Raw genomic sequence first — 57671 nt, forward strand, 5'->3', positions numbered from 1 at the left:
TCATGACGATGGTTACTTGATGGAACGCTTCTGGGAGTGATGTCCAAAAATCCCAGTTGTTTGTCGAGCTGCGCATGTTGGTGCGTGGATCGCGTTTCACCGCGTGGTTGAGGTCAGGGAACTTCAACGGGTCACGTAAGAAGAAGACTGGCGTGTTGTTGCCGACTAAATCCCAGTTGCCTTCTTCGGTGTAAAACTTTAGGGCAAAACCACGGATGTCTCGTTCCGCATCCGCTGCGCCGCGTTCACCAGCAACGGTCGTAAAGCGAGCAAACAGTTCGGTCTTTTTACCAATCTCAGAGAAAATTTTTGCACGAGTGTATTTTGTAATGTCGTGAGTCACGGTGAATGTGCCGTACGCACCAGAACCTTTTGCGTGCATACGACGCTCAGGGATCACTTCACGATCAAAGTGCGCTAGCTTTTCTAGAAACCAGACATCTTGTAGGAGTTGAGGGCCACGTGGGCCTGCTGTCATCACGTTTTGGTTATGAGCAACTGGGCAACCTGCCGCAGTCGTTAGCTTTTTGTTTGTCATTCTTATTTCCCTCCAGGGATTCATCAAAACCTTAGAATCTGAAAGGAAGATTATTACGGAAAGTCATGAGGTTAAAGCTGATAATGCTTATCAATTCAATAGGTGGTGACTATGGCTGAAAAGTCACAGAAATCAGAATTGGACTATATTTTAGTTGTTGATTTATCTTAGGATTTATTAGCAACAATCAAGAATAATTGGTAGGGATAGAAGAGGTATGAATGATTGAATTTATAAATGAATACTTGCGCTCTATTTCGATAAAAAACGTCCCTTTGATGCGATTGAGACAACGTTATTTGTCTTCAATCCAAGCCTCAAAGGGACGATTAAATTAAGCGTAGTTCACTTCAATTTGTTCGGCTTTCTCGAAAGCAGGGTGCGTCGCAAGTTGTTTACCGTAACGAACCATATTCGGGAATTGTTCTGCTAGGCCAAACATCTGTACTAACTCAACGATGAAAGACATCATGATGTCTGCACCCGTCAATCGCTCTTCTACGAGGTAGGTTTTTCCTTCCAACGCTTGTTCGAAGTAGCTCAATACATTCATTGCTTCTTTGTCGGCGTATGCAGGCAAAAATTGCATCGAGTTCGACTCTTTACTGATGAATATTTTCAATAGCATCGGCAAAATAGCGGAGCTTTCTGCAAAGTGCATCCATTGTAAATATTCAGTATGCGCTTTTGTACCACGTTTAGGGGCAAGCGCTCCGTCACTGTACTTTTCAATTAAGTATTCAGTCATGGCTCCTGATTCAATAATAAACTCACCATCATCTTCAAGGAGTGGCGACTTACCAAGTGGATGAGCGCTCTTTAGTTCTGGCGGTGCCATGAAAGTCACTTTGTCACGAACGTAAGGCACGATTTCGTAATCCACGTTGAGCTCTTCAAGTAACCAGATAATACGCTTAGAGCGTGACTGATTCAGATGATGAAGTTTTATCATTTATTATCCCTTCCTTATTGCGGGTTGTTATAGTGGGTCGTTGATTTTTACAACAAGCTTGCCAAAGTTCTTGCCTTCTAGCAGACCAATAAATGCCTCTGGCGCATTGTCTAGACCTTCTACTAGATGTTCGCGGTATTGGATCTTTCCTTCAGCCAACCATTGATTGATATCTTGAGCGAACTCACCGTAACGGTGACCGTAGTCATCAAAAATGATAAAGCCTTGCACCTTGATTCTTTTCGTCAGTAGTTTACCCATTAGCAGAGGTAGATGGTCTGTGCCTTCAGGTAATTCTGTTGCGTTGTATTGAGAAATCAATCCACACAAAGGGATACGTGCACTGGTATTGAGGAGTGGCATGACAGCTTCGAATACTTTGCCGCCTACGTTTTCAAAGTAAACATCGATGCCGTTGTAGCATGCATCTTTCAATTGCTGTGCGAAATCATCTGCTTTGTGATCGATACACTCATCAAAGCCTAAAACCTCTTTTGCGTAGCGACATTTTTCTTCGCCACCGGCGATACCAACTACGCGGCAGCCTTTGATTTTACCGATTTGACCAACTGTCGCGCCGACAGGGCCCGTTGCCGCAGCAACTACAATGGTTTCGCCTAGTTTTGGCTGGCCAATATCCAACAAACCCATGTATGCGGTAAAGCCAGGCATGCCTGCAACACCCAGAGCGTATGATGGGTTTTGTGGCTCTTTGCCCAATTTAATCACCATCTCTCCGGTAGAAATTGCGTAGTCTTGCCAACCCACGGTGTACGCAAGTACCCATTCACCCGCCTCATAGTCCGGGTGGTTGGATGCTTCTACCTGACAAACGGTGCCGCCAATCATCACATCGTCTAGCGCTACTGGTTCTGCATAAGATTCTGCATCGCTCATGCGACCGCGCATGTATGGATCTAGAGAGAGGTAAACCGTTCTTAGCAGCATTTCTCCTGCCTGTGGAACAGGTTTTGCTACTTCTTCTAGGCGAAAGTTTTCAGTTGTAGGAGCACCATGTGGGCGTGATGCTAGGACGATTCTACGATTGGTTGCGTTAGTCATGTTTATCTCACTTATAGATTAGACCGGTCGTCTAGTGTTCGTTCCAAAATATCCCGCTCTTAGAGCGGGAAGATTTAGTGTGTTCCAAAAGGTTAATAGCCCAAATGAAACACGTGTAGGGTATTCATCTTACTTTAACGTTACTTGTTATGGGCAAGTACGCGTGTTTTGCAGTAGATGTTGAGTATAGGTCAGGCTTTGCGTGAGCGCTTCCTGATCTTGATACAGTTTGTTCAGTAAGCTTGCGCCATTCCAAAGATAATAGATCTGTCTGGCCAACAATGCGCTATCACCGTTTGGGATAGAACCATCTTGAATACCGACATCAATACACTCAGCCATAGATTGAATGGTCTTATCAGCGCCTCGACGCAGTGCGATACGCATAGGCTCCGATAAATCTGACACTTCGGCGCTTAGCTTCACTAACAAACATTTGTTTGCATTACAGACATCATCTTCTACTTTTACCATTTCTTCAAAGTAGCTCATTAAGCGTTGGTAGCCATTGAGCTCGGTATTAGTGAAGCGGGCAGTCAATTGTTCAAAGTACTTGTTGAAGTAATCTTGAATCATTGCCTCACCAAACTGTTCTTTAGATTTGAAGTAATGATAAAACGAGCCTTTTGGCACTTCGGCCGTTTTTAGTAGCTCTGAAAGTCCAACACTCGTAAACCCTCGGGTAACAATCAATTCGTACCCGACGTCGAGAATGTGTTGGCGTGTGTCATTTGTTTTTGCGTTCATGGGCGGTACTATAAGATGAATTAGACCAGTCGTCTAGTTTTTTGTGGTCTGCTTTTTGATCAATTCGTATTCGATAACAAATAGCTTATCGATATTCGGGTAGATTTCTCGAATCAACTGTTTGAGTTTTGGCAACTCGATGGCTTCTTGTTCTGCGTGAAACTCATTGATTTCATCAAAGTTTAATGGCTCAACAGACAAGATCTTGATATCACAAACCTTACGATCGGTTTCCAACGTGAACACTTCTACTTCTGTGTTTGGTACATAGTGACTTTCTGACTCGTCACGAATAGTGATGGTCTTTTGGCCAGAAGTGATCAATGGCGTGAGAAATTCGAAAAAGGTAATTTTTGTTGGATGAGATGACATGAGGCTCTCTTTTCTCCGGGTTATTTGGCAAGATTATATACCCAAATAACCCAAAGGTGTTTGCCTAACAACAGGTGCGTCACCTGCCGGAGAGTCTACGCACGAGAGCGAGATGTTCGAAAGAGGGTAATCGCTTTGGCACCAAAGTACCCCAGGATCATACCAATCCAGTTGGTACTCAAATCGTCAAAGCTGAATGAACGGCTTTCAATAAACAACTGGCTAAATTCTTCCGCCGAGATGATCAGCAGTAAGCAAAACAGCAGTCGAATCCCGAACGCGTCTATTTTGGTTGCGTGGGTAAAGCGAGGGAAGGTAAACACAGCGAGAAAACCAATCAACATGCTAAACGTAAAATGCAGCGTGCTTGAGCCTCCAACATAGTTTTCTATATTCAGATAAACGGCATGATTTAGCTCTGAACTCTTCCACAAAGAAAGGCCGATTGTCAGTAGAGATATAGAAATAAAACCTAAACGTGCGATCGTCGAAGTCATCGTTACCCCACAGGAAAGAAGCCCAAATAGCGTTTTACAAAATAGAGCGCGGCAAGGTTTTGGATCGCCATGCCGATCGCCATTGCCCATGCAGCCCCCAGAACGCCGTAGCTTTGGCTAAGAAAAACCAAAAGAGCGATGGAAATAGTGCCTGAACAAATCGTTATGTATTTCATCGTTCTCTCATGGCCGCTCATTAGCAATAAAAATCCTACCGAGCCAGTGGCGATATTGAACAGCTGCCCTAAAGAAAGGACAACTAACAGCGGAGCTGCCGCAAGAAATTCTTCACCAAAGAATTGCATGACGAATTCAGGGTATAGGGTGCAAACCAAGACCGGAAGTAAAGCTGCGCCAATGTTTGCACGACAAGCCCATCGACTTAAATTTCGCAGTTTATCCAGCTTTCCCTCTTTAAAAAGAGAGGCGAACATTGGGGCAACAACGAAGTTAATGGTAATCAGTACAAAGCCAATCAGTAGCGATGTTCGTTGCGCTGCTGCTAACAACCCTAGCTCCGTGGTAGAAATGAAAAAACCAGCAATAACAATGCTTCCCCATTGGAGGATATTGGTGAAAATGCTGCCAATCCACACTTGCTTCGCAGAGGAGATCAGTTCGATATTTGTTGTCGGGGTCGGCTTTTGATATTGACCAGAGCTAAACCATTTAGTCGTTGAAGCAATACTGACGATCAGACTCGCCAGCAGCAACGCCGCCATTAGGCTGTTGATGTTTTGTAAGTGCAGTGTGCTCAGGCCAATAATGAACAAAACCATGAGCACACTGACGCCGAGTTGAAGCGCGAATAGGGATGGCACCACCATTTTACTTGCTTGTAAAACACGGCTGTTGGTTTGTCCTAATACGAGGAAAGGTACGCACATCAGCGCGAGCGTAATCGCCACTATTGGACTGCTGGTTTGATTCAGTTGATTTGGAAAAAGGTAAAAGCCGACAAATAGAGTAACGGCAGCCATGAAACAAAATGTGATACTGCGAGTTAAAGCCGTCCAATAGTTGTCACTTTGCTGTTGAATATCTCCGTTGCTAAACGCAATAGCGTTGAATCGAACTAAAGCAACGTCGAAGCCTCGCTGAGAAATAATGGCTGTGAGCGATACGAGATTGAATAAGAAGAAAAACTGACCTGAAGTGGATGCATCGGTTGTGCGCGACACGATGAGCGTAAGCAAAAAGGCAAATAATGCACTGAAAACTCGCGTGATTGCCGTTTTCATGCCGAGTGACAGCAAGGTCTTTTTGCCACTCGGCATAAGTAGCAGTTTTTGTTGAATGGCTTGAAACATTCTATTTCTCTAACTGTAAATGTTGTTTAGAGCGAGGCGTTGTTTTTCTTCACTGAACGTCTCATTCAACTCGGTGGTGTATTGGCGAAAATCAATGTCATCATAGTGATTGATGCAATGTGTCATTTGCTTTGCCATGTCTTCCGGTGTTTGCGCCAAAAAAGGATAGTTGAGATCTTTTGTGGCACCAATGGAACGAATCACCATAGGGAGGTGCAGCTTCGCGGCTTCTAGAATTGTTAAAGGCATACCTTCCCATGCGGCGGTATGTAAATAGAGATCGGAGGCCCGCAGTTTCTTAACCACTTCATCGCGAGGAAGCATACCCGTTACTTGTACGCCCTCGGCTCTTAACGCTTGCTCTAGCTCTTTGTCTCCTCCTCCAATCCAAGTAATGTCTAATTGGCGATTGAGTGCAAATCGATTCAAGCAACGGAGTGTGTTAAGTAAAAATTGAGGGTCTTTCTGTGGTGCGACACGCCCTAAAACAACAATGTTCAATGCAGCTTGATGGTCTCGGCCGACACGTGTCGCACTTTGATAAGAAACGTAGTTGTTCAGCAGTTCCGCTCGTTTTGCTCCAATGCTAATGGCTAAATCACATTCGCGCTGACTGCAGCCTGCCACCACGTCAATTTTGTTGAGCATCACCTTTTCTAAAGCTTTGTATAGTTGGCGAGCGAAGCCTGAAATATCTTCTCGTTCAAACGCATAGCAGTGCGGGGTATACACCAAGCGGGCGTGGTTGAGTTTCAAAAATCGACCCAAAAAACCGGCTTTGCTAGAGTGCAAGTGCACAATATCGGGTTTTATGTCATTGATGGTTTGATTGGCGTCTCGCACAAACTGCAGAAGCCCACCTTCCACCCATTTCGTTTGAGCAAAAACATCGTGATTGCTGTCCTTGGTCAAATCATTGTGACGCGCTCTAGCAAGCAAAAAGTGTTCATACGGTTCATGTCGAGATGAATGTACATAGCTGTACAGTGCGGTTTGAACACCGCCACCAAAGGCTTCGGTAATATGAAGTACTTTTTTCATGCTGACTTTGTCCCTGGAGTTTTTAACCACTTGGTTTTGAAAGCTTCTCGTTCTTGCTGCGAGTAAATATGGCGATAAAGCGGTAAGTCATACATGTAAAACAACTTAGAAAAATCGTAATGCTGTTTAAAGTATTGGTGGATGTTGGAATACCATTTGTTCTTTGCTTCATTGCTGTTTTTCAGAACAAAGTTGTCGACATTTAGGAAGTCTCCAATCTCTTTGTCAAGGGAACTCAGTTGCTCGCACTTAATCAGAATGACGCTGGCTTTGTCATTGTTGAACGTGAAAAATGGTTGAGTGTTATCGATCTCTTGGCGCATGACATCGATGCTGAAGTTACGTTTTAGCTCGTTATCGAACCAATCTGCGAAGTAGTTCAGGTTGATGTAGTTATCAAAGCAATGCTCTAGATGCTTGTAGGTCACTTCCATGTCGCGGTGGATGGCATCGTTCTTTTTGCCTTCGATAAATTGCAGATGCAGATCTTGGAAAAAACGGGAGAAAACCGTCGCAATCGGGTCACGGATTAATGTAACGATCTTGATTTGCTCGCGCTTTTGCAAAATGCGCTTGCGTTGATTCAGAACCAAGCGGTACATCGCGCGATTTTTAAAATCGAAGAATTTACTCACATCCTTTTTGTTGTGGTACATGTGAAATTCTTCATGATCGTCAAACGTGTGGATGTGATAGCTCGGAATATTACGCGCTTCCAAAGTATGTTCGATAGACGATGAGCCCACTTTCCCCATTTGATACACCAAGATGAAGTTATCAGCCCGAAGTTCTCGGTTCTTTTCAAATTGTCGAGCGATAGAGTATTTCATTGATCAAATCCTTGATTATTAAAATTCGTGACTTTTATTGACTGGCAGCGAATGGATGACTGTCTGAGGTTCTGGTGTTCGTTTTCGGCTGATCATAACTGGCAACAAAAGTATCAAAATGATGGTGGTATTTACGGCAACGAAGAACACCATGATGAGGGCGTAAACCGCGAGTAAAAGACTTTTTCTGTTGTCATCGATACTGCGAAAACAAAATTTGATGAAAAGAAAGTAGCCTCCAAACAGAAACGCAATGCCGAGCAAACCATATTCGATGGCGGTATCGAGCACAAAGTTGTGGGTGTAAATCGCTAATTCATCGTAGTTGAAGTAATCGATCATAAAGTTGGGCAGCATTTTGGCGCCCACTCCTAAAATAGGATGCTGCGTTAAGATATCCATGCCGTTTGCGAGTAGCAGCTTACGATGCAAGTTGGACACCCATCGCGCTTCACTTTGGTTGGCAAACAAAATGTCTTCTTGAGTGATCTCCAGTTTATCGGCAAGAGCATCAAAACCGACGTAGAGCGTGGTAGAGACTGTTCCAATAACCACAAATGCCAACGCCAAGAGAAGCATCCATGTATAGGTTTCACTGATGGTTTTTCGCATCCAGTTTTTAATAAAAATCTGATCGAGAAAAAACAGTAAACAAAAGCCCAGCAGAGCTTTTCGTTCTTGAGATAACACGAGTAGCGCAAATGCAACTAGCATCAAAAAAGGGAACAGGCGAATTTTGTCGCGATACAAATAGAGTAGCGAGCACAACACTCCAAATCCGTATTTACTGACCCCGAGTAATTTAAATCCGCTTTGATAGCCTTGGGCGAAGTGCCATGCTGCGACTAGAGCACAGATGATAAAAAGTAGGTAGGTGAAATAGACCATCACTCGCTCATCATCAAATGCTCCGTAAGCGTAAAGTAAGCTCAGTAGACAAAGAATGGCTAGCCACTGAACGGTTTCGATCAATAGTGGGGCCAAAGGTACTCTGTTCAACAAACCATTGATAAATACATATCCAGTAAACAGCACCAAGAATCCGATACATGGATGCAACAGTTGCTTTGCTCTTCCTTCTAAAATGATCAAGGCGATTAAGCCAACAGAAAGCAAACTTGCGATATCGGAAGGCGCAAGTGCCACGCCACCTACAGCGAATTTCACTGGGACAAAAAACAGTGCCAGAGTAATGGCTGCAAGGAGTGGAACGGTATTACTTATCGGTACAGAGCTGTTGGTAGATTCCATAATAGCCCTCTCGAAATTTGTCGATGGTGTAGAGTTTGGCTCGGTTGACGGAATAATGACTTGCCGAATTGTAAAGAGCCGCGTCTTCGCAAAGCTCTGCAACCTTTTGTGCAAGCCGATTGCTATCACCGACTTCGAACAGATATTCTGAGCTGCCGGTAACCTCATCTAATCCCGGAACATCGGACGCGAGTACGGGCAAACCTGCTGCCATCGCTTCTACGGCGGCGAGCCCAAATCCTTCAACGTGGGAAGATTGCACGTAGATATCCATATCGCTGAGAAAGAGAGGGATATCGGATACGACTCCGTGAAAATGCACGCGAGGTGAAACGTTTAACGATTGAGTGAGTCGTTGAAGCGAGGCTTTTCTGTCTCCATCTCCGGCAAGGTGTAAGTGGTAGCACTCAGGCAGTTTTGCGATGGCGTGAATTAACGTTTCGTGATCTTTGTGTTCATGTAGTCGGCCAACCATGCCAATGTTGATGGTTGCTTTCTCGCTGAGATCGTGGGCTTGTTTAGCCGCCATCGGGAAGCGATTTAAGTCGACGCCGTTATGTACAACTCGATACTTGTGTTGGTACCGAGGCATGAACTTCACCAATTCTTCTTGAACTTTTTCACTGATGCTAACGGTATAGTGGTGACCCCAATAGAGGACATATTCTATGAACTTAAACAGAGGGTAATCTCTGCGTCGGTTGTAAGAGCAGTGTTCTGTTTGAATGCGTTTTTTCCCGATCGAAAGCAGCGCTAGGTAAATAGACGGATACAGGTGTCCGTGAACGAGATCTGGCCAGCGTAGTAGTGACCATTTTCCCGATAGAGACAGTGTCTGCCAGTTAAAGCATTGGATTCCCTGTGCGGAGAGTTGTTCCAAATAGTCGTTCTCAGCACACAACACGAGGATCTTGATTTCATACTCGGGATTATGCTCGAGCACCAAGTCCACTAAGAACTTTTGCGCCCCACCATTTTGAGATAGGTCGTTGATGATGTGTAAAATTTTCGTCTTCATCATTGCGCCATTTGATACTTTTGTTTGAGTTCGGAAATTTCACTTGAAGTAAAAAAGTGGGTCGTCAATTGGGATGACAACATTTCCTCAATAAACTCAGGTTTAGGTTGATAGCTGTTTTTGAACTCATTGATCAGCGAGGAGTACCATTTGTTGTTTGATTGGTTGTCGTGGACCACATCAACTGGATAGCCGAGAAACTCGCCAACGGTAGCTGGTGATTGCTTCAGCTTGTCACTTCGAATTACGAGCAGAGAAAAGTTGCCTTGTTGGTAGGTTTGGCAACCAGCTTCATGATCGAACGGTTTATTGAACACGTCGATCCCTGTTAGCGTTTTGATTTCATTATCAAACCACTCCAAAGGGTAGTGGTGATTCATGTGCTCTTCGAAAGCTTCTTGCAACAATTGCGGACGCTCAGAGCGAATTGCACTGTCATCATTTAGGTATTTTTCTGCCATCCAGAAAGGTAAAGATTGAAAGAACATCGAGATATTTCTACCAATCGGCTCTCTCACCAATGAGATAATGCGCACGTCTTGTTTACGTTTGAGCATGTGGCTCATAATGCTTCGCTTGAGCAGACGTTTTACATAATGCTTGTTTGGTTGATGCAGCTTCGCTCTCACTGGAGAGATCTGCTTGTTTGCATCAATCGACATAAGGTCATGCAAATGAATCGAGTTAGGAATCGACTTTTCTAACGCACTCGAGCCGACTTTACCCATTTGATATATCAGCACTGGGCGTTCTTGGCTTTTTAATATCTGATACCAAGACGCATGTTGATTAGTAGGCGTATTTCTGGACATATAAAGTCTCTCCTTCCTTAGCTTTTGCTTGAGTGATAAGCACGCCAAGAGACGGTATCGAGTGTTGTATTTGTTTAGATAGCGCGACATTAACCAGTGATGCTTTGGTGGACTCGGAACGAATCACTGTGATGAGTCCGTTCGCATATTGGCCTAAGATGAGCGCATCACTGACCGACAGCAGTGGTGGTGTATCGATGATGATGCGATCGTATTTATCTTGAAAATGGTCCAGTAGTTTTTTGAAGCGATTGGATGCCAGCAACTCTTGTGGGTTGGGTGGAATCAGCCCAGCAGGTAGTACATCTAAATTGGCATCATCGATGCGAACGATACAATCTTTTATTGCGGTATCCATCGTCAATATGTTGGTTAAACCTGGCTGGGACTCAGGAATATTGAATCGTTTGGCTAAAGATGGACGACGCAAGTCGCAGTCGATAATCAACACTTTCTCCATAGTCGAGAAGGACACCGCCATATTGATGCTGGTGGAGGTTTTGCCTTCCTCTGGAATCGCTGAAGTAAAAGGTAAGATCTTTTGCTTAGTGTTGGTCAGCCTTAATAGCAACGACGTTCGAACAGAGCGACAAGCTTCGCTAAAGAGTTTTTCATCTTTATCTAAGTAGGCGGTATAACTTACCCCATTTTTTCGCAGGGTACGTTTTTTCACCATTGGGATAACCCCCAAGCATGTCACGCCTAGCTTATCTTGAACATCGTTTGAAGTGCGGATGACTTCTCGCAACGTTTCTAAAATGATCACCAATGCACAAGCGATAGCAAAACCGAAGAATGTGGCGATAAGCACCAGTTTCATTCGTTGTGGCGCGACAGGAAACAGTGGAATGATCGCTTTATCAGTAAAGCGAGCGGTCACATTTTTGTAATCGCTAGTAGCGCTGGTTTCTTTTTCTCGATTTAAGAAAGCTTCGTAAAGATCTTTGTTTGACTCTACTTCTCGTTTCAATTGCTCATAGCGCGCCTTTTGCGAACCCAATGATTGGAAATCTGATTTTTTTCTGTCCAGTTCTTCGCGCAACATGTCTTCTTGAGCTTTCGCTGCAAGTAAGTCTTGTTGCTTACTAAAAGAGATTTCGCGAATCAATTGCTGAGTTCGCTCTTGAATAGAGGCGAGTTGCGCTTTCGCTTGGACCATTCGATCGTGTTTTGGTCCATAACGTTGCGCCAGTTCAGAAACGTTCTTCGCAGCTTGGGCTTCTGAAAGTTTTAAATCACGAATCTGAGCTTGATTGGCAAACTCGTCAATGGACAGCAGGCTATCAAGATTCTGAGACGATTTTCTTTTTAGTAGTTGGATTAGGGTTTGCGCTTCGATGCGCTTATTGACAGCGGTATTGAGTTTACGGTTAAGCTCTTCTAGTTCGTTGGCGTAGATATCGTCGATGCCGTTGATATCAATCAGGCCTTCTTTGAGCAAAAACTCTTGCAAAGCATGCTCTGATTTTTTTAAGCGCTCTTCGAGTTTTTGAGAGTTATTAGTCAGCCATGTTGCTGCATTTTGAGTCACTACGAGCTTGGCTTCGAAGTTGGCATCAATATAGGCCTGACCAACCGCGTTCGCGACTCTTGTTGCTAACTTTGGATCGGCAGAACGAAAGCTAATGCGCACTAACTGTGTGTTTCGAACAGGTTCAATTTCTAGCTTTCTTTTGAAGGCTTGAAGTGCTTGATAGTAAGACTCAGAGTATTGTGAAGTCTCTTTTGGGCTAGGAGAGACATTCAATAAATCTTGTACTAACGGGACTGCTTTGATGTCGTCGATTTTTTGTTTTAGTCCACCGGAGCTCGTAAATTCAGGGTGTTGAGTTAAATTCAGTTCATTAATGACTTTGTCGGCAATGTGGTTGGATTTCAGAATAGCGATTTGTGTTTGAAAGTACTCTTTCTTGGTCGTATCTACGCCGTACACTTCTTCAATCGATAGCGCACTTTTTTGCTCTTCTTGAATCAATAACGTTGCTGTTGCTTGGTAAATGGATGTTTTGGAGTAGATGTACCAAGTGCACGTCAATGAGAATATAAGCGTGAACGCAGCAATGCTAAGCCAGTTTTTTTTCAGCGTTTTAAAGTGATGGCCAAAACGAATCAGTTCCACTTTGTTCATCTGGAAATTGTTGGGATGAGTTCCGTTCATTTGATTACCTGTCACTAGAAGAAGCTCTGATCAATAAAGACAATGTCACCTGGTTCAACCGTGCGCTGCATACTTACGCCTTCTACGGTTTTGCCAGTTTTGTGTTTGGTTAAGTTAATGCTTTTACGTGAAGCTCTATCGGTGAGCCCGCCAGCTAGTGCGATGGCTTTTTCTATCGTCAGTCCTGGTCGATACTCAAATCCTCCGGGTTTACGAACTTCGCCATTGACGTAAAACAAACGGAAGTAATTGATTGTCACCATGACTTTCGGGTTGATTAGATAGTCACCTTTTAAGCCCGTTTCGATTTCGTACTTGAGCTGTTTTGGCGTTTTATTTATCGCTTTGATTCGTCCAAGGTAAGGGTAATCAAAGTAACCATCTGACGTGATGAGGATGTTTTTAATAGAAAGATCTTCCTCCCCGTAAACTTGCACTGAAATAGTGTCGCCAGTATCGAGTAGGTAATCTTGTTCGTTTGAATTTGCGCTAACAAAAGTACTGAAAAGTAGCAGAGCTAGGCCAATTAACTTGAATAATGGATTCATTAACATTCCTTGTTACAACGAAAATTGCGCGCTTAAAGTCCAGACATTTTGGTCGTAGCTATAACCTGAACGATTGGATGTTTTGTCTTGATATTGCCAATCCGCTTTCAATTGAATCCAGCGTCTAATTTGATAATCAACGCCAGCGGAAAGGGTATATCGTTCGTCGTTTCTCGTGATGCCGGTGTAATCATCTTCTTGATAAATGCCACCTAAACGAGTGGCTAAATAGCTGTTCCAATCGTGTTTGATATCTAGGCGATAACGAGTCTGTAAGTTGTAGTCACCATCTTGGTCAGGGTTGACGGCTGCTTGGGTAGTTTTGACCGTCACCAACGTTTGCTCTTGTGGTAGCCATTCAAATCCGATATCCCAGCTAAAGCCTTTGAAGGTTTCTCGTTGTTCACTATCAAAGTCTTTAACTTGATAGCCAAGCCTTGCGATACCTTGGGTTTTCCCCGATATTTCCCACTCAGCACCGGTGTAGTAAAAACCGGTGTCGCTGTCTTTTGATGCAGCGCGAGGGTTTTTATTAAGGTACTCGGTGAAGACTTGTTTCGTCCCAACTAACCAATAGGTTTTAGGAGTCGCTCTAAGGTAAAACTCAACGTGAGCGTTTGGAGCGCGGAAGTTGTTGTACTTAGTTTTTGCGTTGGGCTTGCTAGGTAAACCGTTACGATAATTTTGGTAAGTTTTATCTCTGTAGCCTAAGCCAAATTCGAATCGTCCTTTCGCACCAGTAGAGCCAAACACGTAGTTGGTTTTCAAATCATTACGGTAAAACTCGATAGGTGAATCGAGAAGGTTACCTTGTCCTTCAGTGATGTCTTCACCGCGGATTTCATGCAATGCCTGAAAACGATAATCCACGACTAAACGATGACGATGATTGAATTCAAAAAAATTGGTGAACTGAAAGGTATGGTCATCGTAATCATTCTTATCGTCCGAAGAAAAGCCCGCTTTTAGCTTGTACTGAATATCTGCGCGATATTGATTGCGCTCGATACGTGCCAACAAGCTAGGCTCTAGTCCCCAAATGTTTACGGATTCTATATCTTGAGATTTTTCCGCTTTGTTTATGTTGTCGTCGCCTTCGTAGAAGGCTTTGACCAATGGGATAAACTCAATGCCAGATTCAGTTTGATACGCCATTGGCTCTGCTAATGCAGCTGTTGAACAAAGGGCAAGCGCAAGTGCTGGAGTTATTGTTTTCATCATCGCCGCCTTAGTACGCATTGGAGCCAGTAAAGCCTTTGAACACGGTAAGGAAGATGATTTTGATGTCCATCCAAACCGACCAATGATGGATGTAATCCAAATCAAACTCGACGCGTTTTTCCATCTTATCGAGCGTGTCGGTTTCGCCGCGATAGCCGTTGATTTGAGCCCAACCTGTAATGCCTGGTTTTACTTTGTGGCGCAACATGTAGCGGGCGACAATCTGACGATATTCTTCGTTGTGCGCAACGGCATGAGGACGAGGGCCAACGATCGACATAGTGCCTTGTAATACGTTGATAAACTGCGGCAGTTCGTCTAATGAGGTGCGACGTAGAAAACCGCCAAACGGAGTAATACGAGGGTCGTTTTTCGTAGCTTGTTTGATGTTTGGCCCTTGATCCATCGTCGTCATCGAGCGGAACTTCCAAACTTCGATTTTTCGACCATCCAAACCATAACGATGCTGCTTAAATATTACAGGGCCTTTTGACGTCAACTTAATACCGATGGCGATAGCAAGCAGGATTGGTGATATCAACACTAAGATAATGCTAGAGAACAAAATGTCTTCGAAGCGTTTAATCCAGGATGAAACGCCAGCAAAAGGCGTATCGAACACGCTGAGAGTTTGAACTTGACCAATTTGATCCCAGCGAGAATGGAGCAGGTTGTAAGTAAAGAAATCCGGGATCAGATAAGTGTTCGCTGTGGTGTCGGAGAACTGGTTCAGGATGGAAGCAATGCGCTCTTTAGCATGCATTGGCATCGCAATGTATACGTAATCGACCTCACCTCGTTTTGCCCGTTCTAACGCTTGGTTTACCGCGCCTTTGATTGGGTATTCGGAGCTAGGCAATCTGTCGCTAGAGCGTTCGTCATAGAAGCCGTCAAATAGAACACCATGCTCGGTGTGGTTTTGAATCTCGTTGGCAAGGGTAATGCCGTGAGGGGTCTGACCGATGATGATAGCGGTGCGTGTGTTGAAGCCCATTTTTCGCAAATAGGCCAAAACGGTACGAAAGGTTACTCGCCACGCCAACAGTAATGCCGGCGTAATAGTAACCCATAACGCTAAGATACTGCGGTCAAACAAAGGGTAAACTTCGGAAAAGTAAAGCACCATGAAAAGTAGGGCGCTTGTCATTAACCACGATATGCAAACAATGAACATTTGCTCTCTAAACGAGCTTGTCCGCCATGAGCGATATAGGTTGCCGCTCTCCGCCATAAACAAAAATGAAATACCCCCGACGAAGGACAAGATGACGTAGTCCTTATCCATCGAGGTATTTGTGTCTTTCAATACTAGGAGCAGCATAAAGGTGACAATGACAGCAAGATCTGAGAGGCGATATAAAAAAGCGAACTCCATCTCATAAGAACGAATTAGTCCTTTGTGTTTCATGACCTAGTTTCCCTTCTAGCACGCTACCGCCATTGGGGTGATTGCCCAATAGCCGTGTCGCGAACGTTTTAATTGATGAGCAGAGACATTTCTATGAATGTTTCTGAATTTCTGTAACGCATAAATTCGAAGGTAAGTTTAAAAATTCGCGTTGTTTAGGTAAGTGGAAATAAGAATGAAATTTAGACCTTTGGCTAAGTTTTGCTGTTTAGGAAAAAGCTGGTACTTGCTAAGCAGGGATGAGGAAAAGTATTAAGAAGCGAGTTTGATTATAAAAACTAAGGTTTAATTTCTTGATGGTCTAACGGATGACTTATTTACAGGGAAGTTAATGATTTAGTCTTGGGTGCGGAGTATGAGTGATGAGTCCAGCGAGCGAGTGATGTCGGTCATTTATGTGGTTTTGATACAAAAAATCCCTCTCAGGAGAGAGGGATTTATAACAACTATAGGTGAATAATTTATTCGAAATCTACGCCATTTTCTTTAAATAGACGTTTACAAGCACGACCATCACTATGGAATAGGTGACAACGGTGAGCAGGAATACCGATTTCCAATTTATCGCCCGTGTCGACAGCTAGCGTGTCTGGTTGACGACAGATCACATCCGCGTCTGCGCCTTCTAGGTTTAGGTATACCTGAGTTTCGTTACCAAGCTTCTCTACGATCATCACTTCACCGTGAATGGTTGCGTCAGCTTCGGTTGCTGAAAGTAGGTGCTCTGGGCGAATACCCAAAGACATACGGTCGCCACGGTTAACGGTTGTACCATCTACAGGAATCCAGAATGATACGCCGTTAGATAGCTGAACTTTAACGCGTTCTGATTCTACTTCATCGATGAACACGCTCATGAAGTTCATTTTTGGAGAACCGATGAAACCAGCCACAAAGCGGTTCTGTGGGTAGTGGTAAAGTTCAAGAGGTTTGCCAACTTGAGAGACGTAACCACCATCTAGTACGACGATTTTATCCGCCATGGTCATTGCTTCAACCTGATCGTGTGTAACGTAGATCATGGTGCAGCCAAGTTGACGTTGTAGTTTGGTAATTTGCGCACGCATGTTTACACGTAGCGCGGCATCTAGGTTAGACAAAGGTTCATCTAGAAGGAATACGTTTGGTTGCGATACCAGTGTACGACCGATAGCCACACGTTGACGCTGACCACCTGAAAGTGCTTTCGGTTGACGCTCAAGCAAGTGACCCAGTTGTAGGATTTCTGCTGCGTGTTCAACACGTTTGTCGATTTCTGCCTTGTCTGCTTTAGCCAGTTTTAGACCAAATGACATGTTGTCGTATAGGTTTAGGTGTGGGTATAGAGCGTAAGACTGGAAAACCATACCAACACCACGTTTGGATGGTTCGACGTCATTCATGCGCTGGTCACCAATATACAAATCACCTGAAGTAATGTCTTCAAGACCGGCAATGCAACGTAGAAGGGTAGATTTACCACAACCAGATGGACCTACGAAAACAACAAATTCACCTTCGTCAATCTGTAGGTCTACGTTTTTAGAAATCAGTACGTCGCCATACGCTTTACAAACATTTTTTAACGTGACACTCGCCATGTAGCTCGTCCTCGATCAATTTTTTTATTATTCACCGCTCATCATTATATGAATTATCTAGCGAGCAGTAACAGTAGGAATCGGTAAGTTATTGCGGTTGGTAAGAAAAGTAGGGTAGCACTTCAATGAAATGTCCTAAATAGAAGTGCTACCCATCATAGCCAAGTACGAGTTTCTCTCCCCCACATTATTCGTGTTGTCTCCCCCGTGAAATAATTACCACAAACAACACCAATAATGACATTCCACTCGTCTGGCAATGCAAAACCAGCAAATCTTTTTACCTAGCTAATAGGCACTGCTGGGAAAGGGTTCTTACCATCCACTCTTGGATGAATGCAGTTTCTAAGATTGTGCTATCTGCTACATCCTCCTAATCGAAATAATTGTAGGGGGAGTAGATGGGGAGGAGTAAAAAAGGAGGAGTAATGAAGCAGTTGGGCGGAAATCACATTATTGCACCGCCTAAAGTTGAAACCGATCACAGGAAGTATCCATTTTGTGATTTGAGTCTCTTACCCTTGGCGATTTAGATCACGAAAATACGTCATAATTGTAAGGGCGTAGGGATTAGGAGGATGAGACATATTGGATTATTTCAGATGATATATGTCGAAATACGGCTGAACCTCAATGGACTAGCCCTACATCAAAAATATAAAAAGGATACGAATATGAAAAAGTTAAGCGCTGTAGCACTAGGTACTCTTGTTGCTTTGGGTTCTTTTGGTGCTAATGCTGCCATCGAAGAAGGACAACTTACTATCTGGATCAACGGCGACAAAGGCTACAACGGCCTTGCTGAAGTTGGTAAGAAGTTCGAAGAAGACACTGGTATCAAAGTAACAGTGGCTCACCCAGACGGCCTTCAAGATAAATTCCCTCAAACTGCAGCAACAGGTGATGGCCCTGATATCGTATTCTGGGCTCACGACCGTTTCGGTGGCTACGCAGAAGCTGGCCTACTAGCAGAAATCAAACCTTCTAAAGCAATCCAAGAAGGCATCGTTGACTTTGCATGGGATGCAGTACGTTACGACGGCAAACTGATTGGCTACCCTGTTGCGGTTGAGTCTCTATCTCTGATCTACAACAAAGACCTAGTTCCAAACCCACCAAAATCTTGGGAAGAAGTTGCAGCGCTAGATGCAAAACTTAAAAAAGACGGCAAGTCTGCAATCATGTGGAACCTAAAAGAACCGTACTTCACTTGGCCTCTAATGGCTGCTGACGGTGGTTACGCGTTCAAATACACTTCTGAAGGTTACGACGTTAAAGACGCAGGTATCGCGAAAGAAGGCGTGAAAGACGCGATGAACTTCGTGAAAGGCTTGGTAGACAAAGGCGTTATCTCTGCGGATATGGACTACTCAGTTTCTGAGTCTGCGTTCAACCAAGGTAAAGCTGCGATGACTATCAACGGTCCATGGTCTTGGGGCAACATCGAGAAGTCTGGCATCAACTACGGCGTAACAACACTACCTAAGTTCCAAGGTCAGTCTTCTAAGCCATTCGTTGGTGTACTAACTGCTGGTATCAGCACTGCGTCTCCAAACAAAGACCTAGCGGTTGAATTCCTAGAGAACTACCTACTAACAAACGATGGCCTACGTATGGTTAACAACGACAAGCCTCTAGGTGCGGTAGCGCTTAACTCGTTCCAACGTGAGCTAGATTCAGATACTCGTATCGCTGCGACAATGGACAATGCGATGAACGGCGAAATCATGCCAAACATTCCTCAAATGAACGCATTCTGGGGTGCGGCTAAGAACGCAATCATCAACGTTGTTGACGGTCGTCAAACTGTAGATGCAGCTCTTGCAGATGCAGAAAAACAAATGACTAAATAATTCAGTAATACTTTTTTAAGGAGGGGGCAACTCCTCCTTACTTTTCTATATTTATTCTATATTCGCTAGCAGGTTCCCTATGCAGTCAGTTCAAGGTACAAATGCTATGACAGCACCAGAAGCCAGCCTTCCGAGCAGCAAAAAAGTGTTCATCAAATGGTCACTTTTAGGCACCGTCGGCATTCTCAATGGCTACGCAACAATCCTAATGTATTCTCGCGGTGAGATTGCGTTTGCACTACTTACGATCATTCTTACCGCTTTAGCGTTGTTCATTTTCGGTAGTAAAAAGACGTACGCACACCGTTACATTTACCCTGGTATTGCAGGGATGATTTTGTTCATCCTTTTCCCTTTGGCATATACCATCGGTTTAGCGTTTACTAACTACAGCGCGAAAAACCAACTCTCATTTGATCGTGCTCAGAGCGTCCTGTTAGACAGAACTTACCAAAGTGGTGATAGCTATCCATTCACTTTGTACAACACCGAGCAGGGCCACCAAATTGTGGTTGAGAAAGATGGCGAGCTACTAGCAACTCCTGTTTTCCAACTTCAAGGCTTCTCAGAGACAGACTTAGACCTAGCGCCTATTACAGAGGCGGCAGGCGATAAAGAGCCAATCAAAACCATCGTGAAGAACCGCACTGCGCTAAGTAGCGTTGACCTGCATCTTCCGAACGGTGACGATATCCGTATGAGCGGCTTGCGTAAGTTCGCAGCAGTGGTTCCGCTCTACACGTTGCAAGATGACGGCGAAACCCTTTACAACAACCGTACCCAAGAAACACTGCGTCCAAATATGGAAGTGGGTTACTACCAACCAGTGGATGAAAACGGTCAGTTTGTTGGCAGCACCGTGTCTCCAGGTTTCGTGGTGAACATTGGAACGCACAACTTTGAACGTGTGTGGAAAGATGATGGCATCAAAGAACCATTCATCAGCATCTTTATCTGGACTATTGTTTTCTCTGCGCTAACCGTAGTCTGCACATTGGTTATTGGCTTAGTGTTAGCAAGTGTTGTTCAGTGGGAAGCGTTGAAAGGTCGTTCAATCTACCGACTACTACTGATTCTGCCTTATGCGGTACCGGCGTTTATTTCTATTCTGATCTTCAAAGGTTTGTTCAACCAGAGCTTTGGTGAGATCAACATGCTTCTGGAAGGTTTGTTTGGTATCAGCCCGGCATGGTTCTCGGACCCATTCATGGCAAAAACCATGATCCTGATTGTGAACACGTGGCTAGGCTTCCCTTACATGATGATTCTATGTATGGGTCTGCTAAAAGCGATTCCTGATGATCTTTATGAAGCATCGGCTATCGATGGTGCGAACTTCATCACCAACTTCACGCGTATCACAATGCCGATGATGCTGAAACCGCTGACTCCGCTATTGATTGCAAGCTTTGCTTTTAACTTCAACAACTTTGTACTTATCCAGTTGTTGACAGGTGGTGGTCCAAACATGATCGGTACATCAGAACCTGCGGGTTACACAGACCTATTGGTAAGTTACACCTACCGAATCGCATTCGAAGGTGCGGGCGGCCAAGATTTCGGTCTAGCAAGTGCAGTAGCAACACTTATCTTCCTATTGGTTGGCGCGTTGGCACTTATCAACCTACGTGTAACTAAAGTAGCTCAAGACTAAGGAGAGATTACAATGGCAATGGTACAAGGTAAGTCATTAAAGTATCGTGTTTGGGCTACTCATATTGCTATGTGGGCATTCTTAGCACTGATTATTTTCCCATTATTGATGATCATCGCGATTTCGTTCCGTGAAGGTAACTTCGCAACGGGTAGCTTGATCCCAGACAACCCAACGCTTGACCACTGGAAGTTAGCGCTTGGTTTCTCAATTACGAACGCAGATGGCACCGTAACACCACCTCCATTCCCAGTAATGACGTGGTTGTGGAACTCGGTAAAAGTTGGTGGCATCTCTGCAATCTTGATTGTGGCGCTGTCTACAACATCGGCTTACGCGTTTGCGCGTATGAAGTTCAAAGGTAAGAACACCATCCTCAAAGCGATGATGATCTTCCAAATGTTCCCTGCGGTATTGGCATTGGTTGCTCTATACGCGTTGTTCGACAAACTTGGTCAGTACATTCCTTTCCTTGGTTTGAATACGCACGGCGGTCTGATCTTCGCTTACTTAGGTGGTATCGCACTGCACGTATGGACGATTAAAGGCTACTTCGAAAGTATTGACTCGTCTTTAGAAGAAGCGGCTGCTCTTGATGGCGCAACACCATGGCAAGCATTCCGTTTGGTATTACTGCCACTGTCAGTGCCAATCCTAGCGGTAGTATTCATCTTGTCGTTCATCATGGTAATTGGTGAAGTTCCTGTAGCATCACTACTACTTTCTGATGTAGACTCGTACACACTTGCAGTAGGTATGCAGCAATACCTATATCCACAAAACTACTTGTGGGGTGACTTTGCTGCTGCTGCAGTTCTATCAGCAGTGCCAATCACTGCAGTATTCTTACTTGCTCAACGCTGGTTGGTTGGTGGTCTAACCGCTGGTGGTGTGAAAGGATAATCTCAAGTGGTCTGAGATTGACAAGAATAACTAGAAAAGGGCGACCATATGGTCGCCCTTATATTTAGCATCGATATTACACTTTTGGTTTGGCCGCCGATCAGTAATATCCTGCTTCTATTGGCGTTACGCATAGCTGGCTGTTAGCTTAGTTCCTTACGATTCAATCACTAACAGTTTTTGTAACCATAACCTGAGTCTTGACTCAGGTTTTTTTATGCTTAATAAACACACAAAGAGTAGCGGCTTTGCAATGGATTACACAGGGACGCCGAGGTGCCCTGCGAATCACTTCACATAAATACCTGAGATGGCGGGAAAGTATGAGATTTAGGTCTTACTAATGTGCGGTGTCGTGGACGTATCTACGAGTAAGGACGTCAGTTTTAACGAGGTGAAGACGGGAAATGCCGAGGTGCTTAAAACTCGCGGCTAGACGGCGCGCAGCCAACGTATTGTAGCAGTGTATACAAGCTCTCTTGTTGTAGCGCTACGCGACGAAACAGGTTGGCAAAGGTGGTATCGCCGCCGAAACAGGTCTGAATATAATGGTTAATTTCCGATTCGTTATAACCCTCGACGTACATGGTCCTTACCCATTGATATTCGACCGCTTTCAAATTGGTCAACGTCTCTTCACTTAAGGTTGTTTGCTTTAGTCTCAAGATCCAAACTCTATATAGCTCCAAAATACAGGGTGGATTTAAGCAAAACAAGGTGACGGAATTATGACAATGTGTCGCGAGTGTGAAGCAAATGGCCGAAGCATGACATTGCTTCACACTCTGAGTTGGAAAGTGGGGTAAAGAGGGGCTTTCGAAGCAGGAAAATTACTTAAGATATTTAACGTGCGCTTCCATCTCTTCGCCAATTTCTTTACGCATATTCATTAAGCGAATAGCCGATTGCTCTAGAGCCTTGTCTTCATCAGATTCAGGAATCCACTTCGGTACATCGGTAGGTTTACCGCTTTCATCTACGGCTACCATAATCACGATACAGTGCGTAGTTAAACGATTTTTCATCTGTTTTGGATCACTAGCTTGAACATCAATGGCGATGTGCATTGAGCTTCGACCGGTGTAAATGACTTTCGCGCTGACTTCCACAAGGTTGCCAACATGAATAGGTGCAACAAAACGAATCCCACCCGCGTAGGCAGTAATGCAGTATTTTCCACTCCAAGCGGCACTGCATGCATAAGCGGCTAAGTCGATCCATTTCATTACAGCGCCGCCGTGAACCTTTCCGCCAAAATTAACGTCGCCAGGTTCAGCTAAAAAACGAAGGGTAATATCTCTTTGACCACTGCTCATCTGTCATTCCTTTGTGAGTTATTGTTCTGACAATGTAGCAGCAAGCGTTTGTGACGGGAATAGGGCGAGCAACAAAACATTAACTTTTGTTTGAGGTGTTGATACCAAAAAGCCACGGCTCTACTCCGTGGCTTTTCTCTTTGTTGTTAGGCGGAAGTTGATGGTAGCTCTTGGCCTGCAAGAGTTTGCTTCTTCCGTACTTTTATCTGCGACAGAATCACGCCGGAGATAACCATCAAGCCGCCGATAATATGGTACACATGAATTTCTTCACCGAGCAGTGTTGACGCTAAGGCGACAGAGACCACAGGCATTAAGTTCATGAACATGGCGCTGGAGTCTGCACCAATCAAATCTATTGCTTTTACCCACATCAATGGAGCGAAAATAGACGCTGCGATACCAGCATAAGCGATCAGTGGAAGCGCCTCTTGGCTAGGAAGCAGTTGTTCGCTTGAAAGCCACAGTGGAGTCAGCATGATGACAGAGAAGAAGCCTTGCATGTAAACCAATGTTAGGCTGTTAAATGGCATCTTCCAACGCTTTAAAAGCACACAGTATGCGGCATAAACTAACGCGGCCAGTAACATTAAGCTGTCGCCTTGCGTCATATCTTGATGCAAGAAGTAGGTGACGTCACCGTGCCCAAGCATGAATGCTAAACCACCAAGTGAAATTACCCCTCCGACAATGCTCAACATAGAAACCGATTTACCCAATAGAGGGACGCTTAAAAACACGCTGATCAAAGGCACTAATGACGTAATTAACGCCATGTTTGAAGCCGTTGTAGTTAAGCCTGCGTAGTAGCCTAACGACTGGTTAAGTACCATGCCGAGTAGGGCTAAAAATGCCAGTTTAGTAAGGTATGGACGAATTACATGACGCTGTTTGATTACGGCTGGCAAGCAAAATGGCGTTAGAAGAACCATCGCAACAAACCAACGATAGAAGCTCATTGCGCTAGGTTCAATCGTGCTTGCCGCCATTTTGTTTACGATAGAATTTCCACCCCAAATCATGACAGTAAAAAACGGAAGCAAATAAACCATGAGAACCTCATCGCACAATAATTGATGGCGCTAGTCTGACAGGTCTTTATAATGAAAAGTATCTCTTAAAAGACATCGTAAGCGATAGGAAGACAATTTTGAAAAAGAGTGCGAGAAATCTTCATCCTTCATTATCAATTGATCGTGCGCCATCGGATGTTTTTATGAATTTTGAAGCGTTTCTTTCCAACACGGAAACCCGGATTCATAGCCATCCTTGGGGGCAAGTGCAGCTGATCAGCGGTGGGATTTTGGAAATGGATGCGGAGGACACACGATTTTTAGCGCCACCTCATTTGGCAATTTGGGTGCCAGCGGGCATTCGTCATACCAGCTACAACCGAAAACCAATCGAATATTGCTCATTGAATATTGCTCCAGAGCTGACGGCGCATTTTCCAACCAAAACCAGTTTAATTAAAGTCACCCCCATCGTTTCTGCCATCATTGAGGACTTTCGTCAGCGTGACATTAACGTCGCGCAGAGTGATGAAGACAAACGTTTGGTGCGAGTGTTGTTGGATCAACTGGCGAAACAAGAAGTGGAACATCACTTTTTACCGACAACCGACAACAAATATCTTCAGCCAATCTTAAAAGCGGTAGAAGAATCGCCAACCGATGAAATCAGCTTGGCGGAGTGGGCGGCAAAAGTGCATACCACAGAGCGCACGTTAGCGAGACATTGCCAGAGTGAGTTAGGAATGAGCTTTACTGAGTGGCGTTTACGTGTGCGGTATTTGCACTCGATGGAGTTGCTACGCAAAGGGCAAACCGTAAAAGAAGTCGCGCTGACGTTAGGTTACAATCAAGCCAGCCCTTTTATCGCGATGTTTAAGAAATACTCCGGCATGACACCGGAGCAATATAAGAATCGCTTGTTATAGCTGAGCGAGGACGTAATCCAGACCACCCACAACAGCAGCGACTTGTGCATCATTGCACTCTTCGTCCGTTACTTTCGGGCTGTCTGGGTAAACTTCTGTGGTGGTGCCGTAAACGCAATTTGTTACGCTGCCACACAGACCCAGTTTCACCATTGGGTAGTTGATAACGCCAAATTGTACGACTGGTGAACCAATGATCTCGCCGTGTTCATCTGCTGGTGCAATGTGAGTCACTTTTGCAACCGATTCAATGACTGCTTTTTGGAAGTCAGGTTGAGGGTTTTCAGTATCTCCCACGGTGTAAAAGCCATCTGGGATCATACCTTCAATGTACTCAATACCATCACGAGCGGCTAAGGCAGGACGGAACTCAGTTTCGTCAGAATCTGTTGTCTCGTGCAAATCAATGTGCATTAACACGTCGCCCAATGTCGATACGAGCTTGATCAAGTTGGCTGACTCTTCCGCTGGGCTATCTGCATAGAAAGAGCGGTTTGGATCAATCGCGTTTGGATTCCAACGGTTGATCACTTCGTAACCCCAAGGGCTTACGCAGGGTGCCACTACAATATTGAAGTGCTCTGCGTAATGCTCTGCTTCTGTTTCTACGAATTTTAGCGCGCCGTGTACGCCGCTGGTCTCGTAGCCATGCACTCCGCCAGTTACAAGAACAATCGGTTTTGCTGAGTCCCAGTTGCGTGTTTTGATGCAAAACAGTGGGAAGCGAGCTTGGTCGTAAGAAAGTGCACCATATTGTTCTACATCGAAACGGTCACGTAGCGCATCAATTTTGCTGACTACTTCTTCTTGGTAGCTGCGTTTTACTTCGCGCTGTGCGAGCCACGCTTTACGTTCTGCTTCTCCCCAAGGTTGGCCTGGGGTACCGATTGGGTAAGAGTATCCGCTTTTCATCTATACTTTTTCTTTTGTGTGCTGAAAGGTATGACAAGACTAGACCTGTCTTATCTTATCGGCAATACAAAACACCAATTGTGACGGTATTCTTTGCAAAATCATCACTTTGCCAAGGGGTTTAATGGTGTTACATTTTGTTACTTACTCAATTTCATATAAGAGATAAAAAATGGCTGGAGCAAGTTTACTCACACTGTTGGATGATATTGCCGCGGTATTGGATGATGTTGCGTTGATGTCAAAAATGGCGGCAAAGAAAACCGCAGGTGTATTGGGTGATGATTTAGCGTTAAACGCTCAGCAGGTCTCGGGTGTCGCATCTGAGCGAGAAATTCCAGTAGTTTGGGCGGTGGCCAAAGGTTCATTTAAAAACAAACTGATTTTGGTGCCTTCTGCCTTATTGATTAGCGCAATTATTCCTTGGTTGATCATGCCATTGCTGCTAATCGGCGGTTTGTTTCTCTGTTTTGAAGGGGCTGAAAAAGTACTCGAAAAACTGTTTCCACACTCACATCCCCATGAAGAAAAAGAAGAGCTTGTGGATACGGACGAGTCGTTAGAGGATTACGAAAAGCGAAAAGTTGCAGGTGCGATTCGAACTGATTTTATTCTCTCAGCGGAAATTATTGTGATTGCGTTGGGCACCGTGACTGGGGCGAGTCTTGTGACGCAAATCTTAGTGGTGAGCTTAATTGCAGTCATCATGACCATTGGTGTTTATGGCTTAGTAGCAGGCATCGTGAAATTGGATGACTTGGGCTTCTACCTTGAAATTCGCTCAAAAGGTAAGGGCTGGATGGCGAAAGTTGGCAGTGCTTTAGTTGCTTTTGCACCAAAGCTCATGAAGTTGTTAACGATTGTAGGAACTGCTGCAATGTTTTTAGTTGGTGGTGGGATTGTAGTGCACAACGTACCCGCCATTCACCACTTTGTAGAACCGATTATTATGAACTTTAGTGGTCATTCGGTTGCTACAGCGATTCTGCCTATTTTGCTTAACGGCATTATCGGTTTTGTCGCGGGTTTGATTGTGGTTGCTGTATGGGCGGTGGTAGAAAAGCTTCGCGGTAAATAATCCACATATCAAATGAAAAAGGGCCATGCTGTCTCTAATGCGGAGAACGTCAGGCCCTTTTTTATGCACGTTATTTACGTTAAGCGATTACTTCACTTTCCACTCAATTTGTTCGTTTGCACGAATAGGCACAACGATGTCATTGCCAAATGGCATGGATTCAGGAACATCCCAAGCCGATTTTTCTAGCGTCACCGTATCTGCGTTGCGTGCAATACCGTAAAAATCAGGACCGTTGAAGCTTGCGAACGCTTCCAAGTTTTCCAACTTGCCTTCTTTTTCAAAGACTTCTGCATAAAGTTCTAGCGCCGCGTGCGCAGTGTAAGAACCTGCACAACCGCAAGCCGATTCTTTCGCGCCTTTTGCATGCGGAGCGGAGTCGGTACCTAGGAAAAACTTCTTGCTACCACTGGTTGCGGCTTCGATTAGCGCTTGCTGGTGGGTGTTGCGCTTTAGAATCGGTAAGCAGTAAAAATGAGGCTTAATGCCACCGACAAGCATGTGATTGCGGTTGAAAAGAAGGTGGTGAGCAGTAATGGTAGCGGCAACATTATCAGACGCGTTGTTAACGAACTGTGCTGCGTCGGCGGTGGTGATATGTTCTAGAACGATTTTAAGATTAGGGAAGTCATTAACGATAGGAGCGAGGACGGTATCAAGGAATTCTTTTTCTCGGTCGAAGATATCAACGTGGTGATGAGTGACTTCTCCATGAACCAAGAGCAACATCCCGACTTCTTCCATGGCTTCGAGAACGTGGTAAATGTTCTTCGCATCGGTCACACCAGAATCTGAGTTAGTCGTTGCTCCTGCTGGGTAAAGCTTCGCTGCGACAATTTTACCGGTTGCTTTTGCTGCGCGAATCTCTTCTGGCGTGGTGTTATCGGTTAGGTAAAGCGCCATCAGAGGTTCGAATTGTTCGCCGTGCTGCTCTTTCAGAATTCGATCGCGGTAGGCAAGTGCCATTTCGGTATTGGTAACAGGTGGGACGGTGTTTGGCATGATCAGCACGCGGCCATTGTAGCGGCTGATATCGCGAACGGTGTCTTTTAGAACTTCACCATCGCGTAAGTGAACGTGCCAGTCGTCAGGACGAGTAATAGTCAGTGTTGTCATTAATTGCTCCCACCATTGAAAAGTTGTCTGATTGGAGCCTAAACGCTGCATTTGCCTTTTGGAGCAAACGCTTGCGCTTAGGCGACAGGATGATAGAGGAATTGCCCTCACATTTCATCCCATTTTTCACTTTTCTACAGAGTAGGAGTGTAAGTGGTTACTTCATCGTTAACCAAAGTGCGTGAATCGTACCTGGTAGGAAGAAGAAGAAAGTTAGGATCAAGTTGATGAAGAAGTCTTTATTCAGACCTTTTTCCATGTAAACCGCTACCGGTGGAAGAAAGATACACAGCAAAATTAGAATCAGTTTTTTTGTATCCATGGGTAAAGCTCCAAGTCAATGAATGGATGTCGTCAAAAATATGGCGCATTATGTGTTTCGTGTCACACTTTATCAAATGGTATTTGGTCAGAGCAGTGTTAAAAAATGTGAATTCTGAGTGTAGTAAAGGCATCTCAGTAAATCCAAGCCGTTTTCTCTCTTAAAGGTTTGATTTTGGGATAAATGCTAATGCGTGAATCTGCATCTTAATGTCATTTAGGTATACAATACTGCAACAATTAAAGATCACCCGTAGGAAGAAGGCTATGTCGCACCCCGTTTTATCCCAAATCAATGTTTTTCCGGTTAAATCAGTCGGAGGTGTGTCGCTTTCGTCCGCATGGGTAGAAAAACAAGGGTTGAGTTTTGACCGTCGTTTTATGATTGCCAAAGCCGATGGTTCGATGATCACTGCGCGAAAGTACCCTCAAATGGTAACCGTGAAATCAGCGTTGCTTGCCGATGGAGTGGTGTTCAGTAGCTTGGGAATGGAACCACTTAAAATCCGTTATCAAGATTTAAAAATGCAGGAAACACCCGCAACGGTTTGGAAAGATACCTTCACCGCTTACACGACTACCGATGATGCGGATGATTGGTTTAGTCAGGTATTGGGACAGCGCGTAGAGTTGCTTTTTAGCGGTGAACAATCCAATCGTGTCCGTGAAAAACTGGGACAAAATGTGAGTTTTGCTGACGGCTATCCAGTGTTGGTGATCAGCCAAGCTTCGCTAGAGGAATTGAACAAAAGAAGTTCTGAGCAACACTCCATGGATCAGTTCCGCACAAACTTAGTCGTATCTGATACCAAGCCATTTGAAGAAGATTCTTGGAAGCGCATCCGAATAGGGGAAGTGGAATTCGAATCTCTCAAACCTTGTGAGCGTTGTATTCTTACCACGATCAATACTCAGCGTGGCACTTTCCGTGAAAGCAAAGAGCCGCTCAAAACGTTGCAACAGTTCCGCGCCAATGAACGAGGTGGTGTGTTCTTTGGACAAAACCTTGTGGCGCGCAATGAGGGCATTATTCGCCAAGGCGATAAAGTTGAAGTGCTCGAATATAAGGAGCCGGAATTTTATCCGGACAACTCACCTGTGCGCATGACGCTGACGTGTGTTGAGCGTGAAGAGATTGCTCAAGATTTCGTGACCTTATGGCTAGAACCGAGCAAAGGTTCTTTACCAAACTACTTACCGGGCCAACATTTGCCGATTGAGGTGGATATCAATGGTAAGAAAATTGGTCGTAGATATACCTTATCGTCTAGCCCATCTCGCCCTGGTCGCTATGCTATCTCCGTTAAGCGTATTGCGGGTGGCCGCGTGTCGAATGCTTTGTTAGACAACCTACAAGTCGGTGATGTATTAGAGGCAGAAAACCCAGATGGTCAGTTCCACCTTAAAACGCATGATGCGCAGCCGCTACTATTGCTGTCGGCGGGCAGTGGTGTTACTCCAATGCTGTCGATGGTGCGCTATCTTGCAGACCACAATCAACTGAATGACGTGGTGTTTTACCATCAATGCCGTACTGAGCAGGATATTCCATGTCGCTCAGAGTTAGAGCAATTAAAACGCGAACATTCAGGGCTGGAAGTGAAAATCTGTTTAACGCAACCAGCGGTGGATTGGTTTGGTCTTAAAGGGCGTTTAAGTCTGTCTCATATCAAGCAAATCAAAGACGTTGAACAGCGCCAAGTGTTTGTTTGTGGGCCCGATGGTTTCATGCAAAAGGCCAAGAACTTATTGTTGAAGAAAGGTTTGCCAGAGGCGCATTATCATCAAGAAGCCTTTGGTGTTTCTGCTGTGGAAGCAAGACCAGAAAAAGAGGTTGAGATTGAATTCAATGGCTTGAAGATCCAAGGCAACAATCAAAAAACGCTCTTGGATCAAATTGAAGATGCAGGGAAAGTAGTGAGTAATAGCTGTCGTGCTGGCTTGTGCGGTGCGTGTAAGGTACAGCTCACATCAGGACAAGTTCATCACCCAGATGTACCAGCCTTGACGGATGAAGAACGCGCAATGGGAACGGTATTGGCGTGTTGCGCGATTCCAGAAACGGATGTCACGGTAACGGAATAACCGAGAAGGTGCGGCCACTAACCAACAAAAAACGCTGCTAATTTTAGCAGCGTTTTGAGTTTTAAAAGCGAGCAAAAAAGATCACTTAGTCGTAAATCGTTGGGATTGGCTGACGCTTGTGCTGAGTTGCTTTGTAAATCGAAACCAAACGATCGACAACTTGTTGAGAAACTGGTTTACCTTCCAAGAAGTCGTCAATCTGCTCATAAGTTAGGTTTAGTGCATCTTCATCTGCTTTCTGCGGTGCCAGTTCTTCTAGGTCTGCGGTTGGAACTTTCTTCACTAACACCTCTGGCGCGCCCAACGTTGCGGCTACTTCGCGCACTTGACGTTTGTTCAAACCAAACAGAGGGGCAAGGTCACACGCGCCATCACCAAATTTGGTGTAGAAACCAGTGATGTTTTCTGCAGAGTGGTCAGTACCTAACACCAAGCCACCGACGTAACCGGCGATCTCGTATTGAGCGATCATACGAGCACGTGCTTTTACGTTACCTTTTACAAAGTCTACTTTTGCCGCGTCTTCTGGCATTAGCCCTGTGCCTTCTAGTGCAATATTAGAAGCGGCATGCATACCATCAACACCTTGTTTGATGTTCACAGAGATAGAATGCGTAGGTTTAATGAATGACAACGCCAATTGCGCTTCATCTTCGTCTTTTTGCTCACCGTAAGGCAGACGTACTGCGATAAACTGGTAATCGTTGCTGCCAGTTTCTTCGTTAAGTTGGTCTACAGCAAGTTGGGCAAGGCGACCTAACGTGGTTGAGTCAACACCGCCACTGATGCCAAGCACAAGTGACTTACAACCTGCTTCTTGTAGCTTACGCTTAATAAAAGCAATACGGCGTTCAATTTCGAAATGCGGGTCAATTGACGGCAACACACGCATTTCGTCACGGATGGATTGTTCCATTTAGGGTTCCTTTTCCTGCAAATATCTTAGACACAAAAACTGCTTCGAGTGGTCATTCACCAAAGATCAAACAGTGTGACGTCGTTATCGAGCTAAAATGGTGATAAACCATTCAATTAAGGCTCGTAAACGTCGCTTTAGTGTCAAAAGCTCTAAAGATTAGTAGTATCATACCGAATTCATCAGATTAGAAAACTCTCTTCAACCAGGTAATCACCGGATATGAAAAAAATCGCCATTTTTGGTAGCGCATTTAACCCTCCTAGTTTAGGTCACAAGAGCGTAATCGAGTCTCTGAGCCACTTCGACCTTGTGCTACTCGAACCTAGCATTGCACATGCATGGGGCAAGAATATGTTGGATTACCCAATTCGGTGCAAACTGGTTGATGCCTTTATCAAGGACATGGGGCTTTCTAATGTTCAGCGCTCAGACCTAGAGCAAGCTTTGTACCAACCGGGACAAAGTGTGACGACCTATGCGTTATTAGAAAAAATTCAAGAAATCTACCCAACTGCCGATATAACTTTTGTCATTGGTCCGGATAATTTCTTCAAATTTGCTAAATTTTATAAGGCGGAAGAAATTACGGAACGTTGGACTGTCATGGCGTGCCCAGAAAAAGTTAAAATTAGAAGCACGGATATCCGCAATGCACTCATAGAAGGCAAAGATATCAGCACCTATACGACACCAACTGTCAGCGAACAGTTGCTCAACGAAGGCTTATATAGAGAAACATTATCTGGTAAATAAGAGGTCGGTTTTCATGGTCAGAGTAGCCGTATTTAGTGCATGTGCGCTGCTTGTGGTGACGCAAGCTAACTCCGCATGTAACTATCTTTCTGATCGCTCCGTGGTGTTTGAAGAGAACACCATGCCCATCTGTGAAGAAATTTTTGATACTGTTGGTGTGCTTAGTACCGATACCTTAGATTGGTATGCTGCTGAAGCGACAGCAGAAGGACCAACAGAAAACTACTGGGAAGAGTGGGCAATCAAATCGCAAGACATTCCGTTTCTTACTCAAAACGTAGACAAAAACTATTTTGGTCTTGGTATTTGGATGCCAGAAGAGCTACGTGAAGAAGAAAACAAAATGACCACAGAAGAGTGGCTTCGCAGCCATGGTCTCATGTTCAGCATCGGTTTTGGTAATAAAGCTGATGGTGAGCCAAGAATGCGCTTCGACTATCGTTGGCACGAGTATTACGACGCCGACTGGATGATGCAAATTGAAGTGCCATTTTAGTTCATTGTTTTTCACCGAGCGTTCGATGTGTGTTGTGCTTGGGATTACTTGGGGAAATATGTGACCCTACGTGAGGCAAAGAATAAGAAAAGGGCGTACCGCAAAGTACGCCCTTTTTGATCTTGTGTGAGTCTCGTGTGAGAAAACGCTATACACCGTTAACTTATAGCGCTTCACCAAACACTAAAAAGCAAAGCTGTTCGTATTCTTCTGTGTTGCCAGCAAACAAGTGCTCAACAATTTGAGATTCCTTTTTCCCAGACAACTTCATTTTTCTTGCTTCGCGCAGCGTAAGCACCAAACAAAGCTCTCTCGAAATGCGAGCTTCGCATCCTGGCTTCCACTGATTGATTGCCAGGCTGAGTGCCGAGTTTGATAGATTTGGTGAAATCGCCAGTACTTCGTGTTTAACCACAGCGAGCAAATCTAACTGGATATCAGAACGCGTCTCGGTCTTCGCCAGCTTTTCAATTAAGGCTTTCAGCAAAATCGATGGTTTGATAAAACCGGCCTGTTGAGCAAATGCATCATTCAAACGCACAGAAAAATCACAACGATGGACATGAGTGTTAGGTAAAAAAGTGAGTGAGCTCAAACATTCTTGAGGAATCCAAAAATACTGGCCGGGTTCAATGGCATACTCTTGCTTACCCAATTTGATGATCGCTAATCCGCTTACGACAGACAGTAAACTGTGCTTTAGCGATTTTTTACGCGCGGCAACGTTCAGAAAAGGGTAATTAGCGTCGTGAAATTCAATAGCGTAGTTCATTATGATCACCAGTGTTTTTGGGGCGCTAAGGGTAACGCTAAACCTAAACGATTCCAACCAGCTAACCGTAATTTTTAGCATGAGAAATTGTAGCCTAACTGGTATGACCATGTTAAAAGTATGGGTTGAAATGCTGCGAGACAGCAAAACTATGCGTAAAATGTGCCAGCTTTTTTTGATATGTAATGAATAATGACTGCCAATACCGATCCTTATATTGAAATTCGTCCTTACAATGACGAAGAAATTCCAGCAGCGCTGGATCGTCTAATCCAAGATGATGAATTTATCACTGCGATTCTCGATCACCGTTTTGAAAACAAAGCGAAATGGTTCAAAACGCTCATGAGTCCGTTCCTTCGCATTTACCTAAAAGCGAAGTGGAGCAAACTTGACTCCGTAGAAGCGATCCAAATCGAGGTGAAAAAATACCTTCAAGATACGTTGAATAAGACAACGGATGGCGTCACGTTCTCTGGTTTAGACAAACTGGATAAAAACACCTCCTACTTATTCGTGTCTAACCATCGCGATATCGCAATGGATCCCGCTTTAGTTAACTACGGTTTGTACCAAAGTGGTCACCGCACTGTGCGTATTGCAATCGGCGATAATTTGCTGAAAAAACCGTGTGCGACAGAGCTGATGCGTTTGAACAAGAGCTTTATTGTTAAGCGTTCTGCAAAAGCTCCACGAGAGATGATGAAAGCGCTTGGACAGTTGTCTGGCTACATCAAACACTCGCTGGATACGGGTAACTCTATTTGGATTGCTCAAAAAGAAGGGCGCGCAAAAGACGGTAACGACTTTACAGATCCTGCGATCTTAAAAATGTTCCACGTTGAAGGTCGCAAGCAAAAGATCGCGTTTGGCGAGTACATGCGCTCGTTAAAAATTGTGCCGGTCTCGATTGCTTACGAGAACGATCCATGTGACATCGCTAAGGCAAAAGAGCTATTTGAGAAAGCAGAAAACGGCCGTTATGAAAAAGGCGAGTTTGAAGATATCGAAAGCATCATCCAAGGCATTGTTGGTTACAAAGGCCGTGTTCATGTGGCATTTGGTGACGTGATTGAGCAAGAGTTTGAAACGCCAGAATCGCTAGCGAATGAAATCGACCGTCAGATCCACGAGAACTATAAGTTGTATCCGATCAACTTGCTCGCTGCAGGTCGTGAAGATTCAAGCATTATCACAGAAGCGGTGAAACGTCAGCTTGCTGATAAGCTAGAACAGCTACCAGAAGGCGCAAGACCATATCTTGTTGCGAGCTACGCTAACCCAGTGAATAACCAAGATTAGTCGCTGTGTATGCTGCCCAAATGAGTTAGGCGCATCCAACTACTCCAATGAAAAACACCTCGTATTGAACGAGGTGTTTTTGTCTCTGCGTATCTCTTTTTGTCTATCCAATTAGCGTGCGACTGCGCCACCTAAGGTCAGATTCTTTGGCCACTTGGTTATCTTATTGCCACCCAAAAAGATGTTGCCTTTTACCGTCATTGTGTCGGGAAACTCGGTCAGGGCCGAACCACCAATGTAGAGGTTGCCATCGACCACCAAGCCTTCTGGTAGCGCTTTCAGTGGCGTTCGGATCACACTCAAATCACCTTTTACTCGAAGTTTTGCCGGAAGTGTTTTTAACGGAGTATCGGTCAGGTTCAAATACCCTCCCAGCTTTACCCCTTTGGGCCAGCTTTCAATCTTACTACCTAGTAAGTTAGCGTAACCTTTGATTTTTACGCCCGACTTGATTGTTTTCAGGGAGCTATTTTTTGCGTCCAAGCTGCCACCAACATCTAAGCCCTTAGGCAGCTGAGTAATTGGCGTTTGGGAAATGTCCACATTCCCTTTTATGACCAAGCCAGATGGGAGTTCAGTGTATGGCTTGTTTCGAAGATCTAGATTGCCATAGTTGTCGATATGGCCAAATTTGGAATAGTAATCGAGCTCGTAAGCACTAGGAGACGAGCTAAATGCAATTAACGCGAGGGCTAAAGGGATGAAACGCATAACGATTACTTTCCAATAAAAAACGATAAAAGCATAACCTAAAGAGTCAGTGACGGCTATATCGGGCTGAGCTTAACTCGCCGTTGTTCGTAACGACGTGGAGGAATATCTGAGAATTAGAAGTAAGAACAAATTGCTAGAATATGAGATTCTGCCAAGAACCTGAAATACTTCCTTGCTAGTATTGTTCGGGCATAAGGGGATATTCATGAAGTTTAAAAGAGTTTCTATTTTTACTCTGAGCGCCATGGTCGCGCTATTGTCTGGTTCAGTTTTTGCCAAATCTTACAGCACGCCGGAGTCAAAGGCTTTGGTGGTTGCTGATGGTAAAATAGGCCAGCGAATTTGTTACTACGAAGATAAAGCCTATACCGCTGGTGCGGTAATCAAAGTCGATGATGTGCTTTTGGTGTGCTCTGATGAAAACGACTACGAAACCAATGGGTCGTTAAAGTGGGTCGTGTTGAAGCAAAAGAAGTGATTTAGATAAGAATAAAGCGAGCTCGTTGCTCGCTTTAAATTGAATTAACGCGCTAGAGAGCGAGTTTTCAGTTCAAAAATAAGCTTTTCTGCACTTACTTCAAACTTGAATCGAGCGGTTAGCTCTTTAGATTCTTCTGTCAGCTCTGACACATTGTATTCAACGCCAGCGCAGACTGATTTAGCTAGTTCGATGTATTTCGCTAACTCAGACTCTAATGCATCTTTAGTCTCTGCGAAAATCGTTACGTCAGCAACCTCGTCGCCTTCTTTGATGATGAAACCAATCTCACCAGCACAGCCACAAGCTTCACATACTTGGCTTTCTTCTAATTCGACACTCATAACGAATCCTCTTGTAAAAACTAAGGGTATTCTAGCAGGTATTTGATCTGTATCTACAAAAATGAGCAGTTTCGTATAAAAATACAACAGCATGTTGTTTTGTTAATTGCCGGTTAACGGTTGGGTGAGTAAGTCAACAATAACGTTAATGTGATATGTATCAACATTTAAGAGCAATTAACCAACATACTAACGAGATTTGGGTCAGGCCAGTTGAACTAGGGGTAAATTTATAAGACTATTTCTTGATTGATTATTTCTACATAATTATCATTCTTGGTCTTTGAATAGTTTCAATGAATAATTTGGCGCAAGGTTTTGATGCAATTCACTTTTCGCCTGATTTTAAGCGACGTGTATTGACACAAATATCACCGTAAATTGCACGTTACGCAGTGCAATTTCGTTATGATTGAGGGCCTAACGTTATGTTAGGAGAGCACAGTACATAATGCTGAGGATGATTTCATTCTGGCCTCATTTAATTGTGAGTTAGATGGATTTACAAAGAGAAGAGCTTAAAGTATGCCAAAGCGTAGTAAAGAAGATACCGAAATCACTATCCAGAAGATCATGGATGCCGTTGTTGATCAATTGCTAAGACTTGGTTACGACAAAATGTCGTATACGACGTTGAGTCAGCAGACAGGTGTATCGCGTACAGGTATTAGCCACCATTTTCCTAAGAAAACGGACTTCACCGCAGCACTAGATGGTCGTATCTTTAAAATGTTTATCGAACATCTAGAGTTCGAAAAAGGTTTAGATGCGTTTTCACAGAGCTGGATTAAAGCTTTAGAAGATTCTGAATTCTTAGCGATTTTACGACTACTATTCCATCACATTGTTACGTCTGAAAGCGCTCACGAATTTGCAGCAAATGGCATTGATCGTCTGTACAAGATGGTAGAAAGCCAGTTTGGCTCAGGTGGAGATAAAGAACTGGAATGGTTGATTGGACGCTCGCTGATTCAAATGAGCAAATAATCAAAAATTACAAAAAGCCCCGCTAATTATTAGTGGGGCTTTTGCGTTTCTGAGGGGAAATTTAAACAAGTGAGTGGCAGAGCTGGCTAGTGCTCGAAAGCGCTTCTTAAAGAGGCTCTGCGCCTCTTTAAGCTATGCCGCAGCGTGGACTTGAGGAAAGTCCAGAGTCGGGTGTTTTGTCACGATAGAGCGATACCCATAAACTTGTTCAATACGTTCGGGCGTTAGGGCCTGCCAAGGGTTGTCATCGCATACAAGTTTGCCGTTATGGAGCAACACAAGTCGGTCTGCGTATTGTGAGGCTAAGTTCAAGTCATGCAATACGACAACCACAGCAGCGTTCTGCGCTTTTGCCGCCTCACGAGCAATTTTAAGCGTGTTGTGCTGGTGGGCGAGATCCAGTGCCGACGTAGGCTCGTCCAACATCAGAATCTTTTTGTCACCAGATTGATGCAGTTGCGTTAGTACTCGAGCCAAGTGCAAACGTTGCTTCTCTCCGCCTGAGAGGGCAGGGTACAAGCTTTCCGCTAAGTGCAGAACATCGGTTTTTTGCATGTAGTGTAGGGCAAGCTCAGTCGTTTCTTTGTTTGAAAGCGACAAAGGGATCGCACCGAGTTCGACCACCTCTCGTGCCAAAAATGGAAAAGTGAGCGTGCTGTGCTGGGGCAGCATGGCGAGGTGCTTTGCTATGTCTTCAGGTTTCCAGGCTTCTTTAGGCTCGCCAAAATAGTCAATCTCGTTGTGTGATGGAGTCTCACCACACAGAAGTTTAAGTAGTGTACTTTTCCCCGCGCCGTTTGGCCCCAATAACGCCGTCACTTCGCCGGCTCGAATATCGATGCTGATGTTATCAAGTACTACTCGATGGCCGTATTTCATTGAAATATTCCGGCCAGATAAAACCACGTGATTCATTACAGAATCTTCCCTCTTTGCTGGAACAGTAAGTAGATGAAAAATGGCGCACCAATGAGCGCAGTTACGATTCCGACAGGTAATTCGGCTGGTGCCAATAACACTCGCGCGATCATGTCTGCACAGGTCAGCAATAAAGCTCCCAACAACGCCGAAATAGGTAACAGTGTGCGATGATCAGGGCCTGCTAGCATGCGTCCGAGATGTGGGATAACCAAACCGATAAAGCCGATAGCCCCGCAGATACTAACTGTGACACCAACGCCTACGGCGGAAAGCAGAATGAGCTGACGCTTCAATCTTTGTACCGGAACGCCCAAGTGGCGAGCTTCTGATTCACCAAGCAATAATGCGTTTAAAGACATGGCTTTTTTGTGAAACCAGAAAAGTAGCACCACGAGAGTCACAGAAGCTAAGCCAATGCCTGCCCAGTTTGCGCCCGCAAGCGAACCCATCGACCACAACGTTAAATCGCGCAGCATTTGGTCATCCGCAGAAAAGTTGAGAAAGCCGATCGCGGCACCTGAAAGTGCACTGATCGCCACGCCAGCGAGCAGCATGATCGTGACGGACGTACCAAACTTATTCGTACCAAGCCAGTACACCAGCACCGTTGTCAGAGCACCGCCCAGAAAAGCAAATAATGGCAACGCTGCTAAGTTCATGAGTTGAGGATGGTTTTGGCTAAACTCAGCAAAAACGACGATGGCAAAAGCGCCGCCCAGCGCCGCCCCAGCAGAAACCCCAATAATGCCGGGTTCTGCCAATGGGTTTCGGAAAAGCCCTTGCATGACCACCCCACAAATTGCGAGGATTGCGCCGATGAACATACACAAAATCGTACGAGGCAGGCGAATCTCATTGATAACGAGTTGAATGTGCGGTGTCAGCTCTGAATGCGCGCCAATTAAGCCGCGCAGACTGTCTGTGAAACTAATGTTCATCGGGCCGACGGTTATAGAAGCGATGGCGATAAACGCTAAAAATCCAGACAGCGTAATCAGCGTGGTTGATAAAGGAATACGTCGTAACAGCATCGAAAATCTCTATGGGTAAAGCAAGGCATTGAGACGTTTAGCTTCTGACAGGCTTTTTAGTCCCAAACCGCCAACCAAAGCGTGTCCATCAATGGTGATGATGTTCTTTGTCTGGCCTGCTGGTGTTGCTGCAAGTAACGGCATCGCCTTTAAAATGGCGTCTGCACCGCCCATGGTCTCATAGCTGCGGCCACTAACTAAAATGACATCGGGTTGCATCTCTACCATCGCTTCGGTTGACAGTGGTTTGTAAGAGGTCAGTTTTTTCGCCGCAGGATTGTCACCGCCTGCTAACTCGATGATGGCGTCTGGCGTGGTATCCAAGCCTGCAACATTGGCTGGGCGACCTTCGTGAATAAGCAAAAACAGCACTTTCTTTTTAGCAGAAGGTGCAGGCTGATTCGCTTGCAAAGATTCGACTTGCGCTTTTACCTCTTGCTTCAAGTTTGTTGCTTGAGACTCACGGTTCATGATCGTTGCAATCTGGTCGATACGATGTAGAAGGCCGTCAACGTTGGCTTCTGTATTTACTATCTCGACATCCACACCTGCCGACTTTAGTTGATTTAAGGTGGTTGCTGGGCCCATCTCATCAGAGCCAATTAACTTGGTTGGGCTCAGTGCCAACAACCCCTCTGCTGAAAGTCGGCGATGATACCCAACGTCGGGTAACTCCATGCCTTGCGGCAAAGTACTGGTTACATCCACGGCGACCAAGCTGTCTTTCGCATCGAGCGCAAGTAATAGTTCGGTAACGGCGCTGCCCGCACTGACGACGCGTTCTGAGTTTGGGGCGTTGTTGGCAAATAGGTTCGTGCTTGCAAGTAACAGAGCGGCAGCAGTCAACGCAGTGCGCACTGGTGATAATGTGTTCTTCATGAAAATGTTCTCAGTTTTATGTTCTTGTTATGGCGACTCTTCAGTGAGCAATTGAGTCGCCTGAATTCCGTTTTCTTGCAAAAAGCCAAGAAGCTGAACAAGTGATTGAATATTAGCTGTTTTTTCTGCACCAATCACAATAGGTTTATCGGTCGATTTACTCTCTTCTAACAGCGCGAGAGTGAAGTTTTCCCAATCAATGTACGTCTGTCCGTTGATCGCCCAATAAGGCTCATCCTTGAGGATATTAACGGTAATCGACTGCTTATCTACCTCTGCAACGGCCTGAGAGTCGGTGCTTGGCAGCGCGACATCTAATGAATCGAGTTTGACTGCGGCGGTAAGCATCAAGAAAACCATCACAATAAAAATGATGTCTAACAGCGGTGTTAAATCTGGTGTTAAGCCGTTGCGGTTATTGTCCTGTGGTACTTTGATCATGAAGCTTTCGCCTCAGCCGTTTTGGTGACACTTAACGTTGTTTTTATTTTTTCTGGAGACACGTGCTGCAGGGAAATGCCTTCAAGCCACAAATTCACGTAGTTGAGAGTATGCTCAAGTTTGGCGAGTACGCGGTCAGCCCACAAACCGATGATTTGTGCGCCAGAAATAGCGGGTAGGGCGATGATCAAACCAGCGGCCGTTGTGCGCATGGCTAAACCCAAGCCGTCAGCCAAATCGTTAGGTGTGATGTTCCCAGTTGAAACCGCGATGCCTTTAAACATCTCAATCAATCCCAATACTGTGCCGAGAAGACCAATTAGCGGGCTGATCACGCCGATCAACGTCAGAAGGCGAAGACCAGAATGCAGTTGATGACGCTTTTCTTGCAGCCACATGCCAGCCGCGTCTTCACGCAGCGATTTAGCGAATGAGTGGTGAGCCAATAGCATTGCTACACCGCGATAAAGCAGGGGACGCTTGCCCGACAACTCATCGGCCAGCGCTTCAATATCTCGGCTGTTGGTTGGGTCTAGACTAGCCAAATGTTGACGAATGGCACTTTTGCCAACGCCAAGACTGATGAATACTTGGAAGAATCGTTCCGCAATGATCATGACGGTGAGTGCCGAGCAAATGATCAAAGGCCATGTCATAAGACCGAACTGAGTTTGTAATTCTTGTAGTTGTTCCATTATCCTTCCAACTTAAAACGAACTGGTATTTGTACTCGGTGAGCCACTTTTAGCCCGCCTAAAATATGTGGTGTAAATTGCCATTGTTTAATAGCTCGCAGCGCTGAGGCATCCAGCGACTCGGTGCCAGATGATTCAAGCAAAACATGTTTGATTTGGTTGCCATTCTCATCGAGCCATACCTCATACAAGGCTGCGCCTTCGATACCGCGCCTTTGCGCAGACCTTGGATAACGGGGCTGCGTTGGTTGACTCACAAACGTTGGTTTGTCGACCAAAATAGGCTGAGACGTTGCCCCTTTGGATTGGCTCGCTGATGCAGTTTGCTGAGTAACCGTATCTTTCTTCACCGGTTCTATTTTTTTCTTCGGTTCGGCTTTGGGCTGAGTTTCTTGCTTGGCAACCGTTTTGGTTGGTTCCACTTTCTTAGGTTGCTTAATTGGCTCTGGCTTTTTCTCGACCACCTTTTTCTTCACCGCCTCTTTTTTGACAACCTGCTTCTTAACGACCTTCTTTTCAGGCTCAGGTTGTTTTTGAGGCTGTGGCTCTTTTGGTGGTACCACATTCTCTGGTGTGGGCTTTTCGAGCGTTGGTGGTGGTGCAGATACAAGGTTGAGGCTTACCGAGCTTGCTGGGTTTCCAGCAGGCATTGCGAACACTTTGTTCTCTTGCGAGACAAAAAGAAGTGCGGCATGAATGACGAGAGAGGCGCCTCCTGCAATGACATATCTTTGTACGTTCACGGGTTATTCTCGGTAGAACTATGAAAACTTGAGGCGATTATTACTTACAATCGAAATAAGATCAATTATCAATTGCATTATCATTACGGTCAAATTATGATCCTTGCAGTTTTTTTGAGATTAGCCTCTATCCCTTATGTGGTGGGGTTTAAGTGAGTATATATGAGCGTCGATATTGATAAATTTGACGAATCAGTTCTGGGCAGCGATAGCCCTGACCCCCTGAGATTTGCTTTTGTGAAGAAGCACTCGGCTCATGCTGGCGGAGCGAGTGTGCCAGTACCGCCACCTCAACAAGCAGGGGTTTTGTCGAGCATTACTTCTGACCAAAACGTGAGAAACAACAAACGCTGTTTGTACATTCACGTACCATTTTGCCGTGTTCGCTGTACTTTTTGTAACTTCTTTCAGAATGCGGCCAGTCGCAAACTTGTCGATGAGTACTTCGCTGCGTTAATGCAGGATTTGAAGGAGAAAGCAGCACTTCCTTGGACGCAAAGCGGCATCTTCCATGCGGTTTACATTGGTGGTGGAACGCCGACCGATCTTTCTCCCGAACAAGTTCGTGTGCTGGGGCAGGCCATTCATGATTATTTCCCTCTCGCGTCTGATTGTGAAATTACTTTAGAAGGGCGCATCAATCGTTTTTCCGATGAGTTGTATCAAGGTGCGTTAGATGGCGGCTTTAATCGCTTCTCTTTTGGCGTGCAGAGCTTCAACACTCAAGTTCGTCGCAGTGCAAAGCGTCTTGATGATAGAGAAGACGTACTCAAACGCGTTTCGGAACTGGCGAAGGAAGACAAAATCCCAGTCATCATCGACTTGTTGTATGGCTTGCCTTATCAAACCAAAGAAATACTTGAACAAGATCTTAACGATTTTATGTCGACAGGCGCGCATGGCTTGGATTTGTATCAGTTGGTCGTGGGTGGAACTGCGCCAATGCTCAATCTCGTTGAAAAAGGCAAGATCCCCCCACCAGCGACGACGCCAGAGAAAGCGGGCATGTATGAGCTGGGTGTGAACTTTATGGCGAAGCACCATATGAAGCAGTTGAGCGTGAACCACTGGGCCGTCGATAACCGTGAGCGTAGCCTATACAACAGCTTAGCCAAGACGTACGCAGAAGTGTTGCCGATTGGATGCGGTGCTGGTGGCAACATTGGCGGATACGGGATGATGCTGCACCGTACTTTAGACACCTACATCAAAGCGGTGAATGAAGGGCAAAGTACGATTGCGATGATGATGAAGCACAGCCCATTAGAGCCATTATTTGCAGCGCTAAAATCCGGGTTTGACCGAGGCATTGTTCAGGCAAGTAAACTGCCGATGTTTATGGGTAGCGATACGTTCGATTTTCTCATGCCGCTGTTTAAAGTATGGCAAGACAAAGGCTTAGTTGAGCTTCAAGAGCGAAGCTTAGTGCTTACTTTAGCGGGCAGTTTTTGGGCCGTTTCGTTAGCGCAAGCCTGTATTCAGGTACTGACATCAGAGATGAACGAAAGCGTGCCAAAAGTATCCAATAATTAATGAAGACAAATTGAAGAAAAAGATGGAAAACAAAATGGAATCAATCAAGCAACAGGTAGAAGCTCTATTGGAACAAGAACCTCAACTTCTGCCTGCCGCAATGGCAGAGCGTTTAGGTGTGACAGAATTTGATGTTGTCGCTGCACTGCCGCAAGAGATGGTTGCGATTGCTCCGGGTGAACAAGCGCAAACAATCCTTGAAAGCCTAGTTGGCTTTGGCCCAGTGACGACGATCGTACACTCCTTCGGCTCCATTTTCGAAGTGAAAGCGCCTTTTCCGAAAGGCAAAGTTGCGCGTGGTTATTACAATCTAATGGGGCGAGAAGGTGAGCTACATGGTCACCTCAAATTGGACAACGTGAAAAATATCGCGCTGGTCAGCAAACCGTTTATGGGACGTGAAAGTCACTACTTTGGCTTTTTCTCTGAATGCGGCAGCAATATCTTCAAAGTGTACTTAGGGCGTGATGAAAAACGCGAACTTATTGCTGAGCAGGTAACGGCGTTTCGTGCCATGCAAGCTGAGTTAAATCAGTAACAAAGACAGCCAGTCGTCGCGGCTTTTACGTTCAAGAACGTGAGAAGTCGCGACCACGAACATACATAACCGAACTAGAATTCGGGACAAATAAATAGAAATAAAGTCAGGTATCAATATGGATCAACAAGTTAAACAAGAGCGTTTGCAAGGCCGTCTAGGGCCAGAGATTAAAGAATTTCGTCAGGAGCGCCGTACTTTACAGCTTGCAACGGTAGACAGCGAAGGCCGTCCGAACGTAAGTTACGCGCCTTATGTTCAGAATCAGGAAGGTTACTTCGTTTTGATCTCTCAGATTGCTCGCCATGCTCGAAATCTGCTAGAAAATCCAAACGTTTCACTGATGATGATCGAAGATGAAGATTCATCCAAACAGCTTTTTGCACGTAAGCGTCTGACGTTTGATGCGGTCGCAACGGTTGTTGAGCGTGATACTGAAATGTGGCAATTGGTCGTTGGTCAGATGAAAGCGCGTTTCGGTGACATCATCGACGGTCTAAGCCAGCTTGAAGACTTTGTACTGTTCAACCTAAAAGCTGAGAAAGGTTTGTTCGTAAAAGGGTTCGGTCAAGCGTATCAAGTCTCAGGCGATGACTTGGTTGATTTTGTGCATCTACAAGAAGGCCACAAGAAAATAGAAAACGCCTAATGCGGACGTCGTTTTTATGATTACTAAGAGGGAGTTAGGTTATACTGGCTCCCTTTTTTACATTGGAACAACAGCATGAGACCTGTAAGCAAGGAACTGAGCGAGATCTGTTATCCCTTTATTTACGAAGACAGCCCTGTGTGCGATTTCGAGATCACCGCAGACGAGTTGTGCAGCCGGATTGGGTTGGTGCTGTCGATGGAATTGGACGACTTCAGTCGAGATATTCTCACGCGCCTTCAGCCTAATGTTTACCATCTCAATGGTTCGGTGCGTGGCAAGTTAGCGATTACAGAATCGGAAGTTGAAGAGCTGAAAGCAGACTATGAGGCCATAAAAGCGCGCATAGACGGTGGTTTTAAAGGTTTTGTGCTGCCCGGTGGCCATGCTACGTCTAGTCAACTGCATTTGTGTCGCTGCCAAGCAAAGAAAACCGTTCGAGCACTCGTCGCGATAGAGCATGCTGGGAAAAAGCAACCAGCGCCGATTCTGTTCCGTTACGCCAACTTAATGGCCAATGTCATTTACAGCTTGGCTTCTTACATTAATCATGTTTACCAAGTGGAAGAAACTGAGTTTGTGTCTCGCAGCTACGCTATGCCAAAGAAGTAAACGCTGTAAACAAGTTGCTTTAGTACACGTGCCTTAAGCGTCGCAGTGTCATCAATGGTCAGCAATAAATCGTTGAAATGACGACAAAGTGATAACGAATTCGAGTGGCCACAAAACCACATATTATGTTCAGTTAAACGTTAAGAAGCCATGGCATTGGCTTCTAGCTCTTTTGCCCCGCGGAGCATAGCTTCGATGAGCTCACCAGCATTAAACTTTTCTAACGCTTCGTGAGCGCCAACTTGATGCGCTCTATCGACACAAATCTCACTCGACAGTGAAGTATGTAGAATGCGGTACGAGTGATTAAGAGCTGAGTCATTTTGCACTTCAAACGCTAACTCGTAACCATCCAACCCCGGCATTTCAATATCACTGACCAGAATATCTATTGGGCGATTTGCTTCAGCTTCATTTTTCATCAACTGCAGTGCATCTGAGCCATTTTTACAAATTTGATAGGAGATATTGATGCTATCTAGCGCGTCACTTAATTGCTTACGCGCGATCGACGAGTCATCCACCAACAAGATATTCAGTGCTTTGAGACGTTCACGCTCTACATCCGTCAGCATCGGGATATTCGCGTTTTCATACTGCGGATAAATTTTAGAAAGCAGTAGCTCGACATCGAGCATTTGAACTGTTTGATCGCCATAACGAGTGATACCCGTCACGAAGATGTTTTTTCCAGCACTTGCTGGTGGCGTTTCAATGGCTTTCCAATCACATTCGATGATCTTCTCTATGCTACGAACCATAAACGCAACCACAGTGCGTAAACAGTCGGTCACGATGAGGTAGCAGTTTTTGTATTCTTCTGGCGTAATTGGACGAAAGCCAACCGCAGCGGACATGTCGATAACAGGAACGGTGAGATCACGAATGGTCACCGTACCAATCACATGGTGATGGGAATACGGGATTTTTGTGGTTGGCATGTAGGGTACAATTTCACGAACTTTAAGTGTCCCTATTGCGAAGTTTTGTTGCAGGGTGAGCTTAAACATCAACATACCCTGAGATTGATTCGCCTTACTAACGACTTTTGCCATGAAATAACCTTATAAATGCCACCGATTTGTGTCTAATCATATCTTATAAAGCGACAGCTTCAACCGTATAGGAAGTAAATGTGAGCTTTTTAAGCAATCTCTTTATAAATCGAGGTCAATATTACCCGTGTTGCACAGGTTTTCATCACCTAGCCAAGTGTTTTTGGGGGAAGCCATGGCCTAAAATGGGTAAGGTGGAGAAATGTTTGGCGCAAACCGGTGTATTCGGTAAACTTGCGCCACCAGAATAGTGAGAGATAAACACATGGCAAACACAGCAGCCGCATTGCACATTCTTGTTAAGCACAAAGAACAAGCTGAAGACATCATCAAGCAATTGAAAAAAGGCGCTAAATTCCAAACACTAGCGAAAAAATATTCAACTTGCCCGTCTGGCAAACGTGGTGGTGACCTTGGTGAGTTCCGTCGCGGTCAAATGGTGCCTCAATTCGACAAAGTTTGTTTTTCTGGTGAAGTGTTAACTCCGCACTTGGTCAAAACAAAATTTGGTTGGCATGTGGTCAAGGTTCTCTACAGAACATAGCCTCTACCCAGAGCTCATGAGCTGACTTTCGAGTTTCTTGAACGCCAGTACATACGAGCAGAAATCATGGTAAGCACGAATTGGCTTACCATGATTCACTTATTCTTGCCCAAAATCATTCAGAGTCAGAAACTCTATTTAATTCCTTTCACACCATTACTTCTAATAGCTTCAAGCTGACTGTAAATAGACAACGTACCTCAATAGCAACCATTACGTTCCCCAAAAAACTTAGTCTTTAAAACATAAGTTGGAGCGACGACCGTTCTCCCTTTGGCTTACCTTGAGAAAACAACTCATACAAGATCAACGCACACTAACGCATTGTTAAATTAATGTTTAATAAGTGAGAGTTTTGTTGCTCTTTTACTAATGTCTAATATTCCTACCGGTAGCAACACATGCTTAATAAGTGCAAATCAATAAAGGTGCTCGATAGCAGCTAGGGTGTGGTCTCGTATTGGTCGAAGGTTTGTGTACCTCGCGAAACTCTAGTTGAGATGGTTCAGCTTTGAAACGTAAAAAAGGATAACTCAATGTCTGACTCAAGTAAGACTTTTTACAGGGATGTGCGCAAGAAACCGCATGAATTTGAAAACCGAGAAGACTTTCTAAACCATGATTTAACCGTTATGAGCTTTCGTCGCTGGGGTATTCATTTGCCATCGCGTGATTACAGTATTGAAATCGAAGATTGGGTACCAGCGTTAGCCGCCACCATAGGTAAGGTGGTTATGGTGACTGCCATGGTTGCGGCCTTTGCTGCTCAGTTCGGCTTATCTCCGGAGTTCGTTGCAGAAAACGTGCGTTACGAACTGCTTATTGCAGGTGCTCTGTTCGTTATCCTGTTTTCCGCCATCCTAAACCCGAACGCAAACTTAGCCGGTACTCATGGCCCAATGATACCGCTGATTCCTATGATTGCTGCCGCTGGCGGGCATCCTCTGGCTCTCGGCTTGATGGTCTGTGCGTTTGGTTTAATTCTCGCTTTTACTAAGGGCGGTTCAAAGCTCATGACCCTGACTGGCATTGGGGTTAGAGGTGGGTTGCTGATCTACCTTGGCGCAGTGGGATTGATCGGACAAATCAATAAGACAGAAGCGTGGGCTGCAAGTACCGACCAAGGTTACATCTCGTTTGTGGTCATTGGTCTAACGGTTATGGTTTATGCCTACTTAGCCAAAATCAACAAACGTTGGTTGGCTATCCCACTGTGTTCTGCGCTAGCGGGTATTGTCGCTTACGCGATGGGTGCTGAGTTTGCTTTTACCACGGAGCCGGGCCTGCCTAATTTCAGTCCATTCTACTGGTGGGGTGAAGATACCGGCTGGCAACTAGGCTGGCCAACGTTAGAGCATTTTATTGCTGTTACGCCATTTGCTCTGTTAGCCGTCGCTATGTGGTCTCCTGACTACCTTGGTCATCGAGTTTTTCAAGAGCTTAACTACCCAAAAGAAGCGAAAGGCGTACTAATGGATGTCGACGATACGATGGTCGGCGCGTCTATTCGTCAGGGGGTTGGTTCACTATTAGGTGGCGGCAACCTAGCTTCTTCTTGGGGTACGTACATGATTCCAGCCGCAATTGCCAAACGTCCTATTCCTGGCGGCGCGCTATTAACTGGCTTAATGTGTATTGCCGCAGCGGTAATTGGTTACCCAATGGATCTCGCGATGTGGGAGCCTGTTTTGCGCGTTGCGTTGATTGTCGGTGTGTTCTTACCACTTCTTGAAGCGGGTATGCAGATGATCCATAAGCATAAAGATTCACTCAGTGCGGGTATCTGTATTTTTGCTTGTGCATTCGTTAACCCAGTGTTCGGCTGGGCAATAACTATGCTGTTGGATAACCTCGGACTTATCGGTGATCATGAGCGCGCTAACGAACTATCGGGTAAAGATAAATACCTTATCCCTGGCGTGGCCTTTATCGTTTGTGCAGGTTCCCTTGCTGTAGTTGGTCAGCTTCCGGGTATTCCCGCTCTAATTAGCTAATAGACGCTCGTTCTAAAGGCATAGATGGTAACTATCTATGCCTTCTCTCGTTCCCACTCTACTCTTGTCCAAAGTCCATCGGATATTAGATAAGACTATTGGTTCACTTCTTTAGTGCTGAGTTAAACTCGATAAAGAGGGGGGAAGCCAATTTTCACTTCAGTGCCATAGTCATTTGGAATTGGTGACTTGAAGTTGATGTAACTGGTTTATGCCCCTTTCCGTTTTACCGAAGAGTGTCGTCTCAGATGCGCTAAGACAGAAATGCCTTAGATTTTCTAATCTAGCTGTATCTACAAGTCGTGGGTCGTACGATACATTTAGACTAATTAATTTAGAAATGTTTCATTAAGAAGTCCTTTTACGTTCGTAGCAAAAGTCAATGATGTCGGTGAAGCTAACTTCTTCTTGTGATAGTTGCTCTTTCAATTTGTCCAGTTCAGCGATATTAGGCAAAGCATTAGTAGGGGAGATTACAACCTCAAACTCAGGATTGTACTGCTGTCCAACTCTTGTAAGCTCTTTTCCTAATTGGAAAAGTATGTTGTCGCGCAGTATTAATTGGTTTCTTTTAAAACGGAGCAAACGATAGCAATCGAAAAAATCTGAACGCTTTGATGAGTCTTGTTTTCTGCCAGTCCAGCCAGTATCTCTCGTTGCTCGATACAGTGCTTTATCTTGCGTATCTACCCAATAGTTAAAGTCAAAATCGCTTCTTGGTATGGGGTTCTTATATGTGGCTTCGGGAAAAAATGCAGTGTTGTCATATTGGTGCTTATCTAGAGCGATCAATATCCTATTTTGTGCTAACAAAAGTTGCTTAGTGGCACTGGAAATATCAATTCGAATAAGTTTACTTGTATCTAAGATTCGTAGCTCTGCTGGTAGTAACTCTCCATCGCTATTCCAATGCTCTTTGCGTCGTTTTGGCAAAAGCTGGATGAATATATTCAAGAACTGGAACAGATTAACTGAACTTAAAGGCACTATATGTAGTTCTTCTTTTTCTGCATCTTCATGAAGAAAATAGCGTGCACTTTTCAAACGCACTAATTTTTGAGCTATTTCCTCCACCCACTCACGTACAGTATCGTCTAAACAATGATGCCTACGTCTCCCTTTGACATTTCCAAGCAATTTATCAGCTAGCACGTCATCATTAGACTTTATACTGAAAAGAGCTTCATTTCTTCGATGAATCGATTTAAAAATTTGAGAAAAATCTTGATTAAACATTCCTTGGTAGAAGCCCTCTCGTTCTCTCAAAGGACTAATGAAAAGTCTTTCTAAGAGCCCCATATTTTCTGTATCGAAATGAAAATGATGTTCTGGTTTCCCTTTAACAAGCTTCATAGGTAATCCTCTTCACTGTCTTCAGTATCTTCTAAAGAACGTTTAAGAGAGGAAATATCATGACCTATTTCGAAATCAACAGAGCCAAGTTGCGGAAGGATATGTAAAGCAATAAACAGATGAGAAGCATCCGAAAATGAGTTGCTAAGAAACGCTCTAATTATTTTGTTTTTATGGGCTTTTCCTCTATTCATACCCATTTGGTCTCCATATCCATCTTGCCTTGTACGATCTTCAAAAGCTGATTTCCAGTTGAAACGAATCATATCTCTTGGGGATGCACTAGAGCTAAACGAACGAGGGTTTGAAAGCCGTACCATCCTCTCCAAATATTGTTTCTTGGTTGGAAACCTATCTATCCATTTATTGAACTCGCCAAGTGCCATTTCAGATAGTCTCGAATTCTCGAAGTAAGCTCCATATAAAATAGCAAATCCTACAACTGACATTATATCGTTCAATACAGTTGAAATGAGATGTAATCGAAACTCATCATTTATATCGAGTTTAGGATCTACGAATTTAGAGTCGGAAGCCATAAAAGCTAGTAGCATGAACATTGAAATAGATTTACTTAACTTATCCTCATCATTCTGCTCAAGTGCATCAATACAAGCTTCGGCGAGTTCGAAGTATATGTGCCCAAAATGATCTGGTAGTTCATCATTTTGTTCTTGCCTAAAAACATGCCCAATAATACTAGCTTCACCTAGCATCTCTACTGCTTCATCTCGTGCTGTGGCGTGTTGCTTTCTAAAAGCATCAATATCTATTTCTGGAAATAAATACTGCTTTTCGGAGTAATGTTCAAACTCTCTGTATCTATTAATTAGCTGAGATATATCTTCGAACCATCTAGGTAACTTCCAATAATTGTGAAGATTTGCCAAAATTACTTGAGTCGCAGCTTCTTTCATCTGCATTTCTGATAGCTTCTTTACAAAGTTAGGGATCGTAAATGCATAATAGTTGCTGATTTCCTGAAGCACCTTTGCGTAATGATTTAAAACCTTTTGAACTGCCAGTTGTTGGACATACTTAGGTTTTGATAGTCGCTGACCTTCAATCCTTCGTTCAAAGTTGATGCGTTCCACGACAACGTTTAACTCTACTTGCAGGAAAGAAGGTAGATATTTTAGATGTTTACCTGTCCATATATCAGTATCAAAGAAGTGCTTTAGCTCTTCCTCGAATATAAACATACGCCTCATTGTTTCAAGGCAAAGAGTGCTTCCTAATGCAGCCCATGTGTCAGCTATTCCAATCAATAGAACTAGTTCCTCTGGTTCTTTCTCAATTTTTTCTATGGAAGCAAAAGCAGTTTCTATAACTGACTGTATTTTTTGAATTTCTTGCATTCCTATTGAGAACTGAAATTGTTCTGAATAAGTTGATATTCGAGATGACAGTTGACTTAGGAGGTTTAGTCCTAACATAAAATCATCGGTCGCAAATGCTAGCTCTACATGCTTAGCTAATCTATCAATAATCTCATTCTCTAACCATTGATAGTCTGTTTCATCTTCTGTTGCTAATTGGCTACTTGTTTGTAAAGCAGTATGGGTGGCGCTATCTCCGGCATAGAACCATTGCTTATGTTTTTTTCGCCTTGGGAACCAATAGCTTGTATGAGCGATACGATGTTTGTTATGTAGGTAGTGTTGTAATAATGCTGAATAATTATGGCTAAGTTGAGGCAAGTTATCATTAAGCTTTTTTGTTTCACTTTTCATCTCGTCATCGATATAGCATAGCTGTTTAAAGGCTAAGCGAGCTTCTTTTGAATGATGGTTGGATAGAGAAACTGAATTGTTAGACTTAGCTGCATTCTCTATATGGTGAGCTATTCTAGGTAGTACTTCACTAGTAGCCAATTGATTGAGATTGAAGAAGTTGAATAGCCGTTGACCTAAAGGGAACAACGCAAGTGAGCTTATAGCTGTTAAAAATGTTCCTACAGCATAAACTGAAACTCCCAGCGCAATGCCATAGGATTCTAGTGTGGTGGCGATGAGACAAAAGATGGCCGAGAAGACTAAAACGCGTGAATATACATTACCAACCTGTTCAGTCGTGAGAAGCTGAATAATATCACGCCGAAGTTTAGTGTAGCCCGTACTTAATATAATACCTATTGATGCGAAGTATATTGAAAATATGGTGGTAAGCAGTTGTGCATACAATCTGAGCTGGTTGATATTAAATTCTATTTGCTCTTTACTAAGAGGCTCCAAAATATTTGTGTTTGCTCTAATATAACTCTCAAACAAGCCTAGAATAGTCAAAGCGAGAATCACTCCGCTAAGGCTCTTTAAACCTACAATGGTAATCGAGCCTAAAATTGTAGTGTTGTTCTTAGTTTTAGTAAAAGATGCTCGTTGTTTGTATAAAGTCCGTTCTAGAAGAAAGCCCATCCTTGCATACTTAGCTTTAGATTTCCAAAACCACGATTTAGAAGTCAGCCATATTTTTATTGAGTCAACCAAAATACACACCCTATCAGAGGCTTACGAAGCTACTAGGCATCATAACACCTGAAACTTCTGCGTATCAATTGTTCATATAAAACATACTTCAATCCAAGCTAAACGTTCCTATAATCACAAGAGTGGTAAGCTCGTTAATTTGCCATACTTCAAGTAACTCGCCTTTTACAAATTTACGTAACCATTCTGAGAAACTTATGTCCAAAAATGCGTTTAGAACGCTCTTCTCTCCCAAAATTGATGTGGTGAAAGTGTTTTACGGACCAGAAACATTTTCTGGTTTTTCAAAGAAAATAGTTAGTCCCCGCTCATTTTCTCACTGTCGCTATCGGTCTATTGCATGCCTTAGATATTTTCCTTATTGGTAAATTTATCATTAGACTTCTATTCTAAGCTAAAAGGTTTTGATGGGGGCTGAGTCGTACCCGCTGCCGTTTCATCTGGCAAATGGAGTTCCTCAGTCAAGGAAGGGACTTATCCAACACGGAGTATAGTGCCATGCATCATTCATTATCCTTGCCGATTTTATTGTTGTCGTCTGCGATTGTGCAGGCGGCAGTTCCAGAAAGCCTTGCTATACCGCAGGCTTACCTCGATAGTCATCCTCATCCCGTTCATACAACTCCACCTCCGGCTTATGCCGTGGATCGTATTCTCGTTAAATTCCGTCCCGGTGCAGCGGCGTCTGACGTAGGGGAGTTGATGCATGAGAGCAGAGCAAAATCGCTCAAAGTCATTTCCGGCATTGATGTGCATGTCTTGCAAGTGCCCGTTGGAACAGTGGAAGCGCAGTTAGCCCGTTTTAACCAGAACCCGAATGTGTTGTATGCAGAACCTGATATCAACCACATTGTTCAGTATGTTCCCAATGAAGGTCTCGGTGGAAGTATCTATGCTAGTGACTACTTTTCTGAGCAGTGGGCGCTCAATAATACTGGGCAAGTACATTCTACCGTGGTGAATGACCCACTATTTGGTCCGTATCTGGATGAGGCCTCTGGCTTGCCTGGTGCAGATATCAATGCTCCCGAAGCTTGGGATATGACGAAAGGTAGTTCTGCCGTCAAGATAGCAATTCTCGATTCCGGTATTGATTGTCGTATGGCAGGGGATAGCGTGAGTAGCATTGAGTTCGGGAACGGAAAATGTGTTGAGCAGCAGAAATTTGTCACCGATTATCAAAGTGATACGTTAGAGGATGTGGTTGGACACGGCACCCATGTCGCAGGTATTGCGGCGGCTCAGACAGATAACGGTATTGGTATTGCTGGGGTCGGTTTTAACAGTTCTGTTGGCAACCTGAAGACGTGCTACGAATATCTGATTTATAGCTGCGACCCATTTTTTGGCTGCTTCCTTATCGCTGCGACGGGGGTATGCCCGCTATCTTCCTCCATTGATGCGATCACCTATGCTGCCGATAACGGCTACCACGTGATTAACATGAGTTATGGCTCTGATGAAATCGATGAAGAGAGCAACCCGATTAGCTTAGTCGGTTATAGCCAAGCGGAAAATGATGCCGTTAACTACGCTTGGGGGAAAGGCGTGTTGTTAGTGAGCGCAGCAGGGAACGCCGGAGACCCGATAAAGAACTACCCCGCAGCTTATGACAACGTGATTGCCGTAGGTGCGACGGATGACGATGACAATCGTGCCAGTTTTTCTAGTTTCGGTAGCGATTGGGTGTCGCTAATGGCACCCGGTGACAGTATTCTCTCGACGATGCCAAATGAGCAGTGTGGCACCTTCGATTACGATAATGACGCCTGTCTGCATTGGCAGTCGGGTACATCCATGGCCAGCCCTCATGTTGCTGGCGCAGCTGCGTTACTTTGGGCATACAAATATGCAGATCAGTTATCCGATCCTGCAACTTGCCAAGATGCCTCTGGCGTACCTTGTAACCAGATGATTCGTATGATGTTGGAACAGGGAGCGGATCCAATAGGTGCTGATGGGCAAGATTTACAGAGCATCTCTCAATACGGACGACTTAATTTGGTGGGAGCTCTGACTGCAACACCTTCGGAACCGCCACCACCTCCTCCTCTAGTCGTTAAGGCACCAGAAGCTCTTTCCATCTCGATCAACAATAGTATTGTTTCTCTCACTTGGAACTATTCGGGGGATCAAGGTGCCATTGCAGGCTTTAGAGTCGAACGCGAGAGTTGGAATGCAAAACGTAATCGATGGCAAAGCCTAAGCAGTTGGGATGTTCTCGACCCTACTGCCACGACGTTTGAAGATTCCAGTGCCAATGGCGAAGTGCATTATCGTGTTGGCACCATTCAGCAAAGCGATGGTTCTTTGTTCTGGAGTGGATGGAGCGATAACATCACGGTTGCTGGTTCTGGTGGTGGTAAGGGCGGCGGAAAAGGTGGAGGCAAGCCGAACAAATGAACGCCATGAAAAAGGCCCGAGAAGAGGGCCTTTTTGTGTTTTTAACTTTCTATGTTTTCAATATCGAACAGAGATAAATACGGCTCTGTGGCTAAAGATTTGCCACGAATTGTTTATTAAACTCAGCGTTTACTTTATCGCTTAGCTGTTCGTATTTTTCGCTCAACGCAATTTGCTGCGCTTGTAGATGAGTTGGGTTCTTAGCAAGATCAGAGGCATGAAGTTGGCTCATCTCCTCCATAAAGCCGCTAGTTAGCTGGCTGAAGATCGCGTCTTTACCGATAATAAAGCTCGCAAAATTCTCTTTCACGAATGCTTGTTCATTCGGGTTTAAGTTTTCTAAACCCAGACGTGCTTGGTTAGCAGAGGTCACATCATCAAACGTTGCGTTAGCTGGGTTCGTGCCTGGCTTCAGATAGGCGGCATCATTTTTAAAGTCATTGGCATTTTGAGTAAATGCGTTTTCAATCAACTTTTGAGAAAAGCTTCTGACTTCGAACGTAGACTGCACTGGCTTATGGTCGCTGACATTCTCAAAACCCTCTGTGATAACGCTGGTTTGGTGGTTCTGTAAGTTGCCCGTTTTGTTGGTTAAACCAGTGTTATCCAACTCACCGAAGTCAGGGCGATCTCGGCCTTCTTTCTGCTTAATATTGCCAGTGTGCTTATCTAGCTGCATGTAAGTATGGCTATCGAGTGGTTTGAACTTAAAGCCATGTTTCGCTAAGTGCGTATCATCGTGGGCAATTGGGTCGTACAGCACATCAGAGCCTTCAGCAACGCGCTTCTCACGTTCATTGAGATCGCCAGTGATCAGAACTTCCTCATTTGGATTAATACCTTCCATCAACTTGTTGCCTTCGAACTCACGTTTGACTTCTTTGTTGGAATCCAAGTGTGCAGAAATGACGTTTAAAGGTTGTCCATTGATCTCCAAAGCCGTTTTCACGCCGCCTTTATTACCTGTGATACCCATGAAGAAATCCATGTTTCGTCCACCGATGCCGTGACGATATTCAGACTCATTTTTCACGTTGATATCGACGCCATCTTTCGCAAAAACAGACATCGAAGTGTAGCTGATACCTTCACCAAGCCCTTTGGTCATGACTTTCATTTTATTTTGGCTAAGCAGGTTCATGCCATCGAGTTCTAGGTCGTTAGCAAGCAATTTCGATTCTTGTTCGGCAAATAAGACCACATCATAGTCACCCTTTTGGATAAGGTTTTGGAAGTAGTTCTTCGTCTCTGCAGGCATCTTTTGGTTGGCTTGGTTGTACGTTAACGTCAGGACCTTAACGTTGCCGTTGTTCTCTTTTTTGTGCAGTTGTTGGTTCATCAAGTTCAGCTTTAAGTCGCTGTTTTTCGATGAATCTGTTTTGCTAAAAAAGCGATTAAAAAAGCTGCGATTTTCTTTTTGTTTGAGGCTAATTTCACCATCATTGCTTTTGGTAACGCTGTATTCTTTACCAAATACAGAGCCAAATTTAACGGTATCGCCTTCTTTCGCATTGGTTTTGATATTTTGAATATCTGCGAGGTCTAAATTACCTCGATGTTGGCTATTAATTTGAATTGTCGACATAAAATAAACTCATTTCTAAACATGGTCGTTTTTAGCGGGATTAAATGAAAATCCCAGCAGGTAATTGTTCTGGAATTGCTGCTTCGTTATCGGTTTGTTCAATGAAGAGGTGCCACTGCTCAATTTTTTCTAGCAGTTGTTGGAATGTGTTTTGAACATAACTTTGAGGCTTATTAGCTAACGAAATAACCTTATAAACGGTCAGTCTGCGGCTGTCCGGCATTAAACCAACACCGAAACCACCTCGAAATGGTTCTAGCGCGTGTTCACCGATTGCAATTGCGATGGCTTCTGGCAGAGGTGTTGGCAACTCAACAGGGCTGGTCAACGACATGTGCAAATTGATGGTGGTTTCGTTCTTAAATATGGTTAAGAAAAGTGCTTCATCATGGTCATTTGTATTCGATGACAGTTCGCATTGAAATAATCCGTTTGCATCGAAGTTCGCGTCGTTACCTAAAAAACTGATGCTTTCTTGGTAGATATCCATTGTTTTCCCCTCAATCTAAAAATTTATTATGGTTATTACTCATTTTGGGAAAGAGTATAAGAGTGAGGGTGTGGAAGGATATTGAGTATGGGCGTAAGTTTTTATTTTTATCGTATCAACACGAACCACAACTAGAGGGCGGCAACCCGTTTAGTTCGTCTGAGAGTGGTTTGTCTGAATAAAGTATTCATCTTTTATTCATGGCTCATGTGAAGAATAACCATGTCTTTTACATGGAGAAAGAAGATGGACGCGAAAACGAACAATGCAATCTCAAAATCAATGATGTTTTTCCATTGGGTTATCGGGCTTGGAATGATTGCGGTACTCATTTCTGGTCTAGTCATGGATGATGAATCAAACAATTTACTTTTTAATGCGCACATGTCGTTCGGACTTTTAGTCTTAGCCTTGAGCGTGCCTAGGTTAGTT

At 44.4% G+C, this 57671-nt stretch carries 57 protein-coding genes (2 of these 57 cut by a window edge); 19 read left to right on the forward strand and 38 right to left on the reverse strand.

Annotation, left to right across the window (positions count from 1 at the left end; genetic code table 11):
- The 17 genes from UF05_RS06250 to malK form a co-directional block, all read right to left on the reverse strand.
- Positions 1 to 538: the 5' end (the start) of a catalase gene (locus tag UF05_RS06250; protein ID WP_045545876.1), read on the reverse strand. 902 nt of this gene lie to the left of the window's left edge; the window shows 538 of its 1440 coding nt (coding positions 1-538); it begins with the start codon at positions 536 to 538; the stop codon falls past the left edge of the window.
- A gap of 334 nt (positions 539 to 872) precedes the next feature.
- Positions 873 to 1490, reverse strand: coding sequence for a glutathione S-transferase family protein (locus tag UF05_RS06255; protein ID WP_045545875.1), 618 nt, complete (start codon positions 1488 to 1490; stop codon positions 873 to 875).
- Positions 1491 to 1517: 27 nt separating this feature from the next.
- The gene (locus tag UF05_RS06260) at positions 1518 to 2552 is read right to left on the reverse strand and encodes an NADP-dependent oxidoreductase (protein ID WP_045545874.1); all 1035 of its coding nucleotides are present in this window, start codon (positions 2550 to 2552) and stop codon (positions 1518 to 1520) included.
- Positions 2553 to 2699: 147 nt separating this feature from the next.
- Positions 2700 to 3299 (reverse strand): TetR/AcrR family transcriptional regulator, encoded by a 600-nt coding sequence (locus UF05_RS06265; protein ID WP_045545873.1) that lies wholly within the window; start codon positions 3297 to 3299, stop codon positions 2700 to 2702.
- 33 nt (positions 3300 to 3332) lie between these two features.
- Positions 3333 to 3671 carry a N(4)-acetylcytidine aminohydrolase gene (yqfB, locus tag UF05_RS06270; RefSeq protein WP_024702096.1) on the reverse strand — a complete coding sequence of 113 codons (339 nt, stop codon included), beginning with the start codon at positions 3669 to 3671 and terminating at the stop codon, positions 3333 to 3335.
- 95 nt (positions 3672 to 3766) lie between these two features.
- A complete protein-coding gene (locus UF05_RS06275) occupies positions 3767 to 4168 on the reverse strand; it encodes a VanZ family protein (protein ID WP_020841396.1) in 402 nt (133 codons plus the stop codon).
- 2 nt (positions 4169 to 4170) lie between these two features.
- The gene (locus UF05_RS06280; RefSeq protein WP_025631294.1) at positions 4171 to 5478 is read right to left on the reverse strand and encodes an oligosaccharide flippase family protein; all 1308 of its coding nucleotides are present in this window, start codon (positions 5476 to 5478) and stop codon (positions 4171 to 4173) included.
- 9 nt (positions 5479 to 5487) lie between these two features.
- Positions 5488 to 6519 carry a glycosyltransferase gene (locus UF05_RS06285; protein WP_020841394.1) on the reverse strand — a complete coding sequence of 344 codons (1032 nt, stop codon included), beginning with the start codon at positions 6517 to 6519 and terminating at the stop codon, positions 5488 to 5490.
- Positions 6516 to 7349, reverse strand: coding sequence for a putative capsular polysaccharide synthesis family protein (locus tag UF05_RS06290; protein WP_020838115.1), 834 nt, complete (start codon positions 7347 to 7349; stop codon positions 6516 to 6518). The genes UF05_RS06285 and UF05_RS06290 overlap by 4 nt, the downstream gene beginning before the upstream one ends.
- An 18-nt stretch (positions 7350 to 7367) precedes the next feature.
- Positions 7368 to 8600: an O-antigen ligase family protein gene (locus UF05_RS06295; protein ID WP_025623937.1), complete on the reverse strand. Its 1233-nt coding sequence runs from the start codon at positions 8598 to 8600 to the stop codon at positions 7368 to 7370.
- Positions 8566 to 9618, reverse strand: a complete 1053-nt coding sequence (locus UF05_RS06300; protein WP_045545872.1) for a glycosyltransferase — start codon at positions 9616 to 9618, stop codon at positions 8566 to 8568. Before UF05_RS06300 ends, UF05_RS06295 begins: the two co-directional genes overlap by 35 nt.
- Complete coding sequence (locus tag UF05_RS06305; RefSeq protein WP_045545871.1) at positions 9618 to 10430, reverse strand: putative capsular polysaccharide synthesis family protein; 813 nt, start codon at positions 10428 to 10430, stop codon at positions 9618 to 9620. The genes UF05_RS06300 and UF05_RS06305 overlap by 1 nt, the downstream gene beginning before the upstream one ends.
- Positions 10408 to 12588: a GumC family protein gene (locus UF05_RS06310; RefSeq protein WP_005478105.1), complete on the reverse strand. Its 2181-nt coding sequence runs from the start codon at positions 12586 to 12588 to the stop codon at positions 10408 to 10410. The genes UF05_RS06305 and UF05_RS06310 overlap by 23 nt, the downstream gene beginning before the upstream one ends.
- 14 nt (positions 12589 to 12602) lie before the next feature.
- Positions 12603 to 13136 (reverse strand): polysaccharide biosynthesis/export family protein, encoded by a 534-nt coding sequence (locus UF05_RS06315; protein WP_005463089.1) that lies wholly within the window; start codon positions 13134 to 13136, stop codon positions 12603 to 12605.
- 12 nt (positions 13137 to 13148) lie between these two features.
- Positions 13149 to 14375 (reverse strand): outer membrane beta-barrel protein, encoded by a 1227-nt coding sequence (locus UF05_RS06320; RefSeq protein ID WP_045545870.1) that lies wholly within the window; start codon positions 14373 to 14375, stop codon positions 13149 to 13151.
- On the reverse strand, positions 14365 to 15765 hold the full coding sequence (locus tag UF05_RS06325; protein ID WP_005463092.1) for an undecaprenyl-phosphate glucose phosphotransferase: 1401 nt from the start codon (positions 15763 to 15765) through the stop codon (positions 14365 to 14367). Before UF05_RS06325 ends, UF05_RS06320 begins: the two co-directional genes overlap by 11 nt.
- 461 nt (positions 15766 to 16226) lie before the next feature.
- On the reverse strand, positions 16227 to 17345 hold the full coding sequence (gene malK / locus UF05_RS06330; protein ID WP_045545869.1) for a maltose/maltodextrin ABC transporter ATP-binding protein MalK: 1119 nt from the start codon (positions 17343 to 17345) through the stop codon (positions 16227 to 16229).
- 674 nt (positions 17346 to 18019) lie between these two features.
- Here malK and malE point away from each other — a divergent pair.
- From malE to malG, 3 genes are all read left to right on the forward strand, one after another.
- Complete coding sequence (malE, locus tag UF05_RS06335; RefSeq protein WP_005463104.1) at positions 18020 to 19198, forward strand: maltose/maltodextrin ABC transporter substrate-binding protein MalE; 1179 nt, start codon at positions 18020 to 18022, stop codon at positions 19196 to 19198.
- 79 nt (positions 19199 to 19277) lie between these two features.
- Positions 19278 to 20852: a maltose ABC transporter permease MalF gene (malF, locus tag UF05_RS06340; RefSeq protein ID WP_021484018.1), complete on the forward strand. Its 1575-nt coding sequence runs from the start codon at positions 19278 to 19280 to the stop codon at positions 20850 to 20852.
- A gap of 12 nt (positions 20853 to 20864) precedes the next feature.
- Positions 20865 to 21755, forward strand: a complete 891-nt coding sequence (malG, locus tag UF05_RS06345) for a maltose ABC transporter permease MalG (protein ID WP_005463109.1) — start codon at positions 20865 to 20867, stop codon at positions 21753 to 21755.
- Between the two features lie 419 nt (positions 21756 to 22174).
- On the opposite strand, the gene UF05_RS06350 is transcribed toward malG, so the two are convergent.
- The 3 genes from UF05_RS06350 to UF05_RS06360 form a co-directional block, all read right to left on the reverse strand.
- A complete protein-coding gene (locus UF05_RS06350) occupies positions 22175 to 22420 on the reverse strand; it encodes a hypothetical protein (protein WP_017447309.1) in 246 nt (81 codons plus the stop codon).
- 165 nt (positions 22421 to 22585) lie between these two features.
- On the reverse strand, positions 22586 to 23071 hold the full coding sequence (locus UF05_RS06355; protein WP_005499665.1) for an acyl-CoA thioesterase: 486 nt from the start codon (positions 23069 to 23071) through the stop codon (positions 22586 to 22588).
- Positions 23072 to 23217: 146 nt separating this feature from the next.
- Positions 23218 to 24123 (reverse strand): DMT family transporter, encoded by a 906-nt coding sequence (locus tag UF05_RS06360; protein ID WP_020842378.1) that lies wholly within the window; start codon positions 24121 to 24123, stop codon positions 23218 to 23220.
- Positions 24124 to 24221: 98 nt separating this feature from the next.
- On the opposite strand from UF05_RS06360, the gene UF05_RS06365 reads away from it, so the two are divergent.
- Positions 24222 to 25010 carry an AraC family transcriptional regulator gene (locus UF05_RS06365; protein ID WP_017447919.1) on the forward strand — a complete coding sequence of 263 codons (789 nt, stop codon included), beginning with the start codon at positions 24222 to 24224 and terminating at the stop codon, positions 25008 to 25010.
- Here UF05_RS06365 and UF05_RS06370 read toward each other — a convergent pair.
- The gene (locus UF05_RS06370; protein ID WP_045545868.1) at positions 25005 to 25922 is read right to left on the reverse strand and encodes a M14 family metallopeptidase; all 918 of its coding nucleotides are present in this window, start codon (positions 25920 to 25922) and stop codon (positions 25005 to 25007) included. The genes UF05_RS06365 and UF05_RS06370 overlap by 6 nt on opposite strands.
- Positions 25923 to 26094: 172 nt before the next feature.
- Between UF05_RS06370 and UF05_RS06375 the strand changes: the two genes are divergently transcribed.
- Complete coding sequence (locus UF05_RS06375; protein ID WP_020842376.1) at positions 26095 to 27000, forward strand: DUF808 domain-containing protein; 906 nt, start codon at positions 26095 to 26097, stop codon at positions 26998 to 27000.
- Between the two features lie 87 nt (positions 27001 to 27087).
- Here the strand turns inward: UF05_RS06375 and pyrC are convergent, their stop codons facing one another.
- Together pyrC and UF05_RS24150 are read right to left on the reverse strand one after the other, a co-directional pair.
- A complete protein-coding gene (pyrC, locus tag UF05_RS06380) occupies positions 27088 to 28116 on the reverse strand; it encodes a dihydroorotase (RefSeq protein WP_045545867.1) in 1029 nt (342 codons plus the stop codon).
- Positions 28117 to 28273: 157 nt separating this feature from the next.
- Positions 28274 to 28438: a YqaE/Pmp3 family membrane protein gene (locus tag UF05_RS24150; RefSeq protein ID WP_005480188.1), complete on the reverse strand. Its 165-nt coding sequence runs from the start codon at positions 28436 to 28438 to the stop codon at positions 28274 to 28276.
- Between the two features lie 266 nt (positions 28439 to 28704).
- Between UF05_RS24150 and UF05_RS06390 the strand changes: the two genes are divergently transcribed.
- Positions 28705 to 30522, forward strand: a complete 1818-nt coding sequence (locus tag UF05_RS06390; protein WP_045545866.1) for a hybrid-cluster NAD(P)-dependent oxidoreductase — start codon at positions 28705 to 28707, stop codon at positions 30520 to 30522.
- Between the two features lie 85 nt (positions 30523 to 30607).
- On the opposite strand, the gene nadE is transcribed toward UF05_RS06390, so the two are convergent.
- Entirely contained in the window at positions 30608 to 31438 is an 831-nt protein-coding gene (nadE, locus tag UF05_RS06395) for an ammonia-dependent NAD(+) synthetase (protein WP_005480808.1), read from the reverse strand.
- Positions 31439 to 31660: 222 nt separating this feature from the next.
- Between nadE and UF05_RS06400 the strand changes: the two genes are divergently transcribed.
- Positions 31661 to 32194 (forward strand): nicotinate-nicotinamide nucleotide adenylyltransferase, encoded by a 534-nt coding sequence (locus tag UF05_RS06400; protein WP_025793840.1) that lies wholly within the window; start codon positions 31661 to 31663, stop codon positions 32192 to 32194.
- Between the two features lie 13 nt (positions 32195 to 32207).
- The gene (locus UF05_RS06405; RefSeq protein WP_025793841.1) at positions 32208 to 32690 is read left to right on the forward strand and encodes a hypothetical protein; all 483 of its coding nucleotides are present in this window, start codon (positions 32208 to 32210) and stop codon (positions 32688 to 32690) included.
- A gap of 163 nt (positions 32691 to 32853) precedes the next feature.
- Here the strand turns inward: UF05_RS06405 and UF05_RS06410 are convergent, their stop codons facing one another.
- The gene (locus UF05_RS06410) at positions 32854 to 33462 is read right to left on the reverse strand and encodes a hypothetical protein (protein WP_045545865.1); all 609 of its coding nucleotides are present in this window, start codon (positions 33460 to 33462) and stop codon (positions 32854 to 32856) included.
- A gap of 192 nt (positions 33463 to 33654) precedes the next feature.
- Here UF05_RS06410 and UF05_RS06420 point away from each other — a divergent pair, with 192 nt between their 5' ends.
- Positions 33655 to 34764 carry a 1-acyl-sn-glycerol-3-phosphate acyltransferase gene (locus UF05_RS06420; protein ID WP_045545864.1) on the forward strand — a complete coding sequence of 370 codons (1110 nt, stop codon included), beginning with the start codon at positions 33655 to 33657 and terminating at the stop codon, positions 34762 to 34764.
- A 111-nt stretch (positions 34765 to 34875) separates the two neighbouring features.
- Here UF05_RS06420 and UF05_RS06425 read toward each other — a convergent pair whose 3' ends face one another.
- Complete coding sequence (locus UF05_RS06425; RefSeq protein ID WP_045545863.1) at positions 34876 to 35475, reverse strand: hypothetical protein; 600 nt, start codon at positions 35473 to 35475, stop codon at positions 34876 to 34878.
- A gap of 208 nt (positions 35476 to 35683) precedes the next feature.
- Between UF05_RS06425 and UF05_RS06430 the strand changes: the two genes are divergently transcribed.
- A complete protein-coding gene (locus UF05_RS06430) occupies positions 35684 to 35956 on the forward strand; it encodes a YnjH family protein (protein ID WP_005498191.1) in 273 nt (90 codons plus the stop codon).
- Positions 35957 to 36000: 44 nt separating this feature from the next.
- On the opposite strand, the gene UF05_RS06435 is transcribed toward UF05_RS06430, so the two are convergent.
- Positions 36001 to 36300: a YfcZ/YiiS family protein gene (locus UF05_RS06435; RefSeq protein ID WP_005488152.1), complete on the reverse strand. Its 300-nt coding sequence runs from the start codon at positions 36298 to 36300 to the stop codon at positions 36001 to 36003.
- A 525-nt stretch (positions 36301 to 36825) separates the two neighbouring features.
- Between UF05_RS06435 and UF05_RS06440 the strand changes: the two genes are divergently transcribed.
- Entirely contained in the window at positions 36826 to 37287 is a 462-nt protein-coding gene (locus UF05_RS06440; protein WP_005481342.1) for a TetR/AcrR family transcriptional regulator, read from the forward strand.
- A 132-nt stretch (positions 37288 to 37419) separates the two neighbouring features.
- On the opposite strand, the gene UF05_RS06445 is transcribed toward UF05_RS06440, so the two are convergent.
- From UF05_RS06445 to UF05_RS06470, 6 genes are read right to left on the reverse strand one after another with little or no spacing between them, the layout of a single operon-like run.
- Complete coding sequence (locus UF05_RS06445) at positions 37420 to 38202, reverse strand: heme ABC transporter ATP-binding protein (RefSeq protein ID WP_043038509.1); 783 nt, start codon at positions 38200 to 38202, stop codon at positions 37420 to 37422.
- The gene (locus tag UF05_RS06450; RefSeq protein WP_045545862.1) at positions 38202 to 39239 is read right to left on the reverse strand and encodes a FecCD family ABC transporter permease; all 1038 of its coding nucleotides are present in this window, start codon (positions 39237 to 39239) and stop codon (positions 38202 to 38204) included. The genes UF05_RS06445 and UF05_RS06450 overlap by 1 nt, the downstream gene beginning before the upstream one ends.
- A 9-nt stretch (positions 39240 to 39248) precedes the next feature.
- Complete coding sequence (locus UF05_RS06455) at positions 39249 to 40118, reverse strand: heme/hemin ABC transporter substrate-binding protein (protein ID WP_045545861.1); 870 nt, start codon at positions 40116 to 40118, stop codon at positions 39249 to 39251.
- Positions 40119 to 40145: 27 nt separating this feature from the next.
- Positions 40146 to 40559 carry an ExbD/TolR family protein gene (locus UF05_RS06460; protein WP_005454456.1) on the reverse strand — a complete coding sequence of 138 codons (414 nt, stop codon included), beginning with the start codon at positions 40557 to 40559 and terminating at the stop codon, positions 40146 to 40148.
- Positions 40556 to 41254 (reverse strand): MotA/TolQ/ExbB proton channel family protein, encoded by a 699-nt coding sequence (locus UF05_RS06465; protein WP_031854084.1) that lies wholly within the window; start codon positions 41252 to 41254, stop codon positions 40556 to 40558. The genes UF05_RS06460 and UF05_RS06465 overlap by 4 nt, the downstream gene beginning before the upstream one ends.
- A complete protein-coding gene (locus UF05_RS06470; protein WP_031854083.1) occupies positions 41254 to 41997 on the reverse strand; it encodes an energy transducer TonB in 744 nt (247 codons plus the stop codon). Before UF05_RS06470 ends, UF05_RS06465 begins: the two co-directional genes overlap by 1 nt.
- Positions 41998 to 42159: 162 nt before the next feature.
- Between UF05_RS06470 and hutW the strand changes: the two genes are divergently transcribed.
- The 4 genes from hutW to UF05_RS06490 all read left to right on the forward strand — a co-directional run bounded on the left by hutW (position 42160) and on the right by UF05_RS06490 (position 45329).
- Positions 42160 to 43530, forward strand: coding sequence for a heme anaerobic degradation radical SAM methyltransferase ChuW/HutW (hutW, locus tag UF05_RS06475; RefSeq protein ID WP_025534986.1), 1371 nt, complete (start codon positions 42160 to 42162; stop codon positions 43528 to 43530).
- Positions 43531 to 43564: 34 nt separating this feature from the next.
- Entirely contained in the window at positions 43565 to 44068 is a 504-nt protein-coding gene (hutX, locus tag UF05_RS06480; RefSeq protein ID WP_005488127.1) for a heme utilization cystosolic carrier protein HutX, read from the forward strand.
- A gap of 118 nt (positions 44069 to 44186) precedes the next feature.
- A complete protein-coding gene (gene hutZ, locus UF05_RS06485; protein ID WP_005488117.1) occupies positions 44187 to 44717 on the forward strand; it encodes a heme utilization protein HutZ in 531 nt (176 codons plus the stop codon).
- 75 nt (positions 44718 to 44792) lie between these two features.
- A complete protein-coding gene (locus UF05_RS06490; protein ID WP_025500720.1) occupies positions 44793 to 45329 on the forward strand; it encodes an ATP:cob(I)alamin adenosyltransferase in 537 nt (178 codons plus the stop codon).
- Positions 45330 to 45469: 140 nt separating this feature from the next.
- Here UF05_RS06490 and UF05_RS06495 read toward each other — a convergent pair whose 3' ends face one another.
- On the reverse strand, positions 45470 to 46384 hold the full coding sequence (locus UF05_RS06495) for a chemotaxis protein (protein ID WP_031816995.1): 915 nt from the start codon (positions 46382 to 46384) through the stop codon (positions 45470 to 45472).
- 265 nt (positions 46385 to 46649) lie between these two features.
- Between UF05_RS06495 and ppiC the strand changes: the two genes are divergently transcribed.
- Both ppiC and UF05_RS06505 read left to right on the forward strand, forming a co-directional pair.
- A complete protein-coding gene (ppiC, locus tag UF05_RS06500) occupies positions 46650 to 46928 on the forward strand; it encodes a peptidylprolyl isomerase PpiC (RefSeq protein WP_005375342.1) in 279 nt (92 codons plus the stop codon).
- A 536-nt stretch (positions 46929 to 47464) separates the two neighbouring features.
- Entirely contained in the window at positions 47465 to 48922 is a 1458-nt protein-coding gene (locus UF05_RS06505; protein ID WP_045545860.1) for a DUF3360 domain-containing protein, read from the forward strand.
- Positions 48923 to 49270: 348 nt separating this feature from the next.
- Here UF05_RS06505 and UF05_RS06510 read toward each other — a convergent pair whose 3' ends face one another.
- Both UF05_RS06510 and UF05_RS06515 read right to left on the reverse strand, forming a co-directional pair.
- Positions 49271 to 50275 (reverse strand): hypothetical protein, encoded by a 1005-nt coding sequence (locus UF05_RS06510; protein ID WP_045545859.1) that lies wholly within the window; start codon positions 50273 to 50275, stop codon positions 49271 to 49273.
- A complete protein-coding gene (locus UF05_RS06515; RefSeq protein ID WP_231583926.1) occupies positions 50272 to 52770 on the reverse strand; it encodes a hypothetical protein in 2499 nt (832 codons plus the stop codon). The genes UF05_RS06510 and UF05_RS06515 overlap by 4 nt, the downstream gene beginning before the upstream one ends.
- Positions 52771 to 53259: 489 nt before the next feature.
- Here UF05_RS06515 and UF05_RS06520 point away from each other — a divergent pair, with 489 nt between their 5' ends.
- A complete protein-coding gene (locus tag UF05_RS06520) occupies positions 53260 to 55164 on the forward strand; it encodes a S8 family serine peptidase (RefSeq protein ID WP_045545858.1) in 1905 nt (634 codons plus the stop codon).
- 91 nt (positions 55165 to 55255) lie between these two features.
- On the opposite strand, the gene UF05_RS06525 is transcribed toward UF05_RS06520, so the two are convergent.
- Both UF05_RS06525 and ati1 read right to left on the reverse strand, forming a co-directional pair.
- Positions 55256 to 56749: a VPA0450 family T3SS effector inositol phosphatase gene (locus tag UF05_RS06525; RefSeq protein ID WP_025630257.1), complete on the reverse strand. Its 1494-nt coding sequence runs from the start codon at positions 56747 to 56749 to the stop codon at positions 55256 to 55258.
- A 40-nt stretch (positions 56750 to 56789) separates the two neighbouring features.
- A complete protein-coding gene (ati1, locus tag UF05_RS06530; RefSeq protein WP_017447901.1) occupies positions 56790 to 57239 on the reverse strand; it encodes an Ati1 family type III secretion system chaperone in 450 nt (149 codons plus the stop codon).
- A gap of 246 nt (positions 57240 to 57485) precedes the next feature.
- On the opposite strand from ati1, the gene UF05_RS06535 reads away from it, so the two are divergent.
- Positions 57486 to 57671, forward strand: the 5' end (the start) of a protein-coding gene (locus UF05_RS06535; protein ID WP_005479211.1) for a cytochrome b. It continues 345 nt past the right edge of the window; the window shows 186 of its 531 coding nt (coding positions 1-186); its start codon is at positions 57486 to 57488; its stop codon lies off the right edge, out of view.

The sequence above is a fragment of the Vibrio sp. S457-15 genome, from assembly GCF_000960545.1.
In the GTDB taxonomy this organism is placed as follows: domain Bacteria; phylum Pseudomonadota; class Gammaproteobacteria; order Enterobacterales; family Vibrionaceae; genus Vibrio; species Vibrio parahaemolyticus.

Coding starts and splice junctions, on each gene's coding strand:
- UF05_RS06255 (WP_045545875.1), bottom strand. CDS start 1,490: ATGATAAAACTTCATCATCTGAATCAGTCACGCTCTAAGCGTATTATC.
- UF05_RS06260 (WP_045545874.1), bottom strand. CDS start 2,552: ATGACTAACGCAACCAATCGTAGAATCGTCCTAGCATCACGCCCACAT.
- UF05_RS06265 (WP_045545873.1), bottom strand. CDS start 3,299: ATGAACGCAAAAACAAATGACACACGCCAACACATTCTCGACGTCGGG.
- yqfB (WP_024702096.1), bottom strand. CDS start 3,671: ATGTCATCTCATCCAACAAAAATTACCTTTTTCGAATTTCTCACGCCA.
- UF05_RS06275 (WP_020841396.1), bottom strand. CDS start 4,168: ATGACTTCGACGATCGCACGTTTAGGTTTTATTTCTATATCTCTACTG.
- UF05_RS06280 (WP_025631294.1), bottom strand. CDS start 5,478: ATGTTTCAAGCCATTCAACAAAAACTGCTACTTATGCCGAGTGGCAAA.
- UF05_RS06285 (WP_020841394.1), bottom strand. CDS start 6,519: ATGAAAAAAGTACTTCATATTACCGAAGCCTTTGGTGGCGGTGTTCAA.
- UF05_RS06290 (WP_020838115.1), bottom strand. CDS start 7,349: ATGAAATACTCTATCGCTCGACAATTTGAAAAGAACCGAGAACTTCGG.
- UF05_RS06295 (WP_025623937.1), bottom strand. CDS start 8,600: ATGGAATCTACCAACAGCTCTGTACCGATAAGTAATACCGTTCCACTC.
- UF05_RS06300 (WP_045545872.1), bottom strand. CDS start 9,618: ATGAAGACGAAAATTTTACACATCATCAACGACCTATCTCAAAATGGT.
- UF05_RS06305 (WP_045545871.1), bottom strand. CDS start 10,430: ATGTCCAGAAATACGCCTACTAATCAACATGCGTCTTGGTATCAGATA.
- UF05_RS06310 (WP_005478105.1), bottom strand. CDS start 12,588: ATGAACGGAACTCATCCCAACAATTTCCAGATGAACAAAGTGGAACTG.
- UF05_RS06315 (WP_005463089.1), bottom strand. CDS start 13,136: ATGAATCCATTATTCAAGTTAATTGGCCTAGCTCTGCTACTTTTCAGT.
- UF05_RS06320 (WP_045545870.1), bottom strand. CDS start 14,375: ATGCGTACTAAGGCGGCGATGATGAAAACAATAACTCCAGCACTTGCG.
- UF05_RS06325 (WP_005463092.1), bottom strand. CDS start 15,765: ATGAAACACAAAGGACTAATTCGTTCTTATGAGATGGAGTTCGCTTTT.
- malK (WP_045545869.1), bottom strand. CDS start 17,345: ATGGCGAGTGTCACGTTAAAAAATGTTTGTAAAGCGTATGGCGACGTA.
- malE (WP_005463104.1), top strand. CDS start 18,020: ATGAAAAAGTTAAGCGCTGTAGCACTAGGTACTCTTGTTGCTTTGGGT.
- malF (WP_021484018.1), top strand. CDS start 19,278: ATGCAGTCAGTTCAAGGTACAAATGCTATGACAGCACCAGAAGCCAGC.
- malG (WP_005463109.1), top strand. CDS start 20,865: ATGGCAATGGTACAAGGTAAGTCATTAAAGTATCGTGTTTGGGCTACT.
- UF05_RS06355 (WP_005499665.1), bottom strand. CDS start 23,071: ATGAGCAGTGGTCAAAGAGATATTACCCTTCGTTTTTTAGCTGAACCT.
- UF05_RS06360 (WP_020842378.1), bottom strand. CDS start 24,123: ATGGTTTATTTGCTTCCGTTTTTTACTGTCATGATTTGGGGTGGAAAT.
- UF05_RS06370 (WP_045545868.1), bottom strand. CDS start 25,922: ATGAAAAGCGGATACTCTTACCCAATCGGTACCCCAGGCCAACCTTGG.
- UF05_RS06375 (WP_020842376.1), top strand. CDS start 26,095: ATGGCTGGAGCAAGTTTACTCACACTGTTGGATGATATTGCCGCGGTA.
- pyrC (WP_045545867.1), bottom strand. CDS start 28,116: ATGACAACACTGACTATTACTCGTCCTGACGACTGGCACGTTCACTTA.
- UF05_RS24150 (WP_005480188.1), bottom strand. CDS start 28,438: ATGGATACAAAAAAACTGATTCTAATTTTGCTGTGTATCTTTCTTCCA.
- UF05_RS06390 (WP_045545866.1), top strand. CDS start 28,705: ATGTCGCACCCCGTTTTATCCCAAATCAATGTTTTTCCGGTTAAATCA.
- nadE (WP_005480808.1), bottom strand. CDS start 31,438: ATGGAACAATCCATCCGTGACGAAATGCGTGTGTTGCCGTCAATTGAC.
- UF05_RS06400 (WP_025793840.1), top strand. CDS start 31,661: ATGAAAAAAATCGCCATTTTTGGTAGCGCATTTAACCCTCCTAGTTTA.
- UF05_RS06405 (WP_025793841.1), top strand. CDS start 32,208: ATGGTCAGAGTAGCCGTATTTAGTGCATGTGCGCTGCTTGTGGTGACG.
- UF05_RS06410 (WP_045545865.1), bottom strand. CDS start 33,462: ATGAACTACGCTATTGAATTTCACGACGCTAATTACCCTTTTCTGAAC.
- UF05_RS06420 (WP_045545864.1), top strand. CDS start 33,655: ATGACTGCCAATACCGATCCTTATATTGAAATTCGTCCTTACAATGAC.
- UF05_RS06425 (WP_045545863.1), bottom strand. CDS start 35,475: ATGCGTTTCATCCCTTTAGCCCTCGCGTTAATTGCATTTAGCTCGTCT.
- UF05_RS06430 (WP_005498191.1), top strand. CDS start 35,684: ATGAAGTTTAAAAGAGTTTCTATTTTTACTCTGAGCGCCATGGTCGCG.
- UF05_RS06435 (WP_005488152.1), bottom strand. CDS start 36,300: ATGAGTGTCGAATTAGAAGAAAGCCAAGTATGTGAAGCTTGTGGCTGT.
- UF05_RS06440 (WP_005481342.1), top strand. CDS start 36,826: ATGCCAAAGCGTAGTAAAGAAGATACCGAAATCACTATCCAGAAGATC.
- UF05_RS06445 (WP_043038509.1), bottom strand. CDS start 38,202: ATGAATCACGTGGTTTTATCTGGCCGGAATATTTCAATGAAATACGGC.
- UF05_RS06450 (WP_045545862.1), bottom strand. CDS start 39,239: ATGCTGTTACGACGTATTCCTTTATCAACCACGCTGATTACGCTGTCT.
- UF05_RS06455 (WP_045545861.1), bottom strand. CDS start 40,118: ATGAAGAACACATTATCACCAGTGCGCACTGCGTTGACTGCTGCCGCT.
- UF05_RS06460 (WP_005454456.1), bottom strand. CDS start 40,559: ATGATCAAAGTACCACAGGACAATAACCGCAACGGCTTAACACCAGAT.
- UF05_RS06465 (WP_031854084.1), bottom strand. CDS start 41,254: ATGGAACAACTACAAGAATTACAAACTCAGTTCGGTCTTATGACATGG.
- hutW (WP_025534986.1), top strand. CDS start 42,160: ATGAGCGTCGATATTGATAAATTTGACGAATCAGTTCTGGGCAGCGAT.
- hutX (WP_005488127.1), top strand. CDS start 43,565: ATGGAATCAATCAAGCAACAGGTAGAAGCTCTATTGGAACAAGAACCT.
- hutZ (WP_005488117.1), top strand. CDS start 44,187: ATGGATCAACAAGTTAAACAAGAGCGTTTGCAAGGCCGTCTAGGGCCA.
- UF05_RS06490 (WP_025500720.1), top strand. CDS start 44,793: ATGAGACCTGTAAGCAAGGAACTGAGCGAGATCTGTTATCCCTTTATT.
- UF05_RS06495 (WP_031816995.1), bottom strand. CDS start 46,384: ATGGCAAAAGTCGTTAGTAAGGCGAATCAATCTCAGGGTATGTTGATG.
- ppiC (WP_005375342.1), top strand. CDS start 46,650: ATGGCAAACACAGCAGCCGCATTGCACATTCTTGTTAAGCACAAAGAA.
- UF05_RS06505 (WP_045545860.1), top strand. CDS start 47,465: ATGTCTGACTCAAGTAAGACTTTTTACAGGGATGTGCGCAAGAAACCG.
- UF05_RS06510 (WP_045545859.1), bottom strand. CDS start 50,275: ATGAAGCTTGTTAAAGGGAAACCAGAACATCATTTTCATTTCGATACA.
- UF05_RS06520 (WP_045545858.1), top strand. CDS start 53,260: ATGCATCATTCATTATCCTTGCCGATTTTATTGTTGTCGTCTGCGATT.
- UF05_RS06525 (WP_025630257.1), bottom strand. CDS start 56,749: ATGTCGACAATTCAAATTAATAGCCAACATCGAGGTAATTTAGACCTC.
- ati1 (WP_017447901.1), bottom strand. CDS start 57,239: ATGGATATCTACCAAGAAAGCATCAGTTTTTTAGGTAACGACGCGAAC.